50 protein-coding genes and 1 tRNA gene (1 of these 51 cut by a window edge) are annotated in these 55,967 nt (G+C 70.7%); 22 read left to right on the forward strand and 29 right to left on the reverse strand.

Annotated elements, in window-relative coordinates; genetic code table 11:
* Window positions 1-75 precede the first annotated feature (75 nt).
* The 4 genes from ACIGEP_RS12135 to ACIGEP_RS12150 are packed head-to-tail and all read right to left on the reverse strand — an operon-like array spanning window position 76 to window position 3,318.
* Window positions 76-609, reverse strand: a complete 534-nt coding sequence (locus ACIGEP_RS12135; protein ID WP_396661871.1) for a hypothetical protein — start codon at window positions 607-609, stop codon at window positions 76-78.
* Window positions 593-1,411 (reverse strand): prolipoprotein diacylglyceryl transferase, encoded by an 819-nt coding sequence (locus ACIGEP_RS12140; protein WP_396661872.1) that lies wholly within the window; start codon window positions 1,409-1,411, stop codon window positions 593-595. The genes ACIGEP_RS12135 and ACIGEP_RS12140 overlap by 17 nt, the downstream gene beginning before the upstream one ends.
* A gap of 3 nt (window positions 1,412-1,414) precedes the next feature.
* A complete protein-coding gene (locus ACIGEP_RS12145; RefSeq protein ID WP_396661873.1) occupies window positions 1,415-1,732 on the reverse strand; it encodes a hypothetical protein in 318 nt (105 codons plus the stop codon).
* Window positions 1,729-3,318 (reverse strand): radical SAM protein, encoded by a 1,590-nt coding sequence (locus ACIGEP_RS12150; RefSeq protein WP_396661874.1) that lies wholly within the window; start codon window positions 3,316-3,318, stop codon window positions 1,729-1,731. Before ACIGEP_RS12150 ends, ACIGEP_RS12145 begins: the two co-directional genes overlap by 4 nt.
* A gap of 167 nt (window positions 3,319-3,485) precedes the next feature.
* Between ACIGEP_RS12150 and ACIGEP_RS12155 the strand changes: the two genes are divergently transcribed.
* The gene (locus ACIGEP_RS12155) at window positions 3,486-4,004 is read left to right on the forward strand and encodes an AAA family ATPase (protein WP_396661875.1); all 519 of its coding nucleotides are present in this window, start codon (window positions 3,486-3,488) and stop codon (window positions 4,002-4,004) included.
* 154 nt (window positions 4,005-4,158) lie between these two features.
* On the opposite strand, the gene ACIGEP_RS12160 is transcribed toward ACIGEP_RS12155, so the two are convergent.
* Window positions 4,159-5,703: an amino acid permease gene (locus tag ACIGEP_RS12160; protein ID WP_396661876.1), complete on the reverse strand. Its 1,545-nt coding sequence runs from the start codon at window positions 5,701-5,703 to the stop codon at window positions 4,159-4,161.
* A 160-nt stretch (window positions 5,704-5,863) separates the two neighbouring features.
* Between ACIGEP_RS12160 and ACIGEP_RS12165 the strand changes: the two genes are divergently transcribed.
* From ACIGEP_RS12165 to ACIGEP_RS12190, 6 genes are all read left to right on the forward strand, one after another.
* Window positions 5,864-7,219, forward strand: a complete 1,356-nt coding sequence (locus ACIGEP_RS12165; protein ID WP_396661877.1) for a glutamine synthetase family protein — start codon at window positions 5,864-5,866, stop codon at window positions 7,217-7,219.
* Window positions 7,200-7,970, forward strand: a complete 771-nt coding sequence (locus ACIGEP_RS12170; RefSeq protein ID WP_396661878.1) for a gamma-glutamyl-gamma-aminobutyrate hydrolase family protein — start codon at window positions 7,200-7,202, stop codon at window positions 7,968-7,970. Before ACIGEP_RS12165 ends, ACIGEP_RS12170 begins: the two co-directional genes overlap by 20 nt.
* Complete coding sequence (locus tag ACIGEP_RS12175; RefSeq protein WP_396661879.1) at window positions 7,967-9,322, forward strand: aldehyde dehydrogenase family protein; 1,356 nt, start codon at window positions 7,967-7,969, stop codon at window positions 9,320-9,322. The genes ACIGEP_RS12170 and ACIGEP_RS12175 overlap by 4 nt, the downstream gene beginning before the upstream one ends.
* An 18-nt stretch (window positions 9,323-9,340) precedes the next feature.
* A complete protein-coding gene (locus tag ACIGEP_RS12180; RefSeq protein WP_396661880.1) occupies window positions 9,341-10,114 on the forward strand; it encodes a 3-oxoacyl-ACP reductase in 774 nt (257 codons plus the stop codon).
* The gene (locus ACIGEP_RS12185; RefSeq protein ID WP_396661881.1) at window positions 10,111-10,824 is read left to right on the forward strand and encodes a FadR/GntR family transcriptional regulator; all 714 of its coding nucleotides are present in this window, start codon (window positions 10,111-10,113) and stop codon (window positions 10,822-10,824) included. Before ACIGEP_RS12180 ends, ACIGEP_RS12185 begins: the two co-directional genes overlap by 4 nt.
* A gap of 170 nt (window positions 10,825-10,994) precedes the next feature.
* Window positions 10,995-12,497, forward strand: a complete 1,503-nt coding sequence (locus ACIGEP_RS12190) for a hypothetical protein (RefSeq protein WP_396661882.1) — start codon at window positions 10,995-10,997, stop codon at window positions 12,495-12,497.
* Between the two features lie 127 nt (window positions 12,498-12,624).
* Here ACIGEP_RS12190 and ACIGEP_RS12195 read toward each other — a convergent pair whose 3' ends face one another.
* A complete protein-coding gene (locus tag ACIGEP_RS12195; RefSeq protein WP_396661883.1) occupies window positions 12,625-13,506 on the reverse strand; it encodes a transglutaminase N-terminal domain-containing protein in 882 nt (293 codons plus the stop codon).
* Window positions 13,503-16,013: a circularly permuted type 2 ATP-grasp protein gene (locus ACIGEP_RS12200; protein ID WP_396661884.1), complete on the reverse strand. Its 2,511-nt coding sequence runs from the start codon at window positions 16,011-16,013 to the stop codon at window positions 13,503-13,505. Before ACIGEP_RS12200 ends, ACIGEP_RS12195 begins: the two co-directional genes overlap by 4 nt.
* Window positions 16,014-16,100: 87 nt before the next feature.
* Here ACIGEP_RS12200 and ACIGEP_RS12205 point away from each other — a divergent pair, with 87 nt between their 5' ends.
* The 3 genes from ACIGEP_RS12205 (at window position 16,101) to ACIGEP_RS12215 (ending at window position 18,054) form a co-directional block, all read left to right on the forward strand.
* Window positions 16,101-16,613: an amino-acid N-acetyltransferase gene (locus ACIGEP_RS12205; protein WP_396661885.1), complete on the forward strand. Its 513-nt coding sequence runs from the start codon at window positions 16,101-16,103 to the stop codon at window positions 16,611-16,613.
* 45 nt (window positions 16,614-16,658) lie between these two features.
* On the forward strand, window positions 16,659-17,360 hold the full coding sequence (locus ACIGEP_RS12210; protein WP_396661886.1) for a hypothetical protein: 702 nt from the start codon (window positions 16,659-16,661) through the stop codon (window positions 17,358-17,360).
* A 292-nt stretch (window positions 17,361-17,652) separates the two neighbouring features.
* Window positions 17,653-18,054 (forward strand): dehydrogenase, encoded by a 402-nt coding sequence (locus ACIGEP_RS12215; protein WP_396661887.1) that lies wholly within the window; start codon window positions 17,653-17,655, stop codon window positions 18,052-18,054.
* A gap of 6 nt (window positions 18,055-18,060) precedes the next feature.
* On the opposite strand, the gene radA is transcribed toward ACIGEP_RS12215, so the two are convergent.
* A complete protein-coding gene (gene radA, locus ACIGEP_RS12220; protein WP_396661888.1) occupies window positions 18,061-19,419 on the reverse strand; it encodes a DNA repair protein RadA in 1,359 nt (452 codons plus the stop codon).
* 146 nt (window positions 19,420-19,565) lie between these two features.
* Here radA and ACIGEP_RS12225 point away from each other — a divergent pair, with 146 nt between their 5' ends.
* Both ACIGEP_RS12225 and ACIGEP_RS12230 read left to right on the forward strand, forming a co-directional pair.
* Window positions 19,566-20,264: an alpha/beta fold hydrolase gene (locus ACIGEP_RS12225; RefSeq protein WP_396661889.1), complete on the forward strand. Its 699-nt coding sequence runs from the start codon at window positions 19,566-19,568 to the stop codon at window positions 20,262-20,264.
* Between the two features lie 28 nt (window positions 20,265-20,292).
* Entirely contained in the window at window positions 20,293-20,937 is a 645-nt protein-coding gene (locus tag ACIGEP_RS12230) for a trimeric intracellular cation channel family protein (RefSeq protein ID WP_396661890.1), read from the forward strand.
* A 5-nt stretch (window positions 20,938-20,942) separates the two neighbouring features.
* Here ACIGEP_RS12230 and ACIGEP_RS12235 read toward each other — a convergent pair whose 3' ends face one another.
* The 3 genes from ACIGEP_RS12235 to ACIGEP_RS12245 form a co-directional block, all read right to left on the reverse strand.
* Complete coding sequence (locus tag ACIGEP_RS12235; protein WP_396661891.1) at window positions 20,943-21,896, reverse strand: L-lactate dehydrogenase; 954 nt, start codon at window positions 21,894-21,896, stop codon at window positions 20,943-20,945.
* A gap of 53 nt (window positions 21,897-21,949) precedes the next feature.
* The gene (locus tag ACIGEP_RS12240) at window positions 21,950-23,329 is read right to left on the reverse strand and encodes an MFS transporter (RefSeq protein WP_396661892.1); all 1,380 of its coding nucleotides are present in this window, start codon (window positions 23,327-23,329) and stop codon (window positions 21,950-21,952) included.
* A 68-nt stretch (window positions 23,330-23,397) separates the two neighbouring features.
* On the reverse strand, window positions 23,398-24,168 hold the full coding sequence (locus ACIGEP_RS12245; RefSeq protein WP_396661893.1) for a DUF429 domain-containing protein: 771 nt from the start codon (window positions 24,166-24,168) through the stop codon (window positions 23,398-23,400).
* 143 nt (window positions 24,169-24,311) lie between these two features.
* Here ACIGEP_RS12245 and ACIGEP_RS12250 point away from each other — a divergent pair.
* Window positions 24,312-24,402 (forward strand) — tRNA-Ser (locus tag ACIGEP_RS12250).
* Here ACIGEP_RS12250 and ACIGEP_RS12255 read toward each other — a convergent pair.
* The 6 genes from ACIGEP_RS12255 to ACIGEP_RS12280 all read right to left on the reverse strand — a co-directional run bounded on the left by ACIGEP_RS12255 (window position 24,381) and on the right by ACIGEP_RS12280 (window position 31,594).
* Complete coding sequence (locus ACIGEP_RS12255) at window positions 24,381-25,820, reverse strand: glycoside hydrolase family 32 protein (protein WP_396661894.1); 1,440 nt, start codon at window positions 25,818-25,820, stop codon at window positions 24,381-24,383. The genes ACIGEP_RS12250 and ACIGEP_RS12255 overlap by 22 nt on opposite strands.
* Window positions 25,817-26,806: a LacI family DNA-binding transcriptional regulator gene (locus tag ACIGEP_RS12260; protein ID WP_396661895.1), complete on the reverse strand. Its 990-nt coding sequence runs from the start codon at window positions 26,804-26,806 to the stop codon at window positions 25,817-25,819. The genes ACIGEP_RS12255 and ACIGEP_RS12260 overlap by 4 nt, the downstream gene beginning before the upstream one ends.
* Before the next feature lie 16 nt (window positions 26,807-26,822).
* Complete coding sequence (locus ACIGEP_RS12265) at window positions 26,823-27,734, reverse strand: carbohydrate ABC transporter permease (protein ID WP_396661896.1); 912 nt, start codon at window positions 27,732-27,734, stop codon at window positions 26,823-26,825.
* The gene (locus ACIGEP_RS12270; RefSeq protein ID WP_396661989.1) at window positions 27,734-28,612 is read right to left on the reverse strand and encodes a carbohydrate ABC transporter permease; all 879 of its coding nucleotides are present in this window, start codon (window positions 28,610-28,612) and stop codon (window positions 27,734-27,736) included. The genes ACIGEP_RS12265 and ACIGEP_RS12270 overlap by 1 nt, the downstream gene beginning before the upstream one ends.
* Before the next feature lie 103 nt (window positions 28,613-28,715).
* The gene (locus ACIGEP_RS12275; protein WP_396661897.1) at window positions 28,716-30,053 is read right to left on the reverse strand and encodes an ABC transporter substrate-binding protein; all 1,338 of its coding nucleotides are present in this window, start codon (window positions 30,051-30,053) and stop codon (window positions 28,716-28,718) included.
* A 68-nt stretch (window positions 30,054-30,121) separates the two neighbouring features.
* The gene (locus tag ACIGEP_RS12280; protein WP_396661898.1) at window positions 30,122-31,594 is read right to left on the reverse strand and encodes a GH32 C-terminal domain-containing protein; all 1,473 of its coding nucleotides are present in this window, start codon (window positions 31,592-31,594) and stop codon (window positions 30,122-30,124) included.
* Between the two features lie 244 nt (window positions 31,595-31,838).
* Between ACIGEP_RS12280 and ACIGEP_RS12285 the strand changes: the two genes are divergently transcribed.
* Together ACIGEP_RS12285 and ACIGEP_RS12290 are read left to right on the forward strand one after the other, a co-directional pair.
* Complete coding sequence (locus tag ACIGEP_RS12285; protein ID WP_396661899.1) at window positions 31,839-33,320, forward strand: ABC transporter permease; 1,482 nt, start codon at window positions 31,839-31,841, stop codon at window positions 33,318-33,320.
* Between the two features lie 50 nt (window positions 33,321-33,370).
* Complete coding sequence (locus tag ACIGEP_RS12290) at window positions 33,371-34,090, forward strand: ABC transporter ATP-binding protein (protein WP_396661990.1); 720 nt, start codon at window positions 33,371-33,373, stop codon at window positions 34,088-34,090.
* Between the two features lie 39 nt (window positions 34,091-34,129).
* Here the strand turns inward: ACIGEP_RS12290 and ACIGEP_RS12295 are convergent, their stop codons facing one another.
* From ACIGEP_RS12295 to ACIGEP_RS12320, 6 genes are read right to left on the reverse strand one after another with little or no spacing between them, the layout of a single operon-like run.
* Window positions 34,130-34,930: an HpcH/HpaI aldolase/citrate lyase family protein gene (locus ACIGEP_RS12295; protein ID WP_396661900.1), complete on the reverse strand. Its 801-nt coding sequence runs from the start codon at window positions 34,928-34,930 to the stop codon at window positions 34,130-34,132.
* On the reverse strand, window positions 34,915-35,700 hold the full coding sequence (locus ACIGEP_RS12300; protein WP_396661901.1) for a 2-keto-4-pentenoate hydratase: 786 nt from the start codon (window positions 35,698-35,700) through the stop codon (window positions 34,915-34,917). Before ACIGEP_RS12300 ends, ACIGEP_RS12295 begins: the two co-directional genes overlap by 16 nt.
* A 9-nt stretch (window positions 35,701-35,709) precedes the next feature.
* Window positions 35,710-36,858 (reverse strand): 3,4-dihydroxyphenylacetate 2,3-dioxygenase, encoded by a 1,149-nt coding sequence (gene hpaD / locus ACIGEP_RS12305; RefSeq protein WP_396661902.1) that lies wholly within the window; start codon window positions 36,856-36,858, stop codon window positions 35,710-35,712.
* Window positions 36,859-36,890: 32 nt separating this feature from the next.
* Window positions 36,891-38,402: a 5-carboxymethyl-2-hydroxymuconate semialdehyde dehydrogenase gene (gene hpaE / locus ACIGEP_RS12310; protein ID WP_396661903.1), complete on the reverse strand. Its 1,512-nt coding sequence runs from the start codon at window positions 38,400-38,402 to the stop codon at window positions 36,891-36,893.
* A gap of 22 nt (window positions 38,403-38,424) precedes the next feature.
* On the reverse strand, window positions 38,425-39,123 hold the full coding sequence (locus ACIGEP_RS12315; protein ID WP_311860512.1) for a GntR family transcriptional regulator: 699 nt from the start codon (window positions 39,121-39,123) through the stop codon (window positions 38,425-38,427).
* Window positions 39,105-40,604, reverse strand: a complete 1,500-nt coding sequence (locus ACIGEP_RS12320) for a fumarylacetoacetate hydrolase family protein (protein ID WP_396661904.1) — start codon at window positions 40,602-40,604, stop codon at window positions 39,105-39,107. The genes ACIGEP_RS12315 and ACIGEP_RS12320 overlap by 19 nt, the downstream gene beginning before the upstream one ends.
* Window positions 40,605-40,715: 111 nt before the next feature.
* On the opposite strand from ACIGEP_RS12320, the gene ACIGEP_RS12325 reads away from it, so the two are divergent.
* On the forward strand, window positions 40,716-42,098 hold the full coding sequence (locus tag ACIGEP_RS12325) for an MFS transporter (protein WP_396661905.1): 1,383 nt from the start codon (window positions 40,716-40,718) through the stop codon (window positions 42,096-42,098).
* A 38-nt stretch (window positions 42,099-42,136) separates the two neighbouring features.
* Window positions 42,137-44,011, forward strand: coding sequence for an FAD-dependent monooxygenase (locus ACIGEP_RS12330; RefSeq protein WP_396661906.1), 1,875 nt, complete (start codon window positions 42,137-42,139; stop codon window positions 44,009-44,011).
* Window positions 44,012-44,117: 106 nt separating this feature from the next.
* On the opposite strand, the gene ACIGEP_RS12335 is transcribed toward ACIGEP_RS12330, so the two are convergent.
* From ACIGEP_RS12335 to ACIGEP_RS12355, 5 genes are all read right to left on the reverse strand, one after another.
* A complete protein-coding gene (locus tag ACIGEP_RS12335) occupies window positions 44,118-45,206 on the reverse strand; it encodes a hypothetical protein (RefSeq protein ID WP_396661907.1) in 1,089 nt (362 codons plus the stop codon).
* A gap of 112 nt (window positions 45,207-45,318) precedes the next feature.
* Window positions 45,319-46,047, reverse strand: coding sequence for an aquaporin (locus ACIGEP_RS12340; protein ID WP_396661908.1), 729 nt, complete (start codon window positions 46,045-46,047; stop codon window positions 45,319-45,321).
* Complete coding sequence (locus tag ACIGEP_RS12345) at window positions 46,044-46,445, reverse strand: arsenate reductase ArsC (RefSeq protein ID WP_396661909.1); 402 nt, start codon at window positions 46,443-46,445, stop codon at window positions 46,044-46,046. Before ACIGEP_RS12345 ends, ACIGEP_RS12340 begins: the two co-directional genes overlap by 4 nt.
* Window positions 46,442-46,960, reverse strand: a complete 519-nt coding sequence (locus ACIGEP_RS12350) for a GNAT family N-acetyltransferase (RefSeq protein WP_396661910.1) — start codon at window positions 46,958-46,960, stop codon at window positions 46,442-46,444. The genes ACIGEP_RS12345 and ACIGEP_RS12350 overlap by 4 nt, the downstream gene beginning before the upstream one ends.
* Window positions 46,960-48,261, reverse strand: a complete 1,302-nt coding sequence (locus ACIGEP_RS12355) for an FAD-dependent oxidoreductase (RefSeq protein WP_396661911.1) — start codon at window positions 48,259-48,261, stop codon at window positions 46,960-46,962. Before ACIGEP_RS12355 ends, ACIGEP_RS12350 begins: the two co-directional genes overlap by 1 nt.
* 82 nt (window positions 48,262-48,343) lie before the next feature.
* On the opposite strand from ACIGEP_RS12355, the gene ACIGEP_RS12360 reads away from it, so the two are divergent.
* The 5 genes from ACIGEP_RS12360 (at window position 48,344) to ACIGEP_RS12380 (ending at window position 55,624) form a co-directional block, all read left to right on the forward strand.
* The gene (locus ACIGEP_RS12360; RefSeq protein WP_396661912.1) at window positions 48,344-48,700 is read left to right on the forward strand and encodes an ArsR/SmtB family transcription factor; all 357 of its coding nucleotides are present in this window, start codon (window positions 48,344-48,346) and stop codon (window positions 48,698-48,700) included.
* A 185-nt stretch (window positions 48,701-48,885) separates the two neighbouring features.
* Window positions 48,886-50,238, forward strand: coding sequence for a 3' terminal RNA ribose 2'-O-methyltransferase Hen1 (locus ACIGEP_RS12365; RefSeq protein ID WP_396661913.1), 1,353 nt, complete (start codon window positions 48,886-48,888; stop codon window positions 50,236-50,238).
* Window positions 50,235-52,754, forward strand: a complete 2,520-nt coding sequence (locus ACIGEP_RS12370; protein WP_396661914.1) for a polynucleotide kinase-phosphatase — start codon at window positions 50,235-50,237, stop codon at window positions 52,752-52,754. The genes ACIGEP_RS12365 and ACIGEP_RS12370 overlap by 4 nt, the downstream gene beginning before the upstream one ends.
* A gap of 218 nt (window positions 52,755-52,972) precedes the next feature.
* A complete protein-coding gene (treS, locus tag ACIGEP_RS12375; RefSeq protein WP_396661915.1) occupies window positions 52,973-55,261 on the forward strand; it encodes a maltose alpha-D-glucosyltransferase in 2,289 nt (762 codons plus the stop codon).
* A gap of 63 nt (window positions 55,262-55,324) precedes the next feature.
* Window positions 55,325-55,624, forward strand: a complete 300-nt coding sequence (locus ACIGEP_RS12380; RefSeq protein WP_396661916.1) for a DUF3072 domain-containing protein — start codon at window positions 55,325-55,327, stop codon at window positions 55,622-55,624.
* A gap of 25 nt (window positions 55,625-55,649) precedes the next feature.
* Here ACIGEP_RS12380 and ACIGEP_RS12385 read toward each other — a convergent pair whose 3' ends face one another.
* Window positions 55,650-55,967, reverse strand: the 3' portion of a protein-coding gene (locus ACIGEP_RS12385; protein ID WP_396661917.1) for a hypothetical protein. The gene runs 924 nt beyond the window's last position; 318 of the gene's 1,242 nt are visible here — the last part of the coding sequence; its start codon lies off the right edge, out of view; it ends in the stop codon at window positions 55,650-55,652.

Genomic DNA, 55,967 nt, shown 5'->3' on the forward strand with positions numbered 1-55,967 from the left:
CGGGCGACACCCGGCATCCGCGTGACGGTCATCGGGGTGTCGCGTCGGATCTGTTGCATCCGTGATCGGGCGGGCTCAGGTGAAGCCGCCGGGTGCCAGCAGTGCGACGCACGGGCCGAGGACGAGGATCCAGGCGGCGGCCGTGACGATCAGGATGCCGGTGCCGATGGGTCGCGTCCGTGCGGAGAACATCAGCGCGATGCCGACGACGGCGATGATCACGAACGGGATGAGGAAGCCGACAAGTCCCGTGGAGATCAGCGCGATCGCGAGCAGCCCGCCGAGGACGTAGGCGCCGCATCCGATGCCGGTGCCGATCCCCACACCGGCGCCGAAGCTCCGGGGTCGTGGTCCCGCGGCCTGCGCATAGCCCGGTGGTTCCGGCGAGATCCCGGGGTACGGCGGGGTAGGGTACGGCGGCCCGGCCTGCGGCGGGGTCGGGTACGGCGGGCCGGCCTGCGGCGGGGTCGGGTGCGGCGGACCGGCGGGCGGCTGTCCGGCGGGGTCGCCGGGCGGCGCGACCGGCGGAACCGGCGGCACGGCCGGCGGACCGCCCTGCGGGGGAGGAGTCGGGTCGGCGTCCTCGGGACGATCAGGTTCGGGGGACATCGGCGGCCATCCTTCCGATCGGCGGGGTTTCACTCAGGCGCAACCGCCCGCGCGCGGCCATCCAGGCGAGGCGGGCGAACAGCAGGGGGATCGTCACGGCGAGGAACAGCTGCGGCCGGGTCAGGCCGAGCCAGGCGACGTCGTTGCCGCGGACGAACTCGACCGCGAAGCGGAACACGGCGTACGCCGCGATGTACAGCGTCAGGGTCTCGCCCGGCGCGATGGGCCGGTGTCGCAACCAGAACCAGAGCACTGCGAACGCGACCGCATGGAAGAGGATCTCGTAGACGAAGCTCGGGTGCAGCGGCACACCCGCGGGCGCCCCGACCCGCGGGGCCGCGGCCGGGTCGAGGACGATGCCCCACCCTCCGCCGGTCGGGGTTCCCGGTTGCTCGGTCAGGAGGCATCCGATCCGTCCGATGGCCATGGCGAGTGCGACGGCGGGCGCGAAGAGGTCGCCGGACCGATCTGGGTACCGCGCGATCCGCTTCGCGACGTGGACACCGAGCCACGCGCCCACGAGCGCCGACAGCATCGACGCGTTGCCGTAGGCGAGCTGATCGATGAGCGACAGGTTCTTCGACGGATCCAGGTGCTGGGCCCAGGTGCCGAGCCGCGAGAGCACGGCCGCACCCATGAGCGATCCAAGCACGAGATAGGCGATCCGCGGGTCGGTGACGCCGCGGCGACGCTTCTCGACGAGGAAGACGACTCCCGCGGCGAGCAGCCCGAGACCCACGAACACGGCGTGCGTGTCGATCGCCGGCAGCCAGGGCGCGAGGTCTCTCAGCAGGGGGAACACGGGTCAGCCCAGCAGCCGCATCCAGAGCAGGACCCACAGCGGGATCGCCGCCAGGGCGAGCACCTCGAGCACGCACAGGTAGACCAGGACGAGGCGGGTGTCGCCGAGTCTGCAGCGCGACCGGAGCAGCCCCGCCCGACGTGCGCGGGCGTACCCCGCGATCGCGACACCGGCGAAGACGGCGACCGCGAGCGGACCGGCGACGGCGGCGATGGCGGCGATCGTCGCGAAGACGCACAGCCGGAGCGGGTCGAACGGGGCGACCGGATCGGCGACGCTCCCGTCGCGCTGATTGAGGTGACCGAATTCCGCGGCGCTCACGACGCGCTCACCGGGATCTGGCGTCGACCACCCGTCGCGGTCGACAAGCGGGTGCGGCCGAGTGGCGCCCACGCCTGCACGGCGCAGAACGGGGCGCACTGGTGCGCGTCCGTCGTCTCGTTCATCGTCGCGACGTGCACGCAGCACTGGGTGAGGCGCTCCTCGATCATCGTGTTGATGTCCATGAACGGCTTCACCGTCACGCGCAGGACCCGCTCGCCCATCATCTTGCGCAGCCGGGCATGCTGGCCCGGAAGTTTCGACGCGGCGAGGGTCGCGAGCGTCCCGATGCCGAGGTCGCAGTTCTGACAGATGTCGCGCCAGATCGAGCTCATCGACGGATGCGACAACGACGACTGCTCGCTCAGCAGGTCGAGCAGAGACCCCTTGACGACCTCGCGGATCGCCTTGTTCACGTTGCTGTCGGCGATGCGGTTGGCGAGCATGTCGGGTTGCAAGTCGAGGAGGTCCTTCAGTCGCTCGTGCCCGATGAGGCCGACGAGCGACTTCCACTCGCCGGCGTCGTCCTTCAGCAGATAGCCGACCGAGCAGCAGTGCGGGTGGCTGCACGGCAGGGCGGTCAGGTCGCGCCACGTGACCTCGCCGTCCGTCTGCGGGCCGAGCCGGTTCAGCACACCGGTGTGGGTGAGGCGGTCGTTCGGGTCGATGCCCGACGAGCGTCCCGAGCCGAACACGGGCTGGATCGTCACGCCGCCGACGAAGGGCGTCGCCATCGCGCGGCGGATGACCGCGCCGATCTCGCCGTCGTTGACCCCGAGGGTCGCCGTCATCGTCAGCGTGGTGAACACGCCGGCATCCGACAACCGCTCGATCGCGCGTTCCTTGAACCGGCGGATGTCGGCGCCGCGGTGGAAGGCGGATGCCTGTGCCGACTCGCCGTCGTACTGCAGGTAGACCTCGACCCGCTCGCGGTGCTTCTTGAGCACCTCGACGAAGGCGTCGTCCTGCGCGATGCGGAGGCCGTTCGAGTTGAGGAGGATGCGCACGATGGGGCGGGCGACGAGGTGCTCGAGCAGCTGCTCGAGCCACGGGTAGAGCGTCGGTTCGCCGCCCGAGAGCATCAGCACGTCGATGCGGTCGTTCTCCTTCGCGAGGCGCGCGTCGACCGAGGCGAGCACCTCGGCGAGCGGGGCGATCGCAGAGGCGGCAGGGCTCGACTCCGCGAAGCAGGTCGGGCACTTCAGATTGCAGTGGTCGAGCAGGTCCTCGAGCAGGATGCAGGTGTGCTGCGTCTGCATCTGCGGCAGCCCGTCCTCGTACGCCGAGGGCACGGGCTTGAAGTTGCCCATCGTGTCGGGTCCGTGCACCTTCGTCGGCGCGGTCCACTGCTCGAGGTAGGTGAGGATCTCGGCGGATTCGTCGTACAGCGTGCGCACGAGCCCGTGGTCGGGGCATCCGCGTTCGAGCCAGATCGTGCCGTCGCGGTCGGCGAGCCACCCCGACAGTCGTCGCACCTCGCTGAGCGGCCGGTCGGGGTCCTCCTCGTGGCACGTCGGGCAGAACGCGTTCACGTAGCGGTGGATGCGATAGTCGCGCAGGGGCATCCCCGCTCCGGCGTGGCTCATGCCCACACCCTAGCCCCGGGGTCGGCGGGGTCCAGGGGTGGCCGCGTGCACCGATGCGACGGATGCCGGGCGACACCCGGCATCCGTCGCCGTCATCGGCGCGTCGCACAGGATCCGTTGCATCCGCGGACGCCGGCGGCAGCGGGCGCGTGCTGCAGGATGGGGCCATGCTCATCGTCATGGCAGGGCTCCCGGCGACGGGGAAGAGCGCCCTCGCGGCGCGGGTGGCCGTCGAGCTGCGGTGTACCGTCCTGTCTGTTGATCCCATCGAGGCCGCGCTGTGGCGCGCGGGCGTCGACCGGGATCAGCCCACCGGGCTCGCGGCGTACGTCGTCGCCGAGGACCTCGCGCGCGAGCAGCTCCGCATCGGCGGTGACGTCATCATCGACGCGGTCAACGACGCCGGACTCGCTCGCCGGCAGTGGCGCTCACTCGCGGACGAGCAACGGGTCGAGGTCGCGTTCGTCGAGGTGGTCTGCGCGGACCCGGAGGAGCACCGACGCCGCCTGGAGAACAGACGGCGCGAGCTGAAGGGGTTCCCGGAACCCACCTGGGAGGAGGTCCGGGCACGCACGCCGGGCTTCGACGGATGGGACGACGAACGGATCACCGTCGACTCGATGCGGAGCCTCGACGAGAACGTGACCCGGACGGTCGATTACCTCCGCGGGTGCAGGGGTCGCTGAGCCCGTCAGCGGATGCAACGGGATGCCGGGCGACACCCGGCATCCGCGTCGCCGTCACCGGCGTGTCGCGCACGATCCGTTGCATCCGCGAACGCGGCCGGACGTGCGAACGGACCGGGCGCGCCCTCCGCAGCGCCCGGCCCGTCCGGGTCGGTCAGGAGCGACGGTCTCCGAAGACGTCCTTCTCCATGGCGTCGTAGCCCTCGCGCTGCGGGTCGCCGTGCAAACCGCCCGAGAGCGCGTACTCCTCCTCGGGGGAGAGGACGAGGCGCGTGCGACCGTAGACGGCGAACCCGATGAAGATCACGACGTAGACGATGATGATCGCCACGATCGCCAGCAGGTAGGCCGGGTTGAACAGCAGCCCGACGAACACGATGGCCGCGATGACGGCCGCCGAGTAGGCGCCGAACAGGCCCCACGGGCTCCTGTACGGGCGCTCGGCGTTCGGGAACTTCTTGCGGAGGATGATGAACGACACCATCTGCAGGAAGTACGCGAGCACCGCGCCCCACACGGCGATGTTCAGCACGATCGCGCCGGCCGGGCTGGCGTCGCCGCCGGCGGCCTGCAGGATGACGAGGGCGATGAACCCGAGCACGGCGCCGAACGTGAGCGCGACCCACGGCGTCTGGCGCTTGCCCGTCAGCGACAGCCAGCGCGGGTAGTACCCGGCCCGCGACAGCGAGTACATGTTGCGCCCGTAGGCGAACATGATGCCCATCAGCGAGGCGAGCAGACCGATGAGGGCGAGCAGCGACAGGAGGGCGGCGGCCTGGTCGGGCAGGAATGCCTTGAACCCGTCGAGGAGAGGCTCGACCGACTCGCCGGTGACCTCGGCGCCGAGGACGCCGGTGTTGAGGAACAGCACGATGAGGCCGGTCACGATGAGCGTGCCGCGGGCCCAGAGGCCGGCGCGCGGGATGTCGCGGGCGGGGTCGTGCGACTCCTCCGCGGCCAGCGGCAGCTCCTCGATGCCCAGGAAGAACCACATCGCGAACGGCAGCGCGAGCAGCACCGCGCCGATCCCGTGCGGCAGGAACGTCGACGACGCGAACGCGGCCGGGTCGGGCGCCATGTCCCACAGCGCGTCCCAGCTGAACGCTCCCGAGACGAGCGCCATGACGCCGAAGACGACGATGATGCCGATCGAGATGATCGAGACGACGATCGCGAACCCGAACGAGACGGCCGCACCGGCGGCGTTGAGGGCGATGAAGAGCGCGTAGAGGATGATCCACCACAGCCATGGCGGCAGGCTGACACCGGTGAGCAGCGACAGGGCCGAGTCGGCGTACTGACCCGAGAAGTAGACGACGACGGCGGTCGTGGCGACGTACTCGATCGTCTCGGCGAGACCGGTCGCGAGGCCGCCCCAGGGTCCCATCGCCGAGCGCGAGAACGAATAGGCGCCACCGGTGTGCGGCATGGCGGCCGCCATCTCGCCGATCGAGAACGTCAGGCCGTAGTACATGAGCACGAGCACGGCGAAGGCGATCAGCATGCCGCCGAACCCGGCGAAGCCGATGCCGAAGTTCCAGCCCGAGAAGTCTCCCGAGATGACGGCGGCGACCGCGAGGCCCCACAGTCCCCAGACGCCGGCGGAGCGCTTCAGCGTGCGTTTCTCGAAGTACCCCTCCTCGGCTCGGGTGTACCGGACACCGCCGGTGGCGGGGGGAGTGGTGCGCGGATTCGTCATGAGACCTCCTGGCTGCGGTCGGCGCGGCAGGGCGCCGTCGGGTCGGCGCGCTGGCTCACGCCTTGCGGATGAGTGTGGCGTCTATTGGTATGCCATGTCTACCTTTGGCATGTAGCGTTCTCGTTACAGAACCGACCAGCGCACGACGGAAGGACGACCGATGCCCGGCAACCTGACGGTGGACGAGCTCGCCGACGCGATCGCGAACGACGAGATCGACACGGTGATCGTCGCCTTCCCCGATGCGCAGGGCCGCCTGGTCGGCAAACGCGTCGCGGGTAGGTTCTGGCTCGACGAGGTCGCCGGCCACGGCGCCGAAGTCTGCGACTACCTCCTCTCGGTCGACGTCGACCTCAACACGATCGACGGCTACGCGATGTCGGGCTGGGACAAGGGCTACGGCGACCTCGTGCTGCGCCCCGACATGGCGACGCTCCGACGGATCCCGTGGCAGCCGGCGACCGCCCTCGTCATGGCCGACCTCGACTACGTCGCCGGCGGCGCCGTCGTGCAGTCGCCCCGCGGCATCCTGAACGCGCAGCGGCAGCGCCTCGCCGACCGAGGCCTCATCGCCTACTCGGGCACGGAGCTCGAGTTCATCGTCTTCGACGATTCGTTCCGGGACGCCTGGGCAAAGCGCTACGCGGGACTGCAGGCATCCACCGACTACAACGTCGACTACAACCTGCTCGCCACGACCCGGCTCGAGCCGCTGCTGCGCGACATCCGCCGCGGCATGGAGGGCGCCGGGCTCTACTGCGAGGGCGTCAAGGGCGAGTGCCACGACGGGCAGCAGGAGATCGCGTTCCGCTTCGCCGAGGTGCTCGAAACGGCCGACCAGCACACGATCTATAAGAACGGCGCGAAGGAGATCGCCGACGCGCACGGCAAGTCCCTGACCTTCATGGCGAAGTTCGACCAGCGCGAGGGCAACAGCTGCCACATCCATCTCTCCGTCCGCGGTGAGGACGGCGAGGCGGTCATGGCCGGCGACGGCGAGTACGGTTTCAGCCCCCTGATGGAGCACTGGATCGCCGGCATCCTCGCGACGCTTAAGGAGTTCGCGCTGCTCTACGCCCCGACGATCAACTCGTACAAGCGCTTCGCGAAGGGCTCGTTCGCCCCGACCGGGATCGCGTGGGGCGTCGACAACCGCACGTGCGCGCTGCGCGTCGTCGGCAAGGGCTCGTCGCTGCGCGTCGAGAACCGCGTGCCCGGCGGCGACGTGAACCCGTACCTCGCGATCTCGGCGATCATCGCGGGTGGTCTGCACGGCATCGAGAACGAGCTCGCACTGCCCGCTCCCCTCACCGGGAACGCGTACGATTCCGACGTCGATCACCTGCCGACGACCCTCCGCGAAGCGGCGGACCTCTTCGAACAGTCGGAGATCGCCCGGGCGGCGTTCGGCGAGGACGTCGTCGCCCACTACCTGCACCAGGCCCGCGTCGAGGTCCTCGCCTACGACGCCGCCGTGACCGACTGGGAGCGCATCCGTGGCTTCGAACGTCTCTGACCCCGCGGGCGGCCGCCGCCCCGTCATCGGACTCACGACCTACCTCGAGCGCGCGACGCAGGGGGTCTGGGACGTGCGCGCGAGCTTCCTGCCGCAGCAGTACTTCGACGCCGTGACCGCCTCGGGCGGCGTCGCCGTGCTGCTGCCGCCGCAGCCCTCCGCCCAGGCTGCCGCCGCAGCGGTGCTCGACGGCCTCGACGGGCTGATCCTCACCGGCGGACTCGACGTGCAGCCCGAGCTGTACGGCGCGCCCCGGCATCCGCTCACCGACCCGGCCCGCGCGGACCGCGACGAGTGGGAGCTCGCCCTGCTCGCCGGAGCGCGGGAGCGCGGCATGCCGGTGTTCGGCATCTGCCGCGGCCTGCAGCTGATCAACGTCGCCTACGGCGGCACGCTGCACCAGCACCTGCCCGAGGCCCTCGGGACGGAGCGCTACAAGATCGGCGGCGGCGTCTTCGCCGAGAACACCGTCGGGGTGGATGCCGAGACGACCCTCGCCGGCCTGATCGGCGCCGGTCCCTACACGGTGCACAGCTACCACCATCAGGGTGTCGACCGGCTCGGTGAGGGACTCGTCGCCACCGCCCGGACCGACGACGGGCTCGTGCAGGCGTTCGAGGCCCCCGGAGACGACTACCTCGTCGCGGTGCAGTGGCACCCCGAGGAGAACTCCGCCGATCGGCGCCTGTTCCTCGGGCTCGTCGCCGCCGCCGACGCCTTTATGGCCGCCCATCGGGGAGTCGCCGCGTGAGCGTCTTCACCGTCCTGAACCCCGCCACCGGCGCTGCGGTGCGCGACGTCGAGCTCGCCTCGGTCGAACAGGCGGATGCCGCGATCGCCCGTGCCGTCCGTGCGCAGCGCGCGTGGGCGGAGCTCGCCCCCGTCGCCCGAGCCGACGCGCTGCGGAACTTCGCGCGCGTCGTCGAGGCTCACGTCGAGGAGCTCGCCCGGCTCGAGGTGCTCGAGGCGGGGCATCCGATCTCTTCGGCGCGGTGGGAGGCGTCGCACGTCGCGCAGGTGCTGAACTACTACGCGGGGGCGCCGGAACGCCTGATCGGCAGCCAGATCCCGGTCGCCGGCGGACTCGACGTCACCTACCACGAGCCGTACGGCGTGGTCGGGATCATCGTGCCCTGGAACTTCCCGATGACGATCGCCTCGTGGGGGTTCGCGCCCGCGCTCGCCGCCGGCAACGCCGTCGTCCTGAAGCCGGCCGAGCTCACGCCGCTGACCGCGATGCGCCTCGGCGACCTGGCGCTCGAGGCGGGGCTGCCCGAGGGCGTCTTCACGGTCATCCCCGGTGCGGGTCCCGTCGTGGGCGAACGTTTCGTGACGCATCCCGACGTCCACAAGGTCGTCTTCACGGGATCGACCCGGGTCGGTACCGAGGTCGCCGCGGGCTGCGCGCGCGAGCTGAAGCCCGTGACCCTCGAACTCGGAGGCAAGAGCGCCAACATCGTGTTCGCCGACGCCGACCTCGAGGCGGCCGCCGCGGCCGTTCCCGGATCGGTGTTCGACAACGCGGGTCAGGACTGCTGCGCGCGCAGTCGGCTGCTCGTCGAGCGCTCGGTGTACGACCGGTTCCTCGAGCTCGTCGAGCCCGCCGTCGCCGCCTGGCGCGTCGGCGACCCGAACGACGAGGGCACGGAGATGGGACCGCTCATCTCCGCGGGGCAGCGCGACCGCGTCGCGGGGTATGTCGAGGGGGCGGACGTCGCGTTCCGAGGGAAGGCGCCCGACGGTGACGGGTTCTGGTTCGCTCCGACCGTCGTGCTCGCCGATCGCGGCGACCGCATCGCGAAGGAGGAGGTCTTCGGACCCGTCGTCGCCGTGCTGCCCTTCGACGACGAGGCCGACGCGATCGCCCTCGCGAACGACACCGTCTACGGACTCGCGGGCTCGATCTGGACGCGCGACCTGGGGCGCGGCATCCGCGTCTCGCGAGGGGTGCGCAGCGGCGTGCTGTCGGTCAACTCGCACTCCTCCGTCCGCTACGCGACCCCCTTCGGCGGCATGAAGGCCTCGGGCCTCGGCCGCGAGCTCGGACCCGACGCGGCCGAGCACTTCACCCAGACCAAGAACGTCTTCTACGCCACCTCCTGACCCGGAAGGACCTCCCGAATGGACCTCACCCTGCGCCTCCGCGACCGCGTCGCCATCATCACCGGCGGTGCCAGCGGCATCGGCCTCGCGACCGCACGCCGGTTCGCCGCCGAAGGGGCCCGCGTGGTCATCGCCGACCTCGACCCCGTGACCGGGCAGCAGGCCGCCGACGAGGTGGGCGGAGTCTTCCGTCAGGTGAACGTCGCCGACCAGGCATCCGTCGACGCGCTCTTCGACGGCGTGGCCGCCGACCTCGGCTCGGTCGACATCGCCTTCAACAACGCCGGCATCTCACCCGCCGACGACGACTCGATCGAGACGACCGAGCTGCCCGCGTGGGACAAGGTGCAGGACGTCAACCTCAAGAGCGTCTACCTCTGCTCGCGCGCGGCGCTGCGTCACATGGTGCCCGCCGGCAAGGGCTCGATCATCAACACGGCGTCGTTCGTCGCGCTGCTCGGCTCGGCCACCTCGCAGATCTCGTACACCGCGTCGAAGGGCGGCGTGCTCGCGATGACCCGCGAGCTCGGCGTGCAATTCGCGCGGCAGGGCATCCGCGTGAACGCGCTCTGCCCGGGACCGGTGAACACGCCGCTCCTGCGCGAGCTCTTCGCGAAGGACCCCGAGCGCGCGCAGCGGCGCCTCGTGCACGTGCCCATGGGCCGGTTCGCCGAGCCCGAGGAACTGGCGGCGGCTGTCGCCTTCCTCGCCTCGGACGACGCGTCGTTCATCACCGCCAACGCGTTCGTCGTCGACGGCGGCATCACCAACGCCTACGTGACGCCGCTGTGACCCGCGCCGCGTCGTCGCCCGATCTCGGCCGCACCGTCTACCGGCCGGTGCGGGGCGGCAACGCGCTCGAGGACACCGTCGCCAGGCTCGTGCAGACCGTGCGGCTCGGCGTCGTCGCGCCGGGCGAGTCGTTGCCCTCCGAGCGCGACCTCGCCGAGCGCTACGGCGTGAGCCGCGACACTGTGCGGCAGGCGATCGGCGAGCTCGCCGACGCCGGTTTCGTCGTGCGGCGACGCGGGCGGTACGGCGGGACGTTCGTCGCCGACCCCCTCCCCGTCCCGACCGGCCCCGTCGACGCCGCCGAGCTCGACGACATCCTCGGCATGCGGCGGGTGCTCGAAGCGGGAGCGGCACGGGCCGCGGCGTCACGGGACCTGACGGATGCCGCGCGCGACGCGCTCGAGCAGCGCCACCGCGCGACCGTCCAAGCCGACGCGGGCGAGTACCGCCGGCTCGACTCGCTGCTGCACCTGGCGATCGCCGAGGCCAGCGGCATCCCGTCGCTCCTGCCCCTCATCGTCGAGAACCGGGCGCACGTCAACGCCTGGCTGGACACGTTCCCGCTGCTGCCGCGCAACATCGAGCACTCCGACGCGCAGCACGAGCGGATCGTCGCGTCGATCCTGGCGGGCAAACCGGATGCCGCCGAGGCCGCCGTGCTCGACCATCTCGCCGGGTCCGAGGCGCTGCTGCGAGGGTTCTTGGCCTGAATCGGTGCGGTGTCGCCGTGTGTCGGTGACGGATGCACGACCGGTGGTGCAGGTGACCGCGTCCGAGCGCGCCGAGGCCACTCCCGCACCGCCGATCGTGCATTCGTCACGCGCCGACTGGTGCGGCCGGTGCGGATCTGGTGTGCTGAGCGGTGATGACGCGGGCCGGGATGACGCAGGAGGGGAGCACGCGGCGCCGCGCCGCGGAGGCTGCCGGGTGGGCCGCCGCCCTCGCGCTCGCCCTCGTCGCCGTAGCCGTCGTCGCTTCGACGAGCGCGTGGCTGCTGTACCGCGACGGCGATTCGATCGTCGTCGCCCTCATGGCCGACTCGCTGCGCCGGGGTGACCCGCAGGACTGGGCTCTCTCACCCGTGCTGTTCCTGCCCGAGACCGCGGTGTTCGCCGCGCTTTCGTTCCTGGGTCTCGGGACGCCGGCGACCCTCACGCTCAACGCGGTCGTGAACCTGCTCGCCGTGTACGGCAGCATCCGTCTGGTCGCCGGCCGGCGACGTGCAGGCGTCCATCCCGTGGCAGGAGCGGTGCTCGCCTTCGCGGCGTTCGTCGGACTCATCCTCCTCGAAGAGCCCGCAGAGACGCCGGGCTTCCACCTCGCGCTGCTGACCGCGACGACGACGTACTACTCCGCCACGGTCGTCGGCACACTCGTCACCGTAGGGCTGGTGCGGCGTCTGCTCGACGGCGCGCCCCCACGGCGGGTGTTCGCAGGGATCGCCGCCGTCGCCGCCGTGTCGACGCTGACGAACCCCCTGTTCGTCGTGTGGTGCGTGCTGCCGGTCGTCGGCGTCATCGGCATCCTTCTGCTCGGGCGGCACCTCGTGCTCCGGCGCGCACTGCCGATCGCGGGGTCGGTCCTGATCGGCGCCGCGGTCGGCTATCTGCTGCGGGTGCCGTTCGCGGGCAACATCGTGGCTGCCGATGGCAACTACCTGCGACCGGACCAGGCGGATGCCGCACTGGCGCATCTCACCGGTGCTCTGAGCGGGACGGTCGGGCGGTGGGACGGTGTGGTGTGGGGCGCTGCGGTGCTCGTGCTCCTCGTCGCGTGCGGCGTGCTCGGGATGCAGGCATGGCGCCGCCGCGATGCGGCCGTCGCCGCGGTGTGCGCCGTCGCGGTCGCGGCCCCGGTCGCGGCGACGCTCCTGGTCGTCGTCGCGGGAACGGATGCCGATCGGTACCTGCAGCCGTGGGTGTTCCTGCCGGTCCTCGTGCTCGCCGTCGCGCCGCCCGCGGTGTCGTTGCCGCGCGCGGCGGAGGTGGCGCTGGCCGGCGTGCTCGCGGTGGGAGGCCTCGTCGCGGTGCCCGTGACCGTCGCGGCGGCCGGGCAAGACGACGCCGACCTCGCCTGCGTCACGCGCTGGGTGGAGGAGTCCGGGAGGACGGGTGCCGGCCAGTTCTGGACCGTGCGCGCACCGAAACTCGCGCTCGCCGACCCCGCGCAGCTCGTACAGGTCGACCACACCCTGCGTCCGTACGACTGGCTCGTCAATCGCGCCGAGCGGCGCGGGCCAGTGACCTTCCTCGTCGAGAGCGCCGCCGATGCGCCGTACGAGCTGCCCGTGTCACCCCGCGACGCCGAGCGGGTCGCGTGCGGGCGCTACACGATCCTCGACTTCGGCTCGCGCGTACTGCCGCTGGGCGAGCCCCGGAACTGACGCGTACGCGCGCGGCCCGGCCCGCGTACACGGATGCGATGGATGCCGGGCGACACCCGGCATCCGCTGGTCTCACGCCGGGGTGTCGGGTCGGATCCGTTGCCTCCGAGCACACCGCGGCGGCGGGTCAGTCGAGCGGGGCGACGTCGACCTGCACGCGCAGGGTGGAGGTCTTCGCCTCGGTGAAGATGATGCCGGTCACCGGGGAGACGTCACCGTAGTCGCGGCCCCAGGCGACCGTGACGTAGCGGTCGTTCGCCCATTGGTTGTTCGTCGGGTCGATCGCGAGCCACTGGTCCGTCCCGGGCAGCCACACGGCGAGCCAGGCGTGCGAGGCGTCCGCACCGAAGACGCGCTCCTTGCCGGGCGGCGGTTGCGTCGCGAGGTATCCCGACACGTAGCGCGCGGCCACCCCGTGCGTGCGCAGGCAGGCGAGGGCGACGTGCGCGAAGTCCTGGCAGACGCCCGCCCGCTTGGTCATCGCATCGGCGACCGTGCTCGTCACGGTCGTCGCCGTCTTGTCGTAGTCGAAGTCGCGGAAGATCCGCTGCATGAGATCGGTCACCGCCTCGCCGATCGGCCGACCCGGGGTGAGCGACACGGCGCCGTAGGCGTGGGCGGCTTCGTCGTGTGCGGCCCGTGCCGACTCGAGCGCATACTCGGTCGCCTCGACCGCGCCGGGAAGGTCCGGATGCTGCAGCGGCCGCGCGAGCTCCCATGGCTGCGCGAGCGCCTCGGCGTCGTACTCGGGCACCGCGACGGTCACCTCGCTCGTCGCTTCGATCGTCAGCGCCTCATGCGGGTCGGTGACGTGGAAGTAGGTCGACGAGTTGCCGAACCAGTCCGTGCGCGGCGAGGCGTCGCCGGGCAGGGGATCGACGGTGACCTCCGCCCCGGCGATCCGCTGCCACGGCAGATCGCGCGGGCGCAGGTGGAACTGGCCGATGCTGTCCTGCACGGCGTCGCTGTACGTGTAGGCGGTGCGATGCCACACGCGGTATCGGGTCATGCGCGCGCCCCCATCAGCTCGATGAGCGACAACTCGGTCATCGAGACGGGCGGCGGGCCGGCCTCGAAGTGCAGGTCGGCGATCGCGTCGGAGAGCTGCTCGAGCTGCGCGCGGATGCTGTCGAGTCCCTCCGCGAGACGCTCGCGGCGGCCGCCGACGACGGCCGTCATCTCGAGCACCTCGACCTCGGCGAGACCCGTCTCGAGCTGGTCGAGCAGCCGCTCGGCTCGCGATGAGCCGGTCGACGCCGGGAGGGCGGCCAGGTGCTCGCGCAGGGTCTGCAGCGAGAAGGCGAGCGAGCGCGGGTTGCCGCGGTCGAGCAGCAGCAGCTCCGCGACGTCGGCCGCCCGCATCGCTCCGCGGTAGCGGCGTCGGTGCGTCACGACGCTCTCGGCCGAGAGCAGCAGCGACTCGAGGACTTCGCGATCCGTGCGCGGACCGCGACTGGCCGACAGCGCCGACGAGAGCAGCGTCGTCAGCTGCAGGCCGCGCTCGAGGTAGCGACCGGCCTCCATCATGTGCCACCCGGGGTCGCGGATCATGTTCGCCGTCACGCCATAGAGCGACAGCATCGAGGCGAGCATGCGACCGGCGGACTCAGCCGTGCGGTGCGGATGCGGGGCGCCCCGCAGCGCCCGGACGGCGCGGTCGATGTTCGAGAAGACGCGCCAGGTGTCGCCCGACAGCTGGTCGCGTACCCCCTCCATCGCGTCGCGCAGCCGGGCGATGGAGTGCGCCGCCGAGCCCGGCCGGGAGGCGTCGAGCAGCAGCGAGCGGAACTCCGCCTCGGGGTCGGCCGCGCGCGTCCCGGCGAGGGCGTCGAGTGCCGCGAGCAGGACGCGCACGCTCTCGGCGGCCCGCTCCGCGGTGTGCGCGCCGGGCTGGTCGAGCGCCGCCTGCGTCGCGATGACCAGCCGCAGCAGGTCTTCGGCGCGCTCCGCATAGCGCCCGGTCCAGAACAGGTCCGAGAGCGCGCGCGGTGCGAGGGTCGGATCGCTCCGCGTCGTCGGAAGGGACGCCACGTCCGCGATCCCCTGGTCCGGATCGGTCTCGTCCGACTTCAGGACCCACACGTCCTTCGTCCGCGGCGCCGCTTCGGGCGCGCTGCGGATCGTGGCCAGTCCGCCGACGAGCGGCCGGTAGGTCGAGCCGAAGCGGATCGCGAAACCCCGCAGAGTCACGGGAAGAGCGGATGCCGCGCCCCCGGCATCCCACACCGGAACCTGCGAAAGATGCAGCTTCTCGATGGCCGCGAAGCGGTGGGGCTCGCGCTCGAGCCGTGAGCGGATCGCGGGGTCGGCGGCGTCGAGTGCCCGTCGGGGGTCGTCGATGTGGAACAGCTCGAGGGTGCGGTCGCCGGCCGTGAAGCGACCGACGGCGTCGGCGTGTGCGTCCGCGTCGCCGAGCCACCACGCGGGCACCGACGGAAGCCGCAGCTGCTCGCCGAGGAGGCGCTCGCACACCGCCGGCAGGTAGGGGAGGAGCGCGGGGTTCTCGAGGACGCCGGCACCCAGCCCGTTGACGACGCGCACGCGTCCGCGGCGCACCGCCTCGGCGAGGCCTGCGACGCCGAGCCTCGACCCCGAGCGGAGCTCGAGCGGATCGCACCACTCCGCGTCGACGCGCCGCAGGATGACGTCCACGCGTTCGCGGGGGGTCCGGGAGGGCCACTGGGCGGGCTTCATCCAGACCGCGCCGTCGCGCACGACGAGGTCACTGCCCTGCACGAGCGGGAAGCCGAGCGCGTTGGCGAGGAACGCCTGATCGAAAGCCGTCTCGGAGAGCGGGCCGGGGGAGAGGACCACGATGCGCGGCGCGGACACGCCCTCGGGCGCCGCGGCGATCAGCGCGGCGCGAAGGGCCGCGAAGTACGGGTCCATGCGGTGCAGCGCACCTTGGTCGAGCAGATCGGGCAGCACCTGGGAGATGACACGACGGTTCTCGGCCGCATAGCCGAGCCCCGACGGTGCCTGCACCCGATCGGCGAGCACGTGCCACTCGCCCGCCGCGTCGCGCCCGAGGTCGGTCGCCGACAGCAGCAGATCCGCGGGCGGGGTCTCGCCCGCGGGGCGGGCCATCGCGCGCAGGAAACCGGCGTGGCCGAGGACGACCGCGGCCGGGACGATGCGCTCACGCAGTACGACCTGCGGACCGTACAGGTCGGCGAGGAGCGCATTCAGGAGCTCGGCCCGCTGCGCGAGTCCGACGTCCAGGCGCGCCCAGCCCGCGGCATCCATCACGAACGGCATCGGGTCGAGCTGCCAGGGCTGCAACTCCGCTCCCGCGCGCGCATACGAGACGCCGTCGTCGGCGAGGAACCGCGAGATCTCGCCGTCGACCCGGTCGAGCTCCTCGCGGGTCAGCCCGAGTGCGAGACTCGCGAGCCCCTGCCATGCGGGCCGCAGTGTGCCGTCGGCGTCCACGACCTCGTCGAACCGCGGCGCCGCCGCGGCGAACGGCAGCGTCGGCTGCGACACGGCCGCGGCGTAATCACGGAGCACACTCACGCAGGTCCCTTCCGGGTCCAGCGTAGGGGCACGCGGGGCGGTCGGAACGCGCCTTCCCGCCGGTGCCGGGCGAATACAGTGGGACGCATGACGGGATCGGACGCCTCTTTCACCGTGCGACCCGCGCGGACCTCCGACGTCCCCGGTATCCAACAGCTCCTCGAGCCGTGGGTCCAGCGTCGCATCCTGCTCGGCAAGGAGCGGGTCACGCTGTACGAGACCGTGCAGGAGTTCGTCGTCGCCGAGGCCGGCGACCGCCTCGTCGGATGCGGCGCGCTCCACGTCATGTGGGAGGACCTCGGCGAGATCCGCACCCTCATCGTCGCCGACGACTGGCTGCACCGCGGCGTCGGCGGTGCCGTCGTCGACCTGCTGGAGGAGAACGCCCGCGCGCTGGGACTGCGCCGCCTCTTCTGCCTCACGTTCGAGGTGCCGTTCTTCTCGCGGCGCGGGTTCGCCGAGATCGGTGAGCAGGTGGTCGACCCCGACGTCTACTCGCAGCTGCTCCGGAGCCCTGACGAGGGCGTCGCCGAGTTCCTCGACCTCGCTCACGTGAAGCCCAACACGCTGGGCAACACCCGCATGCTCAAGCAGTTGTAGGCGCGCCGGGCGGGCAGGTGCGAAGGGCGTGCGTACCCTGGACGCGTGAGCAGCCAGACCCCCCGACGCAGGCCGTCGCCCGCCGTGTACCGGCGCCGCCGGCTCGCTGTCGTGCTGCTGGCCCTGGTGATCGTCGGTGGCATCGTCGCGGTCGTCGCCTGGCAGCCCTGGCGGGCGTGGGCGGATGCCGCACCGCAGCCGACGGGACCAGCCCCGGCATCCGCTGCTCCCGCAAGCAGCCCGGCACCGACCCCGAGCGGTTCGGCGGCGGTGGGGACGCCGACGCCGCGCGTCACCTCGTCGGCGGACGGCGACACCGGGGCATCCGCGGACGACGAGCCCGCGCCGGAGGCGTGCACGACCGGGGATGTCACGGTCACCGCGGTCGTCGACAAGAGCTCGTACGGGACCGGGCAGTTGCCCCAGCTGTCGATCCGACTCGTCAACGACACCGAGCTGCCCTGCCTGATCAACGTCGGCACCGCGGCTCAGACGTTCGAGATCACGAGCGGGAGCGACACCTGGTGGCGGTCGACCGACTGCCAGACCGAACCGAGCGACCAGGTCGTTCAGTTGGATGCCGGCCAGACGGTCACGAGCGCGGCCCCGCTCGTCTGGGATCGCACGCGATCCTCGGTCGACACGTGCGACGGGGACCGGCAGAAGGCGCTTCCCGGGTGGTACAACCTCTCGGTCTCGATCGGCGGCATCGGCTCCGTCGAGCCCGCCTCGTTCACGATCCGCTGACCCCGGGAACGCCCTGAGCGCGAGAGAGATTCTGAGAGGATTCTCATCATCTTGCGGGGTGGGGCCCTGTCGCCGCTTCGTCGAGCCCGCGTAGCCTGGGGGTCAGCTCCCGGCGGCATTCCCCGTTGTCCCCAGCAACGGAGTCACACCGACCCCCAGAGGTGTGGCGATCGGATCCCCCCCGCCGCCGGTGAGTGATGGGCCCTCTCGACTTCTCCAGTCCCCAATGGGGAGTTCGAGGGGGCCCCCTTATGTCTCACGGCGAGGGTCAGAGCCGCCGTAGGCTGGGGGGATGGCTGGGAAGAAGCGCGACAAGAAGCCGCTCGAGTTCCGCAACACGCAGCTCGCCGACGCGCTCCAGACGCAGGACATGGCGGCCGTCGCCTTCGCGCTGCGGCACGGGCCGACGGTCGTTCCGCTGCTGCGTCCCGGCGCACGCGACGACCCTCGCGATGCCGGTGAGGTGTGGACCTACCGCGATCCGGCGACGGGCGACGTCGCGCTGCTGCTCTTCAGCGATGCAGCGAACAAGCCGGCCACCCTTCCCCCCGGTGTCGGCCTGCAGTCACCGGCGTGGCTCCGGGCCTTCCTCGGCACCCACGGTGAGGAGATCACGACCGTGTTCTTCGACATCGCGGGACCGCACCCGATGCAGGCCGCCCCGGCCGACGTGATCGCAGCCCTCGAAGCCTGACCGGCCTCAGAAGTCGGGGCGGTCGTCCGGTCGCGGCGCGTGGTGTCGCGCACGCTGGGCGAGGGCGTCGCGCAGCGTGCCGGCTCCGGCGTCGATGACGGCGCGGTACCCCAGGCGAGCGGCTTCGGAGCGCCGCTGGTCGTGCTGGGTCACGCGCCGGATCTCGCCCGACAGGCTGAGCTCGCCGATCGCTGCGAGCTTCGCGGGGTTCGGGCGTTCGGTGGCGGCGCTCGCGATGGCGAGCGCGATGGCGAGGTCGGCGGCCGGCTCGGTCAGCCGCACGCCGCCCACCGTCGAGACGTAGACGTCCTGGTCGGAGAGTTTGATGCCCGCCCGCTTCTCGAGGACGGCGAGCACCATCGCGACCCGGGCGCCGTCGACACCGCTGACGATCCGGCGAGGGTTGGGCGCCGAGGTGTGGAGCGTCAGCGCCTGCACCTCGACCGGCAGGGCGCGGCGCCCCTCGAGAGCGACGGTCACGCACGTGCCGGGCTCGCTGGGCCGGTTGCTGAGGAAGAGGGCGCTGGGGTCGGGGACCTCGGTGATGCCGTCGCCGGCCATGTCGAAGCATCCGACCTCGTCGGTGGCGCCGAACCGGTTCTTGAGTGCCCGCACGAACCGCAGTGACGTCTGCCGGTCGCCTTCGAAGTGGCAGACGACGTCGACGAGGTGCTCGAGGATGCGCGGACCGGCGACCTGCCCGTCCTTCGTCACGTGCCCGACGAGGACCACGGGCAGGTCGCGCTCCTTCGCGACGCGGATGAGGGTGGACGCCACCTCCCGCACCTGGCTCGGCTGGCCGGCGGCCCCGTCGATGAGGCTCGAGGAGACGGTCTGCACGGAGTCGACGATGAGCAGGTCGGGCCGCACGTCGTCGACGTGGCCGAGGGTAGTGGCGAGGTCGGTCTCGCTGGCCAGGTAGAGCTCGTCGTGGAGGGCGCCCGTGCGCTCCGCATGGAGGCGGACCTGGCTCAGCGACTCCTCGGCGCTCACGTACAGGACGCGCCGGCCGGCTCGCGCGCTCTGCGCCGCGACCTCGAGCAGAAGCGTCGACTTGCCGACACCCGGCTCGCCCGAGAGCAGGATCGCCGCTCCCGGCACGATGCCTCCGCCGAGCACCCGGTCGAACTCGCCGACGCCGCTCGTGCGACGCGGGGTCTCGCGCGGGTCGATCTGCGTGATCGGGCGAGCGCTGCGCGTCGGGGTGACCGGGGTGACGGATGCCGTGATCCCGGTCTGCGCGGATGCTTCGACGACGGTGCCCCACTGCTGGCACTCGCCGCACCGACCGACCCACTTCGCCGTCGTCCATCCGCACTCGGTGCAGCGGAAGGCCGCGGTCGGGGCGGGACGTCGTGAAGCCATGCGTTCAGGGTAGCCGCGGCATCCGACATCACCTGGTCGCCAGAAGAGGGTGGAGCTTTTGATGTGATATGCAATATATTGCGTATCACGCGCGTTATACCCCTCATCACCCCGGCTCACCGGAGCCCCAGAGAAAGAAGAAGGCCATGTCCACTGCAGACCGCATCACCAACGTCGTCCTCGTCCACGGCGCCTTCGCCGACGGGGCCGGGTGGCGCCGCGTCTACGACCTCCTCACCGCGCGCGGCTACGGCGTGTCGATCGTGCAGAACCCCCTCACCTCGCTCGAGGCGGACGTCGCCGCGACCACCCGCGTGCTCGACCAGCAGGACGGCCCCGCCATCCTCGTCGGACACTCGTGGGGCGGCACCGTCATCACCCAGGCGGGGACGCATGACAAGGTCGCCGGCCTCGTCTACGTCTCGGCGCTCATCCCCGACGCCGGCGAGACGTCGGCGCAGCAGTACGAGGGATTCGCCGCGACCCCCGAGTTCGTCATCGACGTCCGCGAGGACGGCTACGGATTCCTCGCCCGCGACCACTTCCGCGCCGGCTTCGCGGCGGACATCGACGAGGCGGATGCCGCCTTCCTGGCCGACAGCCAGGTGCCGGTCAACATGTCGGTCTTCGGCGAGGCCGTGACCGCCGCCGCCTGGCGCGACACGCCGAGCTGGGCCGTCATCGCGACGGAGGACAAGGCGTTCGACCAGGCGATGCTCCAGCACATGGCTTCACGCGTCGGCGCGAAGATCACGAACGTTCCCGGCAGCCACGCGCTGTTCATCTCGCAGGCCGAGACGGTCGCACAGGTGATCGAGGACGCCGCGACGAGCGCCGGCCGCTGAGCCGCAGCAGACGACGAGGAGTATCGCGATGAGCCCGTTCGCCGTCCCGCTCTGGGCCGAGTTGCTGGCCGCAGGGCTGGGCGGCGTGCAGGGCGCGCTCCTCGCGGCCGAACACCGGCACCAGCGCATCGACCTGCTCGGAGTGCTCGTGATCGGGCTGCTCGTCGCCCTCGGCGGCAGTCTGCTGCGGGACGTCGTGCTGAATCAGCCGCCCGTCGTGATCTGGGCGAACTGGTATCTGCTCGTCGCCGCGGCCGGGGCCCTCGTCGGCATGGCCGTGCAGCCGCTCCTGTCGCGCGTGGTGTGGCCCCTCGTCATCCTCGACGCGATCGTCATGGGGATGTTCGGCGCCATCGGCGCCTCGAAGGCGCTGTTCCTCGGTGTCGGGCCGGTGGGCGCGGTGGTGGTTGGCGTGATCGGCGCCATCGGCGGCGGCATCCTGCGGGACGTCGCCCTGAACATGCCGTTCTCATTCCTGCAGGTCAGCACGCTGTACGCGGTCGCCGCCGGTGCGGGGGTCACGGTGCTCGTGGTCCTCGACGCGGTCGCGGTGCCGATCCTCATCGCCGGCTTCGTCTGCATCGCCGTCACCACCGCGGTGCGCATCGCGGCGGTGCTCTTCGACTGGACCTTCCCCGAGCAGATCTCGTTCCTTCGCGCGCGACAGGCGTGATCCGCTCAGCGCAGCGAGGCCGCCACGGTTCGGAGCGCGTCGGCGGAGCGGTGCAGGAGAGCCGACTCATCGGACGAGAACGAGGTCTCGAGAATGGGGCGGGCACCCGCGCTGCTGACGACCGACGGCACCGACAGCGCGACGCCGTCGACGCCCTGGAAGTCGTGCAACACTGTCGAGACCGGCATGACGACGTGCTGGTCGCCCAGGATGGCTTCGACGATCCGTGCGCTTGACAGCCCGATCGCGTAGTTCGTGGCTCCCTTGCCCTGGATGACCTTGTAGGCCGCGTCGCGCACGTCGACGGCGATGGTGTCGAGCTCGTCGGCGGTGAAGCGCGGCTGTCCGTCGGGCGGCTGCCAGTCGAGGATGGGGACGGTGCCGATCGTCGCCCGCGACCAGTGCGGGAACTCGGTGTCACCGTGCTCGCCGACGATGTACGCGTGGACGCTCGAGGTCGAGACCCCCGCGCGCTGCGCGAGCTTCCACCGCAGCCGCGACGTGTCGAGCACGGTCCCCGAGGCGAAGATCCGCTCCGGCGGAAGGCCCGTGACCTCCTGGCCGATGACGGTGAGCACGTCGCACGGGTTGGTGACGATGACGTAGACGGCGTTCGGCGCGACCTCGAGCAGCTGCGGCAGCATCCGTCGCAGGATGCCGGCGTTCACACCGGCGAGCTCGGTGCGGGTCTGGCCCGGGTTCTGCTTCGCACCGGCGGTGATTACGACGACGTGCGAGCCGGCCGCGACAGAGACGTCCGCTCCGCCTGAGATGTCGCTCGAACCGGTGAACTGGGCGCCGTGCGCCAGGTCGAGGACTTCGGCCTCGACCTTCTCTGCGGCGATGTCGTAGAGGGCGACGTGCCGGGCCGATCCGCGGATCAGGGCGGCGTAGGCGACGCTCGACCCGACGGCCCCCGCGCCCACCACGGTGAGTTTCGAGTTCTCGATGACGCTCATACGGCCAGTGTGGCAGCCGTGGCTCGGGGGCGGCTCTGATCGGGCCGTGGAAATCAGGCGGGTGGCGGGTCGGCCGTCACCTGCCGGCGGATGCCGAGGAACGAGACCGCGCCGCCGGCGGCCATTAGGATCGCGGTGACCCACGCCGCCCGGTGGAACCCGTCGAGGTCGAGCGAGCCGCCGATGATGACGGCCAGGATGGCGATGACCACGAGGCCCGCGATGCGGGAGACCGCGTTGTTCGTCGCCGACGCGATGCCCGAGCGCTCGCCGCCGATGGCGCCGAGGATGGTCGAGGTCAGCGGCGACACCGTGACGCCGAGGCCGAGACCGAAGGCGATCAGCCCCGGCAGGACCTGCGTCCAGTAGTCGAAGTCCTCGCGGACAGCGAGCAGCATGAGCGAGCCGACCGCCATGACGACCGGCCCGACCGTCATGAACAACCGCGGTCCGAACCGGTTCACCCACCCGCCGACCACCGAGCTGAGGGCGATGAGTGCGGCGGTGACGGGCAGGCTCGCGAGCCCCGCCAAGGTTGCGCTGAGGCCCGCACCCTGCTGCAGATAGACCCCGACGACGAAGCCGTTCAGGGTGAGCGCGGCGTAGATGAAGAGGGTCGCGAGGTTGCCGGTCCAGAAGTTCCGCACCCGGAAGATGCCGAGCGGGAGGATCGGGGACCGCACGGTCCGCTGCCGCAGGAGGAAGGCGGTGAACATGAGGATGCCCGCGACCAGCGGCATCCAGATCGCCGGATGGCCCCACCCCAGGTTCGGCTGCTCGATGAGGGCGAAGACCACGCCGCCGAGTCCGAGTGTGCACAGCGTCGCGCTGACGAGGTCGAGGTGCGCGTCGTCGCGCCGGTGGTCGACGTGGCCGAGCCGCGAGAGGAGCACGAACGTGACCGCGATCGGGATGATCTGCACGAGGAACGCGAAGCGCCACGACAGCAGGTCGACGAACAGGCCGCCGATGAGAGGCCCGGCCAGGTTCGCCGCGGTCGTCCACGCCGTCCACTGACCGATCGCGCGCGCCTGGGCCGGACCGTTCAGGAGAGAGGTGATGAGGGCGAGCGAACTCGGCACGAGGAACGCACCGGCGGCGCCCTGCAGGGCGCGGGCGATGATGAGGACGACCGGGTCGGGGGCGAGACCGACGCCGATGGACGCGATGCCGAATCCGATGAGTCCGATGCGCAGCACCAGCACGCGGCCGAAGGCATCGCTCACCGAACCCGCGAACAGGATGAGGGAGCTCAGGGTGAGGAGGTAGGCATCCACCGTCCACTGCTGCGTGGACAGCCCGCCGCCGAGCTCTTCGCCGATGGCCGGGAGGGCGACGTTGACGACCGTGCCGTCGAGGAAGGCGACGGCGGACGCGAGCGCGGCGATCGCGACGATCAGGCCGAACCGCGGGGACGTCGTCGGAGCGCTCACAGCCTCACCGTAGACCCGTCGCGGACACCTGGGCAGTTCGTGTGCGGTCGAGCCGACGCGAACGGTCGTCATCCGGCGGTCGACGCCGCCGTTCGCGCCGGGTCGAGGTCGGCCAGGGGGCCGGTGGGGAGGGCGATCCAGCCTTCGCGGCGGGCGCGGTCCGCCTCGGCGGGCGGGACGGGATGCGTCGCGCCCTGCGCGTGCGCCCCGGCGATGAGCGCGGCGACCACGGCGTCGAAGGGGTCGTCGGATGCCTCCATCAGCCCGCGCTGCTCGGGGGAGACCGTGAGCCAGGGCGCCGCGGCGAGGAGGTTCGCCGTCGCGCGGACGCGGGCCGCGGCATCCGTCTTGTAACCCGCCACGTCGACGCGCCAGGTGCGCAAGGCGGCGGCGGGGTACACCTCGACGAGGCGACCGGTCGCACCGGAACGGTCGACGGTGTCGCCGGCGTCGGCGAAGGCGGCGAGCAGGTCGGCGCAGCGCATCGCCGTGAGTCCCAGCCGATCCGTCGAGACGCTGAGGGGCAGGCGGCCCGTGCGCGACTGGATCGCGCGGTCGGTCTCGCGGTAGGCGAGGCGTCGGCGTCCGGTGATGCCGCGCAGGTCCGGATGCGGCGGCTCGCCCCGCGTGTGCGCGGCGACGTAGGCGACGAACTCGTCCGGCCAGCCGAACGCGCAGTCGATCCCGACGCGCGCGGAGCCGTGGGCCAGCCGCACGACCTCGTCATCCGTGTTGCCCAGTCGGAGCGTCGTGAGCTCGGCGCCCGCGGCGCGCCAGTCGACGACGGCGACCGCCGTGCGGGCCGGCTGCGCCGCGAGGTCGACTCCCGTGGTGATCACACCGCGACGCTACCCGCCCGCCGGCGCGTCGAGACGTCGCAGATGGTCACCGTTCCGGATGGAAAGCGACCATCTGCGACGCCTCGGCAGGCGGACAGGGCGCGAGTTCGCGGCATCCGCTCTCGTGTCGTAAGCTGGACGACGGTGACGTGTCCGAGCGGCCGAAGGTGCAACTCTCGAAAAGTTGTGTAGGGTAACCCCCTACCGTGGGTTCAAATCCCACCGTCACCGCCAGGAAAACCCCCGCGAGTCGGGGGTTTTTCCATGTCTGCGACGTCCACGACCTGCAGCGTGACGGACTCGAGGGTGGGAGAGTCCGCGGCCGTCGCCAGGAGGGTCACGGGGCCGGCGCCGAGCGTGACGAGGTTCGACAACGTGGATTCCCCGTCGTTCACGAACACCTCGAGCAGGGGCCCGTCGAGGCTCAGCAGCAGTCTCAGCTGCGTTCCCGACGAGATGATCGGAGCCGTCGTGGCCCCCGCGAAGTCGGGGTGCAACGCCCGTGCCGCGTCTCCGTCGCGGACCACGCTGATCGTGTCGGCAACGCGGTCGTGGAGGATCTCGACCGACTCGCCCGTCTGCCCGGTCACGCGCAGGCGCAGATCTCCCGTGACCGAAGGCTCCCAGCGCAGCTCAGCGATGACGTGAGAGCTGAGCTCGACGCCGTCCTGTGGATCGAGGACATCGCATGCCTCGAGCTCGTTGAGGAAGGGGGAGACAGGGTGTTGGAAGAGTCTCTCTCCACCGGCGATCGCGCGGAGCGACAAGCGACGAGGTAGTGACATCGCACCTCGCCAGGTCGTCGCCGGGACGACGTGCGCGTACCGCCAATTCGACATCCAGGCCAGCATGATCGCCTCGTCGTCGGGCGTGCTGTCGAAGGTCACGCCCGCGTAGAAGTCACGGCCGTGATCCAGGCGGTGCAGGCGCTCGTCCGACGCGACGAACACGCCCGCCTCGAAGGAGCCCACGACGTAGTGCATGGCGGAGCCGGCAGGATCGGCGTCGGCGCCGACGGGATTCGTGCTCAGCAGGAGCACCCACCGCTCCTGCGCGGGGTCGTCGTCCACGTGGAGGCGGATCAGGTCCGGGCACTCCCACACCACGCCGTCGTCGCCGAGCGGACCGAAAGAGCCGGTCTCGCGCCAGGTGCGCAGGTCGTCGGAGGCGTAGAACAGCACGCGTCGCTCGACCGCCTCGACGGCGACCATGACCCACCGGCCCGACCCGCCGTCGTCGGCGACGCGGATGACCTTCGGGTCGCGGAAGTCGCTCGAACCACGATCGAGGATCGGATTCGCCGGGTCGGGCAGCCAACTCGCGCCGCCGTCGCGGCTGACGGCGACCGACTGCGCCTGGATGCCGTGGGCATAAGCGCTGGTGTAGGTCGCCGTCAGCGTGCCGTCGTCGTCGACCACGACGGAACCGGAGTAGATTTGCTCGTGGGCGCAGTGGCGGAGAGCCACCGGATGCTCGCGCCACCGGGCGAGATCTGTGCTGCTGGAGTGCCCCCAGCTCATGTTGCCCCAGTCGACCCCCTCGGGGTTGTGCTGGAAGAACGCGTGCCACACACCGTTCAGATGCACGAGCCCGTTCGGGTCGTTCATCCAGTTGCGGACGGGGGTCAGGTGGAAGCGAGGTCGAGTCGTCACAGCGATGCCCGAGGAATCGACGGACACGCGACGAGCACGCGGTCGGTGCCGGTGTCGGGATCGAGTCCGAGCAGTGTCCGCACGCCCGCTGCTCCCAGTTCGTAGTGGGGCAGAGCCACCGTGGACAGCGGCGGGCGGAGGTGCGCGGCGATGACGTCCTGGTTGTCGAACCCCATCACCGCCATGTCCTCCGGAATGCGGAGACCGCGCTCGCGAAGACCGTCGTAGACACCCATCGCGACGCGGTCGTTGTGGCAGAAGACGCCGGATGCGCCGGATGCGATGACCGCCTTCGTCACCGCGAACCCACCCTCCTGAGCCGAGTCGGCGGCGAAGACGAGCGAGTCGTCGTATCGGATGCCGGCGGCTTCCAACGCGCTGCGGTACCCGGCCAGACGCCCCGTCTGAGCGGGGGAGGGTGAGGTGGTGTTCACGAAGGCGATGCGCCGATGTCCGGCGGCGATGAGCTCCTCCGTCGCGGTGCGACCGCCCTGTTCCTCGTCAGGCACGACGGCGGGGTACGCGTCGTCCGCGGCGAAGCAGTTCACCAGAACGGTGTCGGTGTGCTGCAGGGGCGTGGGCACGTCGATCTCGCGGTGGTACCACGTCGAGTAGAGGATGCCGCGGACCTGATGCTCCAGCATCATCGCGATCGCGTCGTTCTCGACGGCGGCATTGCCCTCGGTGTTGGCGACGAGCAGGACGTACCCGTGCCGCCAGGCTTCGTCCTGCGCGCCGTGGATGATCTGGCCGGCGAACGGCGTCGTGGCGATGGCATCGGCCACCAGCCCGATGAAGCGCGAGCCGCCCTGTGAGAGGGTCTTGGCCAACGCATTCGGACGGTATCCGAGCTCGGCGACGGCGGCGAGGACACGACGCCTCGCGTCCTCGCCGATGCGCGCGCCCGGCTTGTCGTTGACGACGTGCGAGACGGTCGCGACCGAGACGCCCGCGGCACGCGCCACATCCCGCATGGTGATGCTCATCAGTGGGTCACCCGGCTCATCCCTTAGTCGCCCCGCTCTCGAGACCGGCGATCATCGCCTTGTTCAGCACGAGGAACACGAGGAGGAGCGGTGTGACCGTGACGCACACGGCCGCGAACGTGGCCGTCCAATCGGTGTTGCCCATCGCTCCGATGTAATTCTGCAGTCCGAGCGGGATCGTCTTCAATCCGTCGGACAGGACGAACGTGTTCGCGAAGATGAAGTCGTTCCAGATGAAGATGCTGTTCACGAGCACGACGGTGATGATCGTGTTGACGGACAGGGGGGCCGTGATCTGCAGGAAGATCCGGTACGGACCCGCGCCGTCGAGCGACGCCGCCTCGTAGAGCTCCCGCGGAATGTACTCGTAGAACGACGAGAAGAGGTACACCCCCATCGGCAGCGAGAACGCCGCGAGCGGCAGGATCATCGAGAGGTGGGTGTCGAGCAGGCCCACCTGCGAGTAGTCGATGAACAGCGGCACGAGAGCGATCTGGACCGGCACGATGATGCCGAGCAGGAACAGTGAGCGGACGAGATTGCTGAACCGGAAACCCAGCACCTGCAGGGCGTACGCGGCCATCATTCCCGCGACGACGATGAGGGCGCTCGCCCCGAGGGTCACGATGAGGCTGTTCGCGATGTTGAGCCAGAGGTTGCCCGTGTCGAAGGCGCGCCCGTAGTTGTCGAGGGTGAACTCCGACGGGATCGCGAACGGGTCGCCGCCGGCGAAGTCCGCTGCGGTCCGGAAGCTGGTGAGGAACAGCCAGGCAAGCGGGTAGACCTGCACGATGACGATCAGGGCGACTGTGATGGCGAGCAGCGTCCGCTGGGGGGCGCGGCGGCCCGAGCGGCGAGGGCGCTGCCTATCAGAGCCGGAGACGGCGGGAGCGGTGACCGCGGGTGGCGGCGTCAGCGTCGTGGACATCAGGCGTCCTTCCGACGCAGCAGCACGAAGATCAGACCGACGGCGACGAGGCATTCGATCACGATGGACACCGAGATCGCGCTGGCGTAGCCGTAGTCGGTGTGGACGAAGGCGGTTTTGTACATGTAGGTCGTGAGTAGCTCGGAGGACTGACCCGGGCCGCCGTTGGTGAGCAGGTACGGGATGTCGAATCCGCGCAGCGCGAAGGTGGTGGCCATGACCGTCGTCGTGATCCAGACGGGGCGGATGTAGGGGAACCTGATGCGCCAGAACGTCTGCCACCAGGAGGCACCGTCCAGACGGGCGGCCTCTTCGAGTTCTTTCGGCACCGCGATGAGGGCGGCGTAGATGATCAGCATGTAGAGCCCGGTGAACCTCCATCCCTCGGGGATCGAGACGGCGGCGAGAACCGTCTGCACGTTCGACAGCCAGGCCGTCTGCAGGTGCTCGAGCCCCACGAACGCCAGCAGCTGATTGAGGAGGCCGACCGGTTCGAGCGAGTAGATCCGTATGAACAGGAACGCGATCGCGACGGTCGAGATGACGGCCGGGAGGAGGTAGAGCGTCTTGACCAGTTCGCGGGCGCGGGGCAGTGCGGTGAGGAGCCCCGCGACCGCGAGCGCGCCCCCCAGCTGGAGGACGAGGCAGATCGCCAGGTAGCCGAGTGCGTTGCCGAAGGCCGTCCAGAAGACGTCGTCGCGGGTGAGCATCTTGACGTAGTTGTCGACGCCCACGAAGACGAGATCGGTGATTCCGTCCCACGAGAAGAGGCTCAGAACGAGGGACTGCACGATCGGGAGGAGGACTGCGGCGCCGTAGAGAAGCAGCGGTGGGACGAGGAAGATCGCCACCGACAGACCCGACCGGCGCGGGAGCATCGAGGAACGCATGCCGGCCCGACGACGGGACGGCACGACGCGGCGGGATCCGGACCGATCGGCCCGGGCGATCCCGGGCCGATCGGTCGTGGTCGAGGTCATTTCAGCCGACGTTCTCGGCGAGAGCGGCATCCATCGTCTCGACGAACTCGTCGGGAGTGATGTCGCCCTGCACCAGCAATGTCAGTTCCTGCTGCAGACGGGTGTTGGTCGCGGGATCGAGCTGCGTGTCCCACGGCATGGCGATGGCGGAACCCACGTCGCCCGCCTGCTCGATGGCTCGTGCGTACAACGGGGTGGCATTCGCGGGGATCGCGGTCTCGACGCCGACGGTGGGCGACAGGGCGCCGCTCTCCGCGACGGCCGCCGGGTAGCGCTCCAGGGCGAACGCGAGGAAGTCCCGGACCAGGGGGTCGTAGGTGCGCGCGTTGACGGCCATGCCGATGCCCGACGGCGTGACGTACTCGTTGTCGGCGGTCACGGCGCTCGCTGTCGTCGGCAGGGTGAAATAGTCGACCGCGTCACGGACTCCGGCGTCGAGGTTCTCCGTGGCGAGGTTCGCGAGCTCCCACGTGCCGATGTTGTAGACGGCGGCGCGGCCCGACGTGAACTGAGCCTGCGCGTCGGCGTATCCGGTCGCCGAGAACCCTTCCTGGAAGCACCCGGATTGACCCAGGCCGTACAGCCATTCGGCCGCCGCGCGTCCGGGCGCATCGCCGAACTTCGCTTCCCCGGTCTTCAACTTCTGGACGTACTCGGGGCCGGCCTGGCGGAACGGGTAGTAGGCCATGTAGCGCTCGAGGGGCCATCCGTCGGCGCCGTCGAGCGCGATCGGGGTGATGCCCTCGGCACGCAGCGCCTCGCACATCGGTGCGAAGTCGTCCAGCGTGGCCGGAACCTCTACACCGGCCTGCTCGAACAGATCGGAGTTGTACCAGAAGAACTCCAGCTGGAACTCGAACGGAACCATGTAGAGCGAGCCGTCGTCGAATCGCTGATAGTTCAGTGCCGCCTCGCGGTAATCGTCCGCCATTCCGAGGTCCTCCAGCAAGGCATCGACGTCGAGCATGCGCCCTTGCTCGGCGAGCTTCTGGGCGAAGGGGGTGGCGTCGGTGTCGAACAGCTCGGGAAGTTTGTTCGCCGCGGCGAGGGTCTCGTACTTCTGGATGTACGAGGGGCGATCCGGCGTCGTGATGAGGTTGAGCGCGAAACCGGGGTGATCCGCGGCGTACTCCTCGGCGATCTTCTCCATCGCCGTGATGACGCCACCGTCGGCGGGTCGCGAAAGGAGCCACGAGATCTCGCGCGGCGTGATCTCGCCGTCGGGGTCGACGTCGGCGGGGTCGCCGCCGGCAGCGGCGCCTCCGGCGCAGCTGGTCAGGGCGAGTGTGGCGGCGGTGGTCAGGGCGATCCAGCTCGCTGCGCGCGTGATGTGGGGCATGTCGGTAATCTCCGTTGATCGTAATGGTGCGGGTGGGCGGGTGAGATGACGGTGCGACGAGGGAGGGTTCAGGGGGTGGCCAGAAGCGCGTCGGAGGCGGGGGTCGAAGCGTCCGCCGGGTCGTGTCGCTCCGACACCGTGAGTGACGACACGACCACGGTCCCCTCGCCGACGAAGGCTCCGACGCGTCCCGTGGTGCGGTCGTAGAGACGCGTGCTGAGGGTGACCGCGTCGTCGACCGTCGCCACGCACACGTCGCCGTCCACGATGACGGTGAGGCGATGCGGACCGGGAGGCAGAGCGACGGGCCGCTCCAGTTCGACCGCGTGCGGCACGTCGCCGGAGATCTGCCACTGCTCGCCGCCGGTGGTGCGGCGCGGCCAGCGGTCGAAGACGAGTCGATGGCGACGAGGTTCGAGGCGCAACACGTACGATTCACCGCCGTCCTCTCCGGCTCGGAGGAGAACACCGAACTCGGTCGTGTCCGCGGCGACGTCGAAGCGGGCGTCGACGCGGAAGGATGACGGTGCGTCGGCCGGCAGGATCACGTCGGCGTATCCCTCGGGTGCCGACAGGATCGTGGCCGAGGCGATCCCGGTCACCGGTTCGGTGAACGTCGCGGCGAGTTCGCGCGGGGGATGGAACCGCAGGCTGCCGTCGGAGTTCTGCTCGGCTTCGAGGACGGACAGTGTGCCGGCCCACTGCCACGCGCCGTCGTCGACTCCCCCCTCACGCGTCGAGATCCACCCGAAGAAGAAGCGGCGACCGTCGCGCTCCGCGGATTTGGCGGCGTAGTAGGCCCGGCCGTCGACGGTGTCGTTCTCGGGGACCAGCCAGGGGCCCTGCAGGCTCCGTGACACCCGGTAGCGGGTCGTGAACGTCTCGCTGAACTCCGACCAGACGAGGTACCACCAACCGTTCCATTCGAACACCTCGGGACACTCGTGGGCGAGGTATCGGCGCGGGTCCCAGAACGGTGCTGCGGGCTCCCAATGCTGCAGGTCGGTCGATACGCACTGTGCGATGACGCCGCGCCGCCGGCTCGGCCCGTCGGCGTGGCGCGCGGTCACGAGCATCCGCCAGACTCCTGTCTCTGCGTCCCGGAAGACGAAGGGGTCGCGCCAGTCGGCGGTCTCGTAGCCCGGTGTCGCGCCGAAGGTGTCTTCGGGGTGACGCGACCACGTGCGCATCTCGTCGTGGCTGGTCGCGTGCATCACGAGCTGCAGCGGAAGGCCGTCGGCACCGAGGCGACCGGGGTTCTGACCCGTGTAGAACACGTGGTGGACACCGTCGTCGTCGAGGACGATGCTGCCCGTGTAGACGTTGAAGTCAGGTGCGTCGGGACCACCCGAGGGGAGGGCGATCCCCTCGTCCTCGAAGTGGACGAAGTCGTCCGTGACGACCCGGTGCCAGGGCATGCCCGTTCGGGGGACCCGTCGCGATTCGTGAAGGTAGAACAGGTGGAACGTGCCGTCCTCCTGCCACGGGATGACGTCGCCGACCCAGGCGTGGTGCGGCTGGAAGAACCCTCGGCGGTCCATGTGCGTCCTCATCTTCGAGTGGTGCGGCGGCCCGAGGGCCGCGGGTAGGTCACGATGGTTAATCGGTTACGCAGGACGGTAGCAGCGCCCCCCCGCGATGGTCAAGCGGTTAATCACACCTCCTTTCGGCTGCCGACCTCGACCCGCGTCTCACATAGGACTTTCCTCAGATCGGTGAATGTGCGCTTAGTGCGCCGCTCCTACCGTCTCCTCGGTGGCGCTCCCGGCGCCGAGGAGGAGAGACATGTACCTGACCTATCTGCGGCGCGAGCTGTCGGGGCGCAAGAAGCAGACGGCCATCGTCGCGGCGGGGCTCGCGCTCGCGATCGCACTCGTCATCATCGTGAACTCGCTGGCGGCGGGGGTGCGCGATGCGCAGACCTCGGCGCTGGCATCGGTCTACGGCGTCGGCACCGATCTGACCGTGACCGGAGCCCAGGCCGAGCCCGGACAGGGAGGCGGCCCGCAGTTCGACTTCGACGAGGACGGCGCGCAGACGGGGGAGGACGGCTCGACGACGCTGAGCCAGTCGCGCCTCATGACCGACTTCCGCCGCGGGACGCTCGAGGGGGCGACGGTCGACACGGTCGTCGGCGTCGACGGGGTCTCGGCCGCCGTCGGCGCCCTCAGCCTCACCAACACGACGTTCGACGGTGAGCTGCCACAGGCGCCCGGGGGTGACGGCGCCGACACGGGCACGACCGACGGCGGCGCGCGCCCGGCGCCCGGCGAGGGCGGCGGCGGAGGCTTCGGCGGCGGCTCGTTCGACGTCGACTCCTTCACGGTGCTCGGCGTCTCGACCGACACCACCGGGGTCGGTCCGCTCTCGGCTGTCGAGGTGACCGACGGTCGGGCTCTCGAGGCATCGGATGCCGGGGCCGCGGTCGCCGTCGTGGACGCCACCTATGCGGCCTCGGAGGAGATCGCCGTCGGCGACACGCTCGACGTCGGCGGCACCGACGTCGAGGTCGTCGGCATCGTCGCATCCACCTCCGCCGACGCCGACACGGCGGCGAACGTCTATCTGCCGCTCGACACCGCTCAGGAGATCTCGGGAGCCGGCGACGTCGTCTCGACGATCTACGTCCAGGCGAGCTCCGCCGATGCGATCGGATCGGTGCAGTCGTCGCTCGAATCCGAGCTGCCGGACGCGACCGTCAGCTCCCAGTCCGACCTGGCCTCGTCGGTGTCGTCCTCGCTGTCGAGCGCCAGCGCGCTCATCTCGGGGCTGGGCACCTGGGTGTCGGTGATCCTGCTCGTCGTCGCGGTCGCGCTCGCCGTGCTCTTCACCATCTCGGGCGTCTCGCGACGCACCCGGGAGATCGGCACCCTCAAGGCGATCGGATGGTCCGACCGTCGGGTGGTCGGCCAGGTGGCCGGCGAGTCCGTCGTGCAGGCGGCCATCGGCGGTGTGATCGGGGTGGGGATCGGTCTGCTGGGCGTCCTCGCGATCAACGTCATCTCGCCGACCGTCTCGGTCGCCACCGACTCCGCCGCGGCGCCGGGCGGGATGGGAGGCCCCGGCGGCATGGGCGGAGGTCCCGGCGGAATGGCCGATGCGGCCACCGTCGCGGCATCCGATCTGACGCTCTCGGCACCGCTCGCGCCGACCATCATCCTGCTCGCGTTCGGACTCGCCCTGGCCGGCGGTCTCGTCGCCGGTGTCTTCGGCGGCTGGCGCGCCTCGCGGCTGCGTCCCGCAGAGGCGCTGAGGGCCGTCGCATGAGCCTCGACCCCACTGCCGACACCGCACGCACCGACCCCCAGGGAGAGACCATGACCGACACCCTCGCCCCCACGACCACCCCGACCGCCACGGCGGCGTCGTACCGGCTGACCGGCGTGACGAAGGAGTACACCCGCAACGGCCAGAAGGTGCGTGCGCTCGCCGGAGTCGATCTCGCGATCGCGGCCGGGGAGTTCGTCACCATCCAGGGGCCGACCGGAGGCGGCAAGTCGACGCTTCTGCAACTTCTGGGAGCGCTCGACAAGCCGACGTCGGGGAGCGTCCTGCTCGGCGACACCGACCTGGCCACCGCCTCGAGCGCGGCGCTCGGCGCGATCCGCGCCCAGGAGATCGGGTTCGTGTTCCAGGGGTTCAATCTCATCCCCACCCTCACGGCCGCCGAGAACGTCGACATGGGGCTCGAGCCGCTGGGGATCCCGAAGCCCGATCGTGCCGTGCGCGTCGCGGATGCGCTGGAACGGGTCGGACTCGCCGAGCGCGCCGACCACCGCCCGGGGGAGCTGTCGGGCGGTCAGCAGCAGCGTGTCGCGATCGCGCGCGCCATCGTGAAGCGACCGCGCGTCCTGCTGGCCGACGAACCGACGGGCAACCTCGACGAGTCGATGCGCGACGAGATCCTGCAGGTCCTCGAGGCGCTCCACACGGACGGGCTGACGCTGATCGTCGTGACGCACGACTCGGCGGTCGCGGCGCGGGCTCAGCGGCGACTGCGCCTCGCCAAGGGCACCGTCGCCGACCTCACCCGCTGACGGCGTCGGGCGGCCGCCGCAGGGCGGTCACCCGGCCCCTCAATAACCCGCGCGCCTCTCCCCGCCGGTATCCGACCAGCGCGCGGCCAACGCCTCGGACCCCCGGGCGAGCATCGCGACGTCGGCGCCGACGAGCACGAAGTCGGCGCCGGCGTCGACGTAGGACTGTGCGACCTCGGGGTCGAACGCGTTCACGCCGACGGGGATGCCGGCATCCTTCACCGCGGCGAAGGCGCGCAGCACGGCGGCGGTGACCTCGGGATGGGTCTGCTGGCCGAGCAGGCCGAGGGATGCCGCGAGGTCGCTCGGCCCCACGAAGACACCGTCCACACCGTCCACCGCGGCGATCGCTCCCGCGGCCTCGACGCCCCCGGCCGTCTCGACCTGGACGAACAGGGACACGTGCTCGTCGGCGTCGGCGAGGTATCCGTCGACCCGGTTCCAGCGCGCCGACCGGCCGAGGGCCGAGCCGACCCCGCGCCGACCACGCGGGGGATAGCGCACCGCCTCGACGACAGCCTGCGCCTGCGCAGCCGACGACACCATCGGCACGAGCAGGTTCTGCGCGCCGAGGTCGAGCACCTGCTTGATGACGACCGCGTCATCGGAGGGCACGCGGACGACCGGGGTCACCGGGTAGGCCGCGACGGCCTGCAGCTGGACGAGCACGGACTCGAGGCCGTTCGGGGCGTGCTCCATGTCGATGAGCACCCAGTCCAGGCCCGCGCCGGCGCAGATCTCGGCGACGAGGGGCGAGCCGGAGCACACCCACATCCCGGCCAGCGCGCGGTCGGCGTCCTCGAGTGCGGCGCGGAAGGTCGGGGTCAGACGAAGCGACATATGATCTCCCCCATCGGGCCGTACTCGCACCGTACCTCGTCGCCCGCCGACACCCACATCGGACGGGTGAACGAGCCGGCCAGGATGATCTCGCCGGCCTCCAGTCGGGCGCCGTGCTGGGCGAATTTGTTGGCGAGCCAGGCGACGCCCGTCGCGGGATGGCCCAGGACCCCGGCGGCGACGCCGGTCTCCTCGATCTCGCCGTTGCGCGAGAGGACGCCCGGTACCCAGCGCAGGTCGATCTCGTCGGGACGCTTGTGCACGTCGCCGAGCACCATCGCGCCGTAGGCCGCGTTGTCCGAGATCGTGTCGACGATGGTGCGGCCCTCGAGCTCGATGTGCGAGTTCAGCACCTCAAGGGCAGGGACCGCGTAGTCGATCGCGGCGAGTGCGTCCTCGAGCGTGCATCCCGGCCCTTCGAGGGGCTTCCGCAGCACGAACGCGAGCTCGACCTCGATGCGCACGTTCGAGAACCGGGCGGCATCGATCTCGTCGCCCGAGCGGTAAACGGTGTCGTCGAACATCACGCCGTAGTCGGGCTCGGTGATGCCCGTCGCCTGTTGCATCGCCTTGCTCGTGAGGCCGATCTTGCGGCCCACGAGGCGGCGCCCGGCCGCGATGTTGCGGTCGCGCCAGACGCCCTGGATCGCGTAGGAGTCCTCGACGGTAGCGTCGGGGTACCGGGCAGTGATCCGGGGGATGACGCCGTTCGTGCGCTCGGCCTCGGCCAGCTCGGCCGCGATCTCGGCGATGGTCTCGGGGGGCAGCATCCGGTCTCCTCAGAGCTGGTTGCCGAGTTTGAACTCGCCGTCGCCCGCCGGCTCAGGGGCGCGGGTGTAGGAGAATCCGTCGGCGCCGATCGTGACGGCCATCTCGGACGAGTCGGTGCGGGCGACGACGGGCTGCGGGTTGCCGTCGAGGTCGAGCACGAGCGAGGCATCGGTGTACCAGCTCGGGACGACGGGGTTGCCCCACCAGTCGCGACGCTGGTTGTCGTGCACGTCCCACGTGACGACCGGGTTGTCGGGGTCGCCCGTGTAGTAGTCCTGCGTGTACACCTCGACGCGGTGCCCGTCGGGGTCGCGCAGGTAGAGGTAGAACGCGTTCGAGACACCGTGACGACCCGGTCCGCGTTCGATGGCGTCCGAGCGGCGCAGCGCGCCCAGCTTGTCGCAGATCGCGAGGATGTTGTGCTTCTCGTGCGTCGCGAAGCAGACGTGGTGCATGCGGGGGCCGTCACCACCGGTCATGGCGGTGTCGTGGACGGTGGGCTTGCGCCGCATCCAGGCCGCGTAGACGGTGCCCTCCTCGTCCTGGATGTCCTCGGTCACGCGGAACCCGAGCGACTGCATGAAGTTCACCGCCCGCGGCACGTCGGGGGTCACCTGGTTGAAGTGGTCGAGGCGCACCAGCTCGCCCGGGCTGTAGAGGTCGTACCGCCACGACAGGCGCTCGACGCGCTCGGTCGCGAAGAAGAACTCGAAGGGGAAGCCGAGGGGGTCGACCACGCGCACCGAGTCGCCGATGCCCTTCGTGAAGCCGTTCGGCTCACGCCGCACGTCGCAGCCGAGCTCGGAGTAGAAGGCGACGGCCTTGTCGAGGTCCTCGGCGGAGCGCACCCGGTACGAGAAGGCCGCGACGGCGGCGACCGGACCCTGCCGCAGGACGAGGTTGTGGTGGATGAACTCCTCGGTCGAGCGCAGGTAGATCGCCTCGTCGTCCTCCTCGGTGACGTGCAGCCCCAGGATGTCGACGTAGAAGACACGGGATGCCGCGAGGTCGGTGACGACCAGTTCCATGTACGCGCAGCGCAGCACGTCGGGGGCGGGCGAGGCGGGCGTCGGGATCGGGTCGTCCGAGCGGATGGGGGACTCCTGGCTCACCCAGAAGCCGGAGGAGGTCAGAGTCATGTCGTCGCGGTGGCTCATGTCAGCGTCCTTGCGTGATCGAGGCGGTCGTGTCAGTTCTTGCCGAAGGTCGGGTTGTGCACCTTGCCGAGCGTGATGTGCACGGCCTGCTGGTCGGTGTAGAAGTCGATCGACCGGTAGCCGCCCTCGTGTCCGAGCCCCGACGCCTTCACCCCGCCGAACGGCGTGCGGAGGTCGCGGACGTTGTTCGAGTTGAGCCAGACCATGCCGGCCTCGACCGCCTGCGAGAAGTTGTGCGCGCGCTTCAGGTCGTTCGTCCAGATGTAGGCGGCGAGCCCGTACTTCGTGTCGTTCGCGAGCGCGAGCGCCTCGTCGTCGGTGTCGAACGGGGTGATCGCGACGACGGGTCCGAAGATCTCCTCCTGGAAGATGCGCGCGGTCGGCGGCACGTCGGCGAAGACCGTCGGTGCCACGAAGTTGCCGTCCTCGAAGCCGTCGGGGCGGCCGCCGCCGGCGACCAGGCGTCCCTCGCTCTTGCCGAGCTCGACGTAGGACATGACCTTGTCGTAGTGCTCGGGGTGCACGAGGGCGCCGACCTCGGTCGCGGGGTCGTGCGGGTAGCCGACCTTCACGCGCTGCGCCTGCGCCGCGTAGCGCTCGACGAACTCGTCGTACACCTCGCGCTGGACGAGGATGCGGCTGCCCGCCGTGCAGCGCTCGCCGTTGAGCGAGAACACCCCGAAGATCGTCGCGTCGATCGCGGCGTCCAGGTCGGCGTCGGCGAAGACGACCGCCGGGCTCTTGCCGCCGAGCTCCATCGACAGCCCCTTCAGCCAGGGTGCCGCGTTCGCGAAGATCAGCTGGCCCGTCGAGCTCTCGCCGGTGAACGAGATGAGCGGCACGTCGGGATGCTTCACGAGTGCGTCGCCGGCGTCCTCGCCGAGGCCGTTGACGAGGTTGAACACACCCTGGGGGAGGCCCGCCTCTTCGAAGATGCCGGCCCAGAGGGATGCCGACAGCGGTGTAAACTCGGCGGGCTTCAGCACCACCGTGTTGCCGGTCGCAAGCGCGGGGCCGAGCTTCCAGGACTCGAGCATGAAGGGCGTGTTCCAGGGCGTGATGAGCCCCGCGACCCCGATCGGCTTGCGGTTGACGTAGTTGATCTGGCGCCCCGGCACTTTGAACGTGTCGTCGGACTGGGCGACGATCAGGTCCGCGAAGAAGCGGAAGTTCTCGGCCGCTCGCCGTGCCTGCCCGAGCGCCTGCGTGATCGGCAGGCCGGAGTCGAACGACTCGAGCTCGGCGAGGCGGGTGTCGCGCGACTCGACGATGTCAGCGATCCGGTGCAGCACGCGCGAGCGCTCGCGCGGCAGCATCTTCGGCCACGGTCCGTCGGTGAAGGCGCGGCGTGCGGCGGCGACGGCGGCATCCACATCGGCCTTCTTGCCCGCGGCGGCCTGCAGGTACACACGGTTGGTCACCGGGTCGAGCACGTCGAAGGTGCCGCCGTCGTGCGAGTCGACGAAGGCACCGTCGATGTAGTGCTGGATGCGGGTGGGGAGGTCTGCGGGCGTGTGGGGCGCCGCCAGGGTGGGGTCCGTCATGTCGTGCGTCCTTGCTCGAGGGTCAGAAGTTCGGGAGGCCGAGGGCCTCGTCCGGGTGTTCGTGGATCATGTAGGCGTCGAGGGTCGCGGACCGATGGCGGCGGGCCGCCTGCTCGATCTCGCCGAGGGGCGCGCCGCGCTCGATCAGCGCGACGATCTGCTCGTGCTCGCGCACCGACTCCTGCGCCCGACCCGGCACGAAGCTGAAGGTCGAATCGCGGAGGTGCCCGAGCCTGGCCCACTCGGATTCGACGAGCTCCAGCATCCGCGGGTTCGCGCACTTGCCGTAGAGGGTCGCGTGGAACTCCTGGTTCAGGCGGGTGAACGAGTGCGGATCGAAGTCGCTGAGCGACTGGATCATCCGTTCGTTCGTCTGCCGAGCGTGACGGAGGTCGTCGGCGGTCAGGCGGCGTGCGGCCAGCGCCGTCGCGGTGCCCTCGAGGATCGACAGCGCCTGCATGCTGAAGCGGTACTGCGTGTCGTCGACCATCGAGACGCGCGCGCCCACGTTGCGCTCGAAGGTCACCAGGCCCTCGGCCTCGAGCTGGCGGATCGCCTCGCGGACGGGGACGACGCTCATGTCCAGTTCTCCGGCGATCGCACCGAGCACGAGGCGATACCCGGGGGTGAACTCCTGCGACGCGATGCGCTCCTTCACCCAGTGATACGCGCGCTGCGATTTGCTGAGCCCCGGTGCCGTCGTCAGATCGTCGCTCGCCATGCGCGGTACCGGTCCTTCCACTCGCCCGCGAGGGGGAACAGGCCGTCGACGGGATGCCCGTGGGCGACCTGCTCGGCGATCCAGCCGTCCTCGATCTCCTGTTCCAGCGCGGCGTCGGCGACCTCGACGGCGAGCGCCGGCGGGATCACGATGACGCCGTCGGCGTCGCCGACGAGGATGTCGCCCGGCTCGACGGTGGTGCCGCCGCAGGCGATCGCCACATCGACGTCCCACGGTACGTGGCGGCGGCCGAGGACGGCGGGGTGCGCACCGGCCGTGTAGACCGGGATGCCGACGGCCGTCACCGCGTCGAGGTCGCGGACGCCGCCGTCGGTCACGATCCCCGCCGCTCCGCGGGCGTGCGCACGGAGCGCGAGGATGTCGCCGAGGGTGCCCGATCCCGACTCGCCGCGCGCCTCGATCACGATGACCTCGCCCTCACCGACCGCGTCGAAGGCGCGCTTCTGGGCGTTGTAGCCGCCGCCGTGGCTGTCGAACAGGTCCTCGCGGTTCGGGACGAAGCGCAGCGTCCGGGCGGTGCCGACGAGCTTGGCGCCCGGGTGCAGCGGCCGGACGCCGTCGATGGTGACGTTGTTCAGGCCGCGCTTGCGCAACTGCTGGGACAGCGCGGCGACGGGCGTGCGGTGGAGCTTGTCGCGCAGCTCGGGGTCGAGTCCCGGCGCGGATTCGTCCGGCAGCCCGGCGGCTTCGCGGGAGCCCCACGCCTCGGCACGCTGCACATCATCGACGGCGGGCAGTGAGCCGAGCGCGGGGTCGAACCCCCGCTCGCCCTGGACGACGGTCGTGCGCAGCCGACCCGACGAGGGCGCACCGGCGACATCTGGGGCATCCACTTCGACCTCGATCACGTCACCGGGGACGACAACGGACGACCCGGCGGGGGTTCCGGTGAGGATGACGTCGCCGCGCTCGAGGGTCAGATGCTGCGACAGGTCGGCGACGATCTGCGCGAACGGGAAGATCATGTCGGCCGTCGTGTCGTCCTGTGCGAGCTCGCCGTTGACCCACGCGCGGACGCGCAGGCCGGCCGGGTCGATCTGTCGGGCGTCGATCAGGTGGGGGCCGATGGGCGTAAAGCCGTCGCGGCCCTTCGAGCGCAGGTTCGATCCGCGGTCGTTCGCGCGCAGGTCGTAGAGACCGAAGTCGTCGGATGCCGTGACCCAGGCGACGTGCGCCCACGCATCGTCCGGGCTGACATGGCGGGCGTCGACGCCGATGACGAGGGCGACCTCCGCTTCGAAGGCGAGCAGCTCGGTTCCGGCGGGGCGCTCGATCGTCTCGCCGGAGGCGGCGAGGGAGCTCGAGGGCTTGAGGAAGTAGGAGGGTGCCGAGGGGCGCCGTCCGCGCTGATCGGCCCGCGAGGCGTAACTCAGGTGGACCGCGATGACCTTGCCCGGGCGCTGCGGAAGGACGGCGAAACGCGGATCGACGGGGGTCGTCGGTTCGATGTCGTGGGTCATGAGCTCCCTCGCTCTTGCGGCATATCCCAAATCGTATATTATCGACGCATCCGCAGCAACGCCCATCCCGGCGGCGGATCCGACAGTGTCGTCACCCAGGAGTCAACGAAGATGAGCGAATCCTCGCGCACGGGGTTCACCCCCACCGGAACGATCAGCAGCCCGACCGACAGGCGACGCGTCGTCTTCGCGACGGTCGTCGGCACCACCGTCGAGTGGTACGACTTCTTCATCTACGCGCAGGCGGCCGGCCTCGTCTTCGCGCAGCTGTTCTTCGCGCCACTGGGGGAGAGTACGGCGACGATCCTCTCGTTCCTCACGGTCGGCATCAGCTTCCTGTTCCGACCGCTCGGCGCGTTCCTCGCCGGTCACTTCGGCGACAAGTACGGCCGCCGCGTCGTGCTGGTCGTCACCCTCGTCCTCATGGGTGTCGCCACGACACTCGTCGGTCTGCTCCCGACCTGGACCGTCATCGGCCTCGCCGCACCCATCCTCCTCATCCTCCTGCGCATCCTGCAGGGGATCTCGGCCGGCGGCGAGTGGGGCGGCGCGGTCCTCATGGCCGTCGAGCACGCGCCGAAGCAGAAGCGCGGCCTGTTCGGCGCCTCGCCGCAGATCGGCGTGCCCATCGGCCTGCTGCTGGCCTCGGGGATGATGGCGCTGATGTCGGTGCTCGCCCCCGGCGACGCCTTCCTCGAGTGGGGCTGGCGCGTGCCGTTCCTCTTCTCGATCGTCCTGATCCTCGTCGGCTACTACATCCGTCGGCGCGTCGAGGAGAGCCCGGTCTTCCTCGAGCTCGCCGAGCGCAAGGAGCGCACCCGCACCCCGATCGTCCAGCTCTTCCGCAAGCACGCCCTCCTCGTCGTCATCGCGGCGCTCGTCTTCGCCGGCAACAACGCCGCGGGGTACATGACCACCGGCGGCTACATCCAGAACTACGCCACCAACCCCGAGGGGCCGCTCGCCATGGACCGCAGCAGCGTCCTTCTGGCGGTCACCGGCTCGGCGCTCTTCTGGCTCGCCTCGACCTGGACCGCCGGCTGGCTCAGCGACCGCGTCGGCCGCCGCAACACCTACATCGGCGGCTGGATCCTGCAGCTCGTCGGCGTCTTCACCCTCTTCCCGCTCGTCAACACCGGGGAGATCGGGTTGCTGTTCACGGGTCTCGCGATCCTCGCCATCGGCCTCGGCTTCACCTACGGGCAGCAGTCGGCCTACTACGCCGAACTCTTCCCGGCCTCGATCCGCTTCTCGGGTGTGTCGATCTCGTACGCGATCGGCGCGATCCTCGGCGGCGCGTTCGCCCCGACCATCGCGACGGCGCTCGTGCAGGCGACCGGCACGACGTGGTCTGTCGCGCTCTACTTGGCCGGAATGACCGTGCTCGGCCTCCTTGCGACCCTGCTCCTGCGGGACCGCACCGGCATCCCCCTCGGGCCGGACTTCGAGGAGGAGCAGGCGAAGAGCCCGATCTACGAGGTGTCCCGGGCCTGAGCCCGCGGCACCCGATCGTCTTCTCGAAAGCGAGCACCATGCAGTTCCACCACCACGGCTACGTCTCGGGCGACCCCCGCGTCCAGGACGCCGCAGGCACCGGGATCGACCGACCCGACGCCCTGCCCGACGAGACCGACGTGCTCATCGTGGGATCGGGACCGGCCGGGATGCTGCTGGCCGCGCAGATGTCGCAGTTCCCGGACGTCTCGACCCGCCTCATCGAGCGGCGCGGCGGCAGGTTGCCGCTCGGTCAGGCCGACGGCATCCAACCGCGCAGCGTCGAGACCTTCCAGGCGTTCGGCTTCGCCGAGCGGATCATCGCCGAGGCCTACAACATCGGGTACATGAACTTCTGGGGGCCCGACCCCGATGACCCCTCCCGCATCCGCCGCACGAGTCGCACCGAGGACTACGGCCTGAAGATCAGCGAGTTCCCGCATCTGATCGTCAACCAGGCGCGAGTGCTCGACTACTTCGCCGAGGCGGCGGCGCTCGGGCCCGGCCGCATCCGTCCGGACTACGGTGTCGAGTTCCTCGGGCTCACCAGAGACGACGCGGTCGAGTACCCGCTCGCGGTGCGGGTGCGTCACGTCGAGGGCGACCGGGCCGGCGAGGAGCGGACGATCCGCGCGAAGTACGTCGTGGGCTGCGACGGCGCCCGCAGCGGTGTGCGCGAGGCGATCGGACGGCGCCACATCGGGCAGTTCGCGGCGCACGCCTGGGGTGTCATGGACGTTCTCGTGAACACCGACTTCCCCGACTGGCGCATCAAGTGCGCGATCAACTCGGAAGCCGGGAACATCCTGCACATCCCGCGCGAGGGCGGGTACCTCTCGCGCATGTACATCGACCTCGGCGAGGTCGCCGATACCGACAACCGTGCCGTCCGCAGCACGCCTGTCGAGGAGATCATCCGACGCGCGAACGAGATCCTGCACCCGTACTCGATCGACGTGAAGCAGGTCGCCTGGCACAGCGTCTACGAGGTCGGGCACCGGGTGACCGACCGCTTCGACGACGTCGAGGACGGCGACGGCCGCACTCCCCGGGTGTTCCTCACCGGCGACGCCTGCCACACGCACAGCGCGAAGGCAGGGCAAGGCATGAACGTGTCGATGCAGGACGGGTTCAACCTCGGCTGGAAGCTCGGTCATGTGCTCACCGGGCTCGCCCCGGCATCCCTCCTGTCCACGTACTCCGAGGAGCGTCAGCCCGTCGCGCAGCAGCTCATCGACTTCGACCGGGAGTGGTCCTCGCTCATGGCGCGAAAGCCCCACGAGATCTCGGACCCCGACGACCTCGCGAACTACTACCTCGCGACCGCCGAGTTCCCCTCGGGCTTCATGACCCGCTACGACGCGTCGGCGATCATCGGCGATGACCGCCACCAGGCGCTCGCCGAGGGCTACCCCGTCGGCAAGCGTTTCGCGTCCGTCGCGGTGACGCGGGTGAGCGACGGCAACGTCGTGCACCTCGGTCACCACGCCCGCGCCGACGGCCGCTGGCGGGTCTACGCCTTCGCCGACACGGATGCCGCGACCCTGGGCGCGTGGGCGGAGTGGGCGGCCGCGCCCGCCTCACCGCTGGGGCGATTCACGCCCGCCGGAGTCGACGTCGACGCGGTCTTCGATGTGAAGGTCGTCTACCCGCAGTCGTACGACGTGGTCGACCTGCTGTCGGTGCCGGAGATCTTCCGTCCCCGGACCGGACCGCTCGGCCTCATGGATTGGGAGAAGGTCTACGCGGCGGGACCCGGGGCCTGGAACACCGTCGACATCTTCGCCGAACGCGGGATCGACTCCCGCGGCGCCGTCGTAGTGGTGCGTCCCGATCAGTACGTCGCGGCGGTGCTGCCCCTGGGCGCCACCGCCGAGCTCGACGCCTTCCTCTCCGGCGCGTTCGCGCGCTGAGGCGTCACAGACCGAGCGCGACCCGACGACGACCTGCTCCCATTCGGCGGGTGAGAGAGCAGATCGCGTCGGGTCGCGACGGACGACCGGTCGGGTCCGGCCCGCGTCACCAGCTGCGCGAGGCCGAGGTCGCCGCCTTCGAGAGCTTCGTCTCGGGGACCACGAACCGGTAGGTGCCCTTCGACGTCGCCGTGTAGGCGGCCTTGCCCGTGGTGCTCGTCTTCCGCGTGGCGATCGTCTTCCAGCCCTTCGCCGTGCGTTTCTGCACCTTCACCGTCGTGTCCTTGGGTGCCGCGGTGAAGCCCGCCCCGGCGTTGAACGAGACGGATGCGGTGTACGTCATCGTGACGACCGATCCCCGGGAGTACGTCGCTTCGGAGGAGATGCCGACCTTGCCGCCGGCCTTGCCCGTCGACTTCTTCGCGATGGTCTTGGCCCCCGTGGCATCCGACCAGTGCGTCGGTGCCGCCAGCGCCTGGGCACGCCATGTGCCCTTGGCGTCGTCGCGGATGACGGCCGAGTAGGCACCCTTCCTGTTGGTCGTGACGGTCTTCTTCGTCACCCAGGTCGAGCCGGTCTTCTTCTGCAGTGCGACACGTGAGCCCGATTGCGCGACGAAGGAGGGCGAGCAGCACGACGGGTCGAACCGCGTCACGGTGCCCGAGAAAGCGAGGCCGTCGATGCGCCGGGTGAGGCGCATGGTCGCGTCGGCGGCGTGGCGCAGGTCGACGGTCGCGTTCGCGAACACGACCCGCGGGGAGTCGGACCAATAGTCGGCACCGTTCGCCGAAGCCCAGGAGTAGCTGAGCGCCGCGTCCTGGACGGTGGCGGTGTACGAGCCGGCGATGGCGAAATCGGGGTACGCGGGGAGGTCGAGCTGGACGCGTCCGTTCTGGTAGTCGACCCGCGATGCGTCGATCCGCCACGAACCGAGCTGACGGTTGTCCTTCTTTCGGATGAGGGCGACGGTCACGCTCTCGAGGCAGTCGGGCGCCTGCCCGGCGCTCGACTTCGCGACATCCACGTAGAAGATCTGCTCGTGCGACGCCGCCGAGATCTTCTTCGGTGCGGTGAGGGTCACCGTGCAGGCGTTGACGATCGCCGCGTTCGCCGGCGCGGCGGCGACCAACGAGGAGAGTACGAGCGCGATCGCCACTCCCACCGTGGTCGTGATCTTCGTGAACCGGAATGTCATGCGTTTCCTCCTGCACAGAGCTGAGCGTGCGATCGCACGCGGCATCACATTAGGGAGCTCTCATCCACCGGTCGGGCGGCCGGACGCTATCCGTACGAATCCGGACAGGCGCTCAGGCCGAGCCCGACCCGACGCGAACTGCGGCACCGGGGGCGGGATGGGCGCGCTTCGCGTCGGGTCGGCGGGGGAAGAGGGCCATCGTGAGCAGGATGCCGACGGTCGCCCCGACGAGCTGTGCGAGGAGGAACGCGCCGGCCGAGGCCGGTGCGATGCCGGCGAAGGTGTCGCTCACGACGCGTCCGATCGTCGCGGCGGGGTTCGCGAACGCCGTGGAGCTCGTGAACCAGTACGCCGCGCCGATGTAGGCGCCGACGGCGGCGGCGATCACGGGCACCGCGGCCGCCGCACGCGTCAGCCCGGCGACCAGCAGCACGAGGCCGGCCGTCGCGACCACCTCGGCGAGCACCGTGCCCGCGTCTGCGCGTTCCGTTCGAGAGACGGCCGGCGTGACCGAGAACATCGCATTCGCGAGCAGGGCTCCGCCGATCGCACCCGCCGTCTGGGCGGCGACGAACGCGGCGGCGTCGCGCCCGCGACGACGGTCGAGCACGACGCTCGCGAGCGTCACGGCCGGGTTGAGGTGTGCTCCCGACACCGGCGCCAAAAGCACGATGATCACGAAGAGGCCCAGCGCGGTCGCGGTGGAGTTCTCCAGCAGCCGTAGACCGGCATCCGTCGACAGTCGCTCCGCGGCGATACCGGAGCCGACGACGACCGTGACGAGCAGACCCGTCCCGACCGCTTCTGCGAGGGAGGCTCGCCAGAGCGGGACCGCGGTCACGGGGCCAGGTCGGCGATGAGCGCTTCGACGCGGGTGCGGATGTCGTCGCGGATGCGGCGGACGTCCTCGATGCCCCGACCGGCCGGGTCGTCGAGCTGCCAGTCCTCGTAGCGCTTTCCGGGGAAGATCGGGCAGGCGTCGCCGCATCCCATCGTGATGACGACATCCGACTCGCGGACGGCGTCGACCGTCAGCAGCTTCGGGGTGTTCGCGGCGATGTCGATGCCCGCTTCGGCCATCGCGGCGACGGCGACGGGGTTGATCTGATCCTTCGGTTCGGATCCGGCGGAGAGCACCTCGACGCGGTCTCCCGCAAGGTGCTGCAGGTAGCCGGCGGCCATCTGGGAGCGTCCGGCGTTGTGGACGCAGACGAAGAGGACGGTGGGGGTGTCGGTCATGGGAGGTCGCTTCCGTTTCGGGTCGATCGGCGTTCGAGGAGGAGGGTGTCGCGCCAGTGTCCGGCGTGGGGGCCGAGCATCGAACGGGCGATGCGTTCGCGCCGGCCGACGATCCGGAAGCCGGCGTTCTCGTGCAGCCGCAGACTCACCCGGTTCTCGGGGAAGACGCTGGACTGGATCGTCCAGTACCCCACGGCCTCGGCGGCGTCGATGAAGGCATCGAGCAGGGCCCGTCCCACGCCCCGCCCGGTGTGCGCCGGGTCGACGTAGACGGAGTGCTCGACGACGCCGCGGTACACCTCGCGGGCGGAGATACGGGATGCCGCGACCCAGCCGACGGCGCGGTCGTCGGCGTCCACGGCGACCAGGCGCACGTCGGCCACCTTGCCCGCGTCGAATGCCTCCCACGTCGGGGTCGTCGTCTCGAAGGTCGCCTCGCCGCCGGCGATCCCCGCGGCGAGGATGCGTTCGACGTCCGGCCAGTCCCGCGCCGTCATCGGGCGGATGCGCGTCATCAGCAGCACCCACCGAGGTCTGTGGAGCACACGCCCGTTGCGGGCAGGGTGAGCCGCACCTGGGTCGCCGCCCTCATGTCGCCGTCGATCCACGCGACCACCGACCGGACCTGCTCGTACCCGGTGGCCAGGAGGAAGGTCGGTGCGCGGCCGTACGACTTCATGCCGACGATGAAGAAGCCGTGCTCCGGATGCCGGAGTTCGTCGAAGCCGTGCGGCTCGACGGTGCCGCAGGAGTGCACGTTCGGGTCGATGAGCGGGGCGAGCCGCACCGGGGCTTCGACGATGTCGTCGAGGCCGAGCCGCACCTCCCGCAGCATCGACAGGTCGGGCCGGAAGCCCGTGGCGCCGACGACCAGGTCGGTGTCGTGGACGGATGTCGCGCCCCGCCGCATCCCGATCAGCCGCACGCCGTCGCCGTGGCGATCGACCGAGGCGATCTCGAACGAGTCGACCTTCTCGATCACGCCGGCGTCGACGAGGGCGTCCAGTCGTGATCCGAGCGCGGCGCGGTCGCCGAGCTCGTCGTCGGCGGAGGACGACACCCGCACCGCGGTGGCGTTGCGGATGAGCCAGGTGATGCGGGTGCCGGGCTCGGACTCGGCGAGCGTGGCGAGTGCGAGGAGCGTGTTCGCGGCGGAGTGACCGGCGCCCACGACGGTCGTGCGCCGTCCGGCGAAACGTGCGCGGTCGGCGCCGAGCACGTCAGGGAGGGGGTGGCTGAGGCGGTCGCCGAGGTCGGCGGCCCCGAGCGGATCGAGACCCGTCGATCCGAGCGGGTTGGGGGAGTCGTACGTGCCGGACGCGTCGATCACGGCGCGGGCGGTCAGCTCTCCGATGCCGTCGGTGGTCGTGTACCGGACGACGAAGGGCGTCGTCTCGCGACCCGCGCTGCGGGTGCGGTCCATGCCCTCCCGGGCGACGGCCGCGACCCGGGTGCCGTAGCGGATGCGGCTCCGGAGCGCGTCGAGTTCGGCGAGCGGCGCCGCGTAGCGCTCGACCAGCTCGCGACCGGTGGGGGCGGCATCCGCTTCGGGCTCGGTCCAGCCGGAGGCTGCGAGCAGGCGGCGGGAGGCCGGGTCGACGAGGTGGCGCCAGGGGGAGAAGAGCCGGATGTGCCCCCATCGGCGGACGGCGGCAGCGGGCTCGTCGCCGGCTTCGAGGACGACGACGTCGAGTCCGCGCTCGACGAGATTCGCTGCCGCGGCGAGACCGACCGGGCCGGCGCCGATGACGACGACGGGAAGGGCGGCCAGTCCCGGCGCGGTGTCCGCGCGGGGTGTCAGCTCGAGCAGCGTCATCCGGTCCTCCGATATCGATGGATGTCGATGGAAAGTATGCGCGGATCTATCGATGACTGTCAATATCGATTAACATCGATGCATGGTGACGATGCTGCCCGTGATCTCGAATCCCGCCGTCGATGCGGCGACGTGCTGCGCGCCCCTCGTGAAGGAGCCGATCACCCAGGCCGAGGCGGAGCGCCTCGCGGCGACGATGAAGGCGCTCGCCGACCCCGCGCGCCTGCGGCTGCTGTCGATCGTGGCGTCGTCCGCGGATCAGGAAGCCTGCGTCTGCGACCTCATCGAGCCCATCGGACTGTCGCAGCCGACGGTGTCGCACCACCTGAAGGTGCTGACCGAGGCCGGCTTCCTCTCCCGCTCGAAGCGCGGCACCTGGGCCTACTACCGGCTGCAGCCCGAGGCTCTCGCCGGCATCGCCGACTTCCTCGCCGTCTGACCGCCGCGGCGCCGACCCGACGCGAACGGCGCCCATCCCGGGCCGAAACCCGCACGTCGCGTCGGCTCGCGGCGTCGAGACGTCGCACATGGTCGCGCGACGCGCGCGAAAGCGACCATCTGCGACGGCTCGGGCAAACCCGGGCGTCCTAGAGTGGGGCGGATGCCACGACGGGGGAGGCGACGATGCTCGTGACGGTGACCTACGCGCCTGCGGACGGTCAGGATGCGACCGCGCTCGGCTTCCTCCTCCATAAGCATCCGGCGAAAGTGCAGACGTTCTCGGCGCCTGTCGGCGACATCCACGTGTTCTATCCCGAAGCCACCGCTGAGCGGTGCACCGTCGCGGTGATGCTCGAGGTCGATCCGATCGCGCTCGTCCGGAACAAGCGCTTCCTGGGGGATGCCGGGGCTCTCGGCCACTACGTCAACGACCGCCCCTACGCCGCGTCGAGCATGCTCGCCGTCGCGATCGGGACCGTGTTCCGCACCGCGATGACGGGCCGCAGCGACACGTACCCGGAGCTGGCGGCATCCGCTCTGCCCCTGCGGATCGAGGTTCCCGTGGTGTCGGCGCGGGGGGACGAGGATCTCGTGCGGCGGCTGTTCGAGCCGTGCGGCTGGTCCGTCGCGCAGGAACGCGTCCCGCTCGACGATGCGCACCCGGAGTGGGGCGACTCGCGGTACAGCTCGGTCGTGCTGATCGGCGAGGTGAGGCTGGCCGAGGCGCTCCGCCAGCTCTACGTGCTGCTGCCCGTCCTCGACGACAGCAAGCACTATTGGGTCGGCGACGACGAGGTCGGCAAGCTCGAGCGTGCGGGCGAGGGCTGGCTCCCCGGCCACCCCGAGCGGGACCTCATCACCCGCCGCTATCTGCTGCACCAGCGGAATCTGCTCGAGGATCCTGCGGGCTCGGCGGAGCGACCGGTACCGCTGCGGCAGCACCGGGCGGACGCCGTCCTCGCGGCGCTCGCCGACACCGGTGCCCGACGCGTCGTCGACATGGGATGCGGTCCCGGCGCGCTGCTCGCACGCCTGGCGAGGGATCGCTCGTTCACGAAGATCGTCGGCGTCGACGTGTCGGCTCGGTCTCTCGAGCAGGCGGCGCGGATGCTGCGGCTCGCCGAGGCATCCGATGCCGACCGCGAGCGGCTCGAACTGCTCCACGGCTCCGTCGTCTATCGCGACGAGCGTCTGCGCGGCTTCGATGCGATGGTGCTGATGGAGGTCGTCGAGCACGTCGACCCGTCCCGACTCGGCGCGCTCGAGGACGCCGTCTTCGCGTCGGCCGCCCCCGGCGCCGTCGTCGTCACGACACCCAACGCCGAGTACAACGCGCTGTACCCCGACCTCGCTCCGGGCGCGTTCCGTCACGACGACCACCGGTTCGAGTGGACCCGTGCCGAGTTCCGGGCGTGGGCCGAGGCGGTCGCCGGCCGTCACGGCTACGCGGTGGAGTTCCGCCCGGTCGGTGACGCGGATGCCGACCGCGGCGCTCCGACCCAGCTTGCCCTGTTCCGCAAGGAGGTCGCGGCATGACCGTCCTCGACATCCCCGCGCTCTCGCTCGTCGTGCTCGTCGGAGCCTCCGGCTCGGGCAAGTCGACCTTCGCGCGGGAGCACTTCGGTCCCTACGAGACGCTCTCGAGCGACACGTTCCGCGGTCTCGTCGGCAACGACGAGTCCGACCAGTCGGTGACCGCTGCCGCCTTCGACGCGCTGCAGTACGTCGCGGGCAAGCGTCTCGACGCGAGCCTGCTCACCGTCGTGGACGCGACGAGTGTGCAGCCCGACGCGCGCCGCAGGCTCGTTGAGCTCGCCAAGGCCCACGACGTGCTGCCGGTCGCGATCGTCTTCGACGTGCCCGAGTCCGTCGCCGTCGAACGCAACGCGGCGCGCACCGATCGCCACATCCCCGCCGGGGTCGTGAAGCGGCAGACCGATCAGCTGCGCCGCGGACTCCGCCACCTCGGACGCGAGGGCTTCCGCAAGGTGCACGTCCTGCACACGCCCGAGGAGGTCGCCGCCGCCAGCATCGAACGGACGCGCCTGCTCACCGATCGCACCGATGCGTGCGGCCCTTTCGATGTCATCGGCGACGTGCACGGATGCCGCAGCGAACTCGAGTCCCTGCTGGGGCGCCTCGGCTACGACCTCGTCCGCGACGAGCAGGGGCGCGCGGTGGACGCGCGGCACCCCGAGGGGCGTCGCGTCGTGTTCCTCGGCGACCTCGTCGACCGCGGTCCCGACGTCGTGGGTGTGCTGCGGCTGGCGATGGGGATGGTCGCGGCCGGTCACGCGCTCGCCGTGCCCGGCAACCACGAGGTCAAGCTCGTACGGGCTCTGCGCGGGGCGAAGGTCACCCTCTCGCACGGCCTCGAGGAGACGCTCGCGCAGCTGTCGGGCGAGAGCGAGGAGTTCCGCGAGCAGGTCGCGGCCTTCTGCTACGACCTGGTGTCGCATCTCATCCTCGATGAGGGGCGCCTGGTGGTCGCACACGCAGGGCTCAAGGAGCAGTACCACGGCCGCGCGTCGGGGCGGGTGCGCGCGTTCGCGCTGTACGGCGAGACGACGGGCGAGACCGACGAGTTCGGCCTGCCGGTGCGGCATCCGTGGGCGCAGGACTACCGCGGTCGCGCGGTCGTCCTCTACGGACACACGCCCGTGCCGACGGTCGAATGGGTGAACAACACCGCGTGCCTCGACACCGGGTGCGTCTTCGGCGGCGCTCTGTCGGCGATGCGTTACCCCGAGCGCGAGGTCGTCTCGGTGCCCGCCGAACAGGTCTGGTACGACCCGATCCGTCCCTTGGCCCCCGCCGCGCCGACCCGGGCGCCCGGGGTCGTCGACCTGGCCGAGGTCCAGGGCAAGCTCATCGTCGAGACGAGCCTGCACGGCCGTGTCGGGATCAAAGAGGAGCAGTCCGCCGGTGGGTTGGAGACCATCAGCCGGTGGGCGACGGATCCGCGCTGGCTCATCCACCTGCCGCCGACGATGTCGCCACCGAACTCGTCCTCGCGGGAGGGGTATCTCGAGCACCCCGACGAGGCATTCGCGACCTACCGCACGAGCGGAGTGACCGACCTCATCGCGGAGGAGAAGCACATGGGCTCGCGCGCGCTCGTGCTCGTCTCGCGCGACCCCGCCCGGTTCTCGGCGCCCGAGGGCTGGCGCGGCGTGATCCACACGCGGACCGGCCGTCCCTTCTTCGCGCCCGATGTCGAGGCCGGCGTGCTCGGCCGCCTCGACGCGGCGCTCGAGCGCTCCGGTCTCTGGGACGAGCTGGCGGCCTCGTGGGTCCTCCTCGACGCCGAGGTCCTGCCGTGGTCGCTTAAGGCCGGTGACCTCATCCGCGATCTGTATGCGTCGGTGGCCGCTGCGGCCCAGACCGCGACGGATGCCGCATCCGCCGTCCTCGCCCGGGCCGCGGCATCCGGGATCGATGTCAGCGCCCTCGCCGCGCGGACCCGGGCACGTGCCGAGGGCGCGCGCGGCTTCCGCGCGGCGTACCGCCGGTACGTCGGGGACCGGGGCGAGGTGCGCATCGCGCCGTTCCAGGTGCTGGCTGCGGGCGAGGCGACCTTCGAGACGCGCGACCACGGCTGGCACCTGGGGATCGCCGACCGGCTCGTCGAGGCCGCGCCGGATCTGGTCGCGCCGACTCGGCGACAACGGATCGACCTTCAGGACGAGGCATCCGTCAGCGCCGCGATCGATTGGTGGGAGGAGCTGACCGGCGCCGGCGGCGAAGGGCTGGTCGTCAAGCCCTTCGCGAACCTCACGCGCACGCCGAAGGGGCTCGTCCAGCCGGGCATCAAGGTGCGCGGCCGCGAGTACCTGCGGATCATCTACGGGCCGGACTACACCGAACCGGCCAACCTCTCGCGCCTGCGCGACCGCAACGTCGGCCACAAGCGGTCGCTCGCGGCACGCGAGTACGCACTCGGGATCGAGTCACTGCACCGTTTCACCGCGGGCGAGCCCCTGTGGCGGGTCCATCAGTCCGTGTTCGCGGTGCTCGCCCTCGAGTCCGACCCCATCGACCCCCGGCTCTGACGCCCGCCGCGGCGCCGACCCGACGCGAACGGCGCCCATCCCGGGCCGGAACCCGCACGTCGCGTCGGCTCGCGGCGTCGAGACGTCGCACATGGTCGCGCGACGCGCGCGAAAGCGACCATCTGCGACGGCTCGAGCATCGGCAAGCGCCATATCGCGGCGAGAATCTCGGCACCACCCCTTCCGGGCGACCGCCGGGAGTTCGTAGCGTGGACTCCATGGCGCGTGACGACGATCGACCCGAGGATCTCTACACCGGACCCATCGACCTGTCGGCGCTCGCCGCGGCCGAGGACGGCGACCTCGAGATGCCCGAGATCAGCTACGACGAGCAGCGGTACCCCGCGCGCCCGCGTCGTCTCCGCCCGCGCGACAACCTGCGCGGCAGCAGCGTGCGCCGCATCCGCACCGACCCGCGCACCGCGAACGGCACGAACCCGTCGTACGTCGAGTGGCTGGTGCGGCAGTCGATGCTGAAGGATGCCGACGTGCTGGCGCGTCAGCTGTCGGGACAACCCACGATGTGGCGGAACGCCTACGCCCGCCCCGACGCACGTCGCGCGATCGCGACCAGCGACGTCTGGTTCACCGCGTACCCGATCTCGCTCATCACGCGGCCCGGTCAGTCGTTCCTGTCGGCCCTCGGCGACGACGAACTCTGGTCGGTGTTCGAGCGCATCGGCATCACCGCCATCCACACCGGTCCCGTCAAGCGCGCCGGCGGCATCGAGGGCTGGGGCGAGACCCCCAGCGTCGACGGGCACTTCGACCGCATCAGTACGGCGATCGACCCGGCCTTCGGCACCGAGGACGAGTTCCGCGCCCTGTGCGACGTCGCCGACTCGCACGGCGGCAGCATCATCGACGACATCGTCCCCGGTCACACCGGCAAGGGCGCCGACTTCCGCCTCGCCGAGATGGGCTTCAAGGACTATCCCGGCATCTACCACATGGTCGCGATCCCGCCCGAGGACTGGCATCTGCTGCCCGACGTCCCCGAGGGCTACGACAGCGTCAACCTCGACCCGGCCACCGAGCACACCCTCGCCGAGCACGGCTACATCATCGGCGCCCTGCAGCGGGTCATCTTCTACACGCCCGGCGTGAAGGAGACGAACTGGAGCGCGACGGCTCCGTCGATCGGACCCGACGGGGTCACCCGTCGCTGGGTGTACCTGCACTACTTCAAGCAGGGGCAGCCCTCGATCAACTGGCTCGACCCGACCTTCGCCGGCATGCGCCTTGTCATCGGCGACGCGCTGCACTCGCTCGGCGAGCTCGGCACGAGCGCGCTGCGCCTCGACGCGAACGGCTTCCTCGGCGTGGAGAAGAGCGCCGAGGGTCTGCCCGCGTGGTCGGAGGGGCACCCGCTCTCGCACGCAGCGAACCACATCATCGCGGGCATGGTCCGCAAGGTCGGCGGGTTCACGTTCCAGGAGCTGAACCTCACGATGGAGGACATCCGCGACACCGGAGCCGTCGGCGCCGACCTGTCGTACGACTTCATCGGGCGCCCGGGGTACCACCACGCCCTCGCGACCGGTCAGACCGAGTTCCTGCGTCTCGCCCTCACCTCGTCGCTCGAGCTGGGTGTCGCCCCCGTGCAGCTCGTGCACGGACTGCAGAACCACGACGAGCTCACCTACGAGCTCGTCCACTGGGCCACCCGCCACGCCGACGAGGAGTACGCTTTCCGCGGCGACGTCATCACCGGCGGCGAGCTCGCCGAGGTCGTCCGGGCCGAGCTGACCGAGAAGCTGGTGGATGCCGGTGACTACAACCGCGTGTTCACGCAGAACGGCATCGCCTGCACGTCGACCTCGCTCATCGCGGCGACCCGGGGCATCCCGAGCCTCGACGAGATCACCGACGAGGACGTCCCCGCGATCCGGGACGCCCACCTGCTGCTGTGCGCCTACAACGCCTGGCAGCCCGGCGTCTTCGGGCTTTCTGGCTGGGATCTCGTCGGCATGCTGACGCTGCCGGGCGACGAGGTCGCCGACCTGATCGGCGCCGGCGACACCCGCTGGATCGAACGCGGTGCGCACGACCTTCTCGACGTCGACCCGGGCGCGAACCGGTCGACCTCGGGCATGCCGCGCGGCCGTGCCTTGTACGGGCCGCTTCCCGCTCAGCTCGAGGACCCCGGGTCGTTCGCGTCGCGCCTGTCGGCGATCATCGACCTGCGGCGGGAGCACGGTGTCGCGACGGCGACCCAGGTGGACATCCCCGAGGTGGCGCACGCCGGCATGCTGGTGCTGGTCCACCGACTCGACGAGGGCGTGCCGGATGCCGACGCCCCCGTGCAGGTGACCGTCCTGAACTTCTCGGCGGAGCCCATCGAGGGCACCGTGCGGTCCGAGCACTTGACCCCGCAGAGCGACGTGCGCGACGCGGCCGCCGACGAGGTCATCGGCCGCGTCGACGACCTGCAGAGCTTCTCGGTGTCGCTGCCCGCCTACGGCGCGCTGTTCCTGCTGCTCGAGCCCCAGCCCGACGAGGAGTGACCCCTCCGGGTGCCGCTGCGCAAGCCCCCTCGCGGTGTCGGGGGTGCTGCGTAGCGTCGTCCCATGAGCGACGAGAACACCCCCTCCGAGAACGACACCCCCGGCACCGCTGAGGGCCATTCGCTGCCACCCGAGACCGGGGAGTCCGGTGAGATGCTCGGCGGGCCGAGTGGAGACACCGCGATCAAGGACCCCGAGGAGTGGGTCACCGGCGACGAGCCGATGACCGGCGCACAGCGCAGCTACCTCGACACCCTCGCGCGGGAGGCGGGCGAGCAGATCCCCGCCGACCTCACGAAGGCGCAGGCGTCCGAGCACATCGACCGCCTGCAGCAGGCGACAGGCCGCGGCGCCTCGGAGTGATCGGCGACGGCGTCGCGCGCGCCGCTCAGGCGAGCGCGGCGTCGATGCCGGCGAGCGGGACCGGCAGCCAGTCGGGGCGGTTCCGCGCCTCGTAGATCGACTCGTACACCGCCTTGTCGAGCACGAGGGCCCTCAGCAGCACGGGGTCGAGGGCGATCGCGCCCGGCGCGGCGGTGTACGCCGCGAGGAAGGCCTCGCGGCAGGCCGCCGCCCAGGCCCCGGCATCCGGTCCGGCGCCAACCGCGCCCGCGTAGTCGAACGAGCGCAGCATGCCGGCGACGTCACGCGGGGGCAGGTCGGGGATCGCGCGCTCGGCCATCGGCCGCAGCGGCTCGCCCTCGAA

The organism is Microbacterium sp. NPDC077663, assembly GCF_044542795.1.
Classification (GTDB): Bacteria; Actinomycetota; Actinomycetes; order Actinomycetales; family Microbacteriaceae; genus Microbacterium.

What these genes read in the sequence shown, in the direction of transcription:
- ACIGEP_RS12135 (WP_396661871.1), bottom strand. Translation starts at nt 609, where the DNA reads ATGTCCCCCGAACCTGATCGTCCCGAGGACGCCGACCCGACTCCTCCC.
- ACIGEP_RS12150 (WP_396661874.1), bottom strand. Translation starts at nt 3,318, where the DNA reads ATGAGCCACGCCGGAGCGGGGATGCCCCTGCGCGACTATCGCATCCAC.
- ACIGEP_RS12155 (WP_396661875.1), top strand. Translation starts at nt 3,486, where the DNA reads ATGCTCATCGTCATGGCAGGGCTCCCGGCGACGGGGAAGAGCGCCCTC.
- ACIGEP_RS12160 (WP_396661876.1), bottom strand. Translation starts at nt 5,703, where the DNA reads ATGACGAATCCGCGCACCACTCCCCCCGCCACCGGCGGTGTCCGGTAC.
- ACIGEP_RS12165 (WP_396661877.1), top strand. Translation starts at nt 5,864, where the DNA reads ATGCCCGGCAACCTGACGGTGGACGAGCTCGCCGACGCGATCGCGAAC.
- ACIGEP_RS12180 (WP_396661880.1), top strand. Translation starts at nt 9,341, where the DNA reads ATGGACCTCACCCTGCGCCTCCGCGACCGCGTCGCCATCATCACCGGC.
- ACIGEP_RS12190 (WP_396661882.1), top strand. Translation starts at nt 10,995, where the DNA reads ATGACGCAGGAGGGGAGCACGCGGCGCCGCGCCGCGGAGGCTGCCGGG.
- ACIGEP_RS12195 (WP_396661883.1), bottom strand. Translation starts at nt 13,506, where the DNA reads ATGACCCGATACCGCGTGTGGCATCGCACCGCCTACACGTACAGCGAC.
- ACIGEP_RS12205 (WP_396661885.1), top strand. Translation starts at nt 16,101, where the DNA reads ATGACGGGATCGGACGCCTCTTTCACCGTGCGACCCGCGCGGACCTCC.
- ACIGEP_RS12215 (WP_396661887.1), top strand. Translation starts at nt 17,653, where the DNA reads ATGGCTGGGAAGAAGCGCGACAAGAAGCCGCTCGAGTTCCGCAACACG.
- radA (WP_396661888.1), bottom strand. Translation starts at nt 19,419, where the DNA reads ATGGCTTCACGACGTCCCGCCCCGACCGCGGCCTTCCGCTGCACCGAG.
- ACIGEP_RS12225 (WP_396661889.1), top strand. Translation starts at nt 19,566, where the DNA reads ATGTCCACTGCAGACCGCATCACCAACGTCGTCCTCGTCCACGGCGCC.
- ACIGEP_RS12230 (WP_396661890.1), top strand. Translation starts at nt 20,293, where the DNA reads ATGAGCCCGTTCGCCGTCCCGCTCTGGGCCGAGTTGCTGGCCGCAGGG.
- ACIGEP_RS12235 (WP_396661891.1), bottom strand. Translation starts at nt 21,896, where the DNA reads ATGAGCGTCATCGAGAACTCGAAACTCACCGTGGTGGGCGCGGGGGCC.
- ACIGEP_RS12260 (WP_396661895.1), bottom strand. Translation starts at nt 26,806, where the DNA reads ATGAGCATCACCATGCGGGATGTGGCGCGTGCCGCGGGCGTCTCGGTC.
- ACIGEP_RS12265 (WP_396661896.1), bottom strand. Translation starts at nt 27,734, where the DNA reads ATGTCCACGACGCTGACGCCGCCACCCGCGGTCACCGCTCCCGCCGTC.
- ACIGEP_RS12270 (WP_396661989.1), bottom strand. Translation starts at nt 28,612, where the DNA reads ATGCTCCCGCGCCGGTCGGGTCTGTCGGTGGCGATCTTCCTCGTCCCA.
- ACIGEP_RS12275 (WP_396661897.1), bottom strand. Translation starts at nt 30,053, where the DNA reads ATGCCCCACATCACGCGCGCAGCGAGCTGGATCGCCCTGACCACCGCC.
- ACIGEP_RS12280 (WP_396661898.1), bottom strand. Translation starts at nt 31,594, where the DNA reads ATGGACCGCCGAGGGTTCTTCCAGCCGCACCACGCCTGGGTCGGCGAC.
- ACIGEP_RS12285 (WP_396661899.1), top strand. Translation starts at nt 31,839, where the DNA reads ATGTACCTGACCTATCTGCGGCGCGAGCTGTCGGGGCGCAAGAAGCAG.
- ACIGEP_RS12290 (WP_396661990.1), top strand. Translation starts at nt 33,371, where the DNA reads ATGACCGACACCCTCGCCCCCACGACCACCCCGACCGCCACGGCGGCG.
- ACIGEP_RS12295 (WP_396661900.1), bottom strand. Translation starts at nt 34,930, where the DNA reads ATGTCGCTTCGTCTGACCCCGACCTTCCGCGCCGCACTCGAGGACGCC.
- ACIGEP_RS12300 (WP_396661901.1), bottom strand. Translation starts at nt 35,700, where the DNA reads ATGCTGCCCCCCGAGACCATCGCCGAGATCGCGGCCGAGCTGGCCGAG.
- hpaD (WP_396661902.1), bottom strand. Translation starts at nt 36,858, where the DNA reads ATGAGCCACCGCGACGACATGACTCTGACCTCCTCCGGCTTCTGGGTG.
- hpaE (WP_396661903.1), bottom strand. Translation starts at nt 38,402, where the DNA reads ATGACGGACCCCACCCTGGCGGCGCCCCACACGCCCGCAGACCTCCCC.
- ACIGEP_RS12315 (WP_311860512.1), bottom strand. Translation starts at nt 39,123, where the DNA reads ATGGCGAGCGACGATCTGACGACGGCACCGGGGCTCAGCAAATCGCAG.
- ACIGEP_RS12320 (WP_396661904.1), bottom strand. Translation starts at nt 40,604, where the DNA reads ATGACCCACGACATCGAACCGACGACCCCCGTCGATCCGCGTTTCGCC.
- ACIGEP_RS12325 (WP_396661905.1), top strand. Translation starts at nt 40,716, where the DNA reads ATGAGCGAATCCTCGCGCACGGGGTTCACCCCCACCGGAACGATCAGC.
- ACIGEP_RS12330 (WP_396661906.1), top strand. Translation starts at nt 42,137, where the DNA reads ATGCAGTTCCACCACCACGGCTACGTCTCGGGCGACCCCCGCGTCCAG.
- ACIGEP_RS12335 (WP_396661907.1), bottom strand. Translation starts at nt 45,206, where the DNA reads ATGACATTCCGGTTCACGAAGATCACGACCACGGTGGGAGTGGCGATC.
- ACIGEP_RS12345 (WP_396661909.1), bottom strand. Translation starts at nt 46,445, where the DNA reads ATGACCGACACCCCCACCGTCCTCTTCGTCTGCGTCCACAACGCCGGA.
- ACIGEP_RS12350 (WP_396661910.1), bottom strand. Translation starts at nt 46,960, where the DNA reads ATGACGCGCATCCGCCCGATGACGGCGCGGGACTGGCCGGACGTCGAA.
- ACIGEP_RS12355 (WP_396661911.1), bottom strand. Translation starts at nt 48,261, where the DNA reads ATGACGCTGCTCGAGCTGACACCCCGCGCGGACACCGCGCCGGGACTG.
- ACIGEP_RS12360 (WP_396661912.1), top strand. Translation starts at nt 48,344, where the DNA reads ATGGTGACGATGCTGCCCGTGATCTCGAATCCCGCCGTCGATGCGGCG.
- ACIGEP_RS12365 (WP_396661913.1), top strand. Translation starts at nt 48,886, where the DNA reads ATGCTCGTGACGGTGACCTACGCGCCTGCGGACGGTCAGGATGCGACC.
- ACIGEP_RS12370 (WP_396661914.1), top strand. Translation starts at nt 50,235, where the DNA reads ATGACCGTCCTCGACATCCCCGCGCTCTCGCTCGTCGTGCTCGTCGGA.
- treS (WP_396661915.1), top strand. Translation starts at nt 52,973, where the DNA reads ATGGCGCGTGACGACGATCGACCCGAGGATCTCTACACCGGACCCATC.
- ACIGEP_RS12380 (WP_396661916.1), top strand. Translation starts at nt 55,325, where the DNA reads ATGAGCGACGAGAACACCCCCTCCGAGAACGACACCCCCGGCACCGCT.